Source organism: Sphingomonas sp. S-NIH.Pt15_0812 (assembly GCF_003951315.1).
In the GTDB taxonomy this organism is placed as follows: Bacteria; Pseudomonadota; Alphaproteobacteria; order Sphingomonadales; family Sphingomonadaceae; genus Sphingomonas.
The window spans coordinates 112,115-157,999 of record NZ_QLJH01000006.1 but is presented as its reverse complement, the minus strand read 5'-3'; the positions used below and the strand labels follow the sequence as shown (position 1 = coordinate 157,999).

36 protein-coding genes are annotated in these 45,885 nt (G+C 68.6%); 19 read left to right on the top strand and 17 right to left on the bottom strand.

Annotated features, from left to right (window positions below):
* Positions 1 to 280: 280 nt before the first annotated feature.
* Entirely contained in the window at positions 281 to 1,960 is a 1,680-nt protein-coding gene (gene ettA / locus BRX43_RS06305) for an energy-dependent translational throttle protein EttA (protein ID WP_125993999.1), read from the top strand.
* A 113-nt stretch (positions 1,961 to 2,073) separates the two neighbouring features.
* Here the strand turns inward: ettA and BRX43_RS21215 are convergent, their stop codons facing one another.
* From BRX43_RS21215 to BRX43_RS06280, 5 genes are read right to left on the bottom strand one after another with little or no spacing between them, the layout of a single operon-like run.
* The gene (locus tag BRX43_RS21215; RefSeq protein WP_125993998.1) at positions 2,074 to 4,515 is read right to left on the bottom strand and encodes an alpha/beta fold hydrolase; all 2,442 of its coding nucleotides are present in this window, start codon (positions 4,513 to 4,515) and stop codon (positions 2,074 to 2,076) included.
* Between the two features lie 50 nt (positions 4,516 to 4,565).
* A complete protein-coding gene (locus BRX43_RS06295) occupies positions 4,566 to 5,402 on the bottom strand; it encodes an RNA methyltransferase (protein WP_125993997.1) in 837 nt (278 codons plus the stop codon).
* A gap of 6 nt (positions 5,403 to 5,408) precedes the next feature.
* Positions 5,409 to 6,296 (bottom strand): PHB depolymerase family esterase, encoded by an 888-nt coding sequence (locus BRX43_RS06290; protein WP_241214807.1) that lies wholly within the window; start codon positions 6,294 to 6,296, stop codon positions 5,409 to 5,411.
* Positions 6,297 to 6,332: 36 nt separating this feature from the next.
* Positions 6,333 to 7,028, bottom strand: coding sequence for a phytanoyl-CoA dioxygenase family protein (locus tag BRX43_RS06285; protein ID WP_125993996.1), 696 nt, complete (start codon positions 7,026 to 7,028; stop codon positions 6,333 to 6,335).
* Positions 7,029 to 7,034: 6 nt separating this feature from the next.
* Positions 7,035 to 8,372 carry a dicarboxylate/amino acid:cation symporter gene (locus BRX43_RS06280; RefSeq protein ID WP_125993995.1) on the bottom strand — a complete coding sequence of 446 codons (1,338 nt, stop codon included), beginning with the start codon at positions 8,370 to 8,372 and terminating at the stop codon, positions 7,035 to 7,037.
* A gap of 110 nt (positions 8,373 to 8,482) precedes the next feature.
* Here BRX43_RS06280 and BRX43_RS06275 point away from each other — a divergent pair, with 110 nt between their 5' ends.
* The gene (locus tag BRX43_RS06275) at positions 8,483 to 9,739 is read left to right on the top strand and encodes a Xaa-Pro peptidase family protein (protein ID WP_125993994.1); all 1,257 of its coding nucleotides are present in this window, start codon (positions 8,483 to 8,485) and stop codon (positions 9,737 to 9,739) included.
* 27 nt (positions 9,740 to 9,766) lie between these two features.
* On the opposite strand, the gene mqo is transcribed toward BRX43_RS06275, so the two are convergent.
* Positions 9,767 to 11,476: a malate dehydrogenase (quinone) gene (mqo, locus tag BRX43_RS06270; protein ID WP_125993993.1), complete on the bottom strand. Its 1,710-nt coding sequence runs from the start codon at positions 11,474 to 11,476 to the stop codon at positions 9,767 to 9,769.
* Between the two features lie 312 nt (positions 11,477 to 11,788).
* Between mqo and alaS the strand changes: the two genes are divergently transcribed.
* Positions 11,789 to 14,449 carry an alanine--tRNA ligase gene (alaS, locus tag BRX43_RS06265; protein ID WP_125993992.1) on the top strand — a complete coding sequence of 887 codons (2,661 nt, stop codon included), beginning with the start codon at positions 11,789 to 11,791 and terminating at the stop codon, positions 14,447 to 14,449.
* A gap of 129 nt (positions 14,450 to 14,578) precedes the next feature.
* A complete protein-coding gene (locus tag BRX43_RS06260; protein WP_241214806.1) occupies positions 14,579 to 15,253 on the top strand; it encodes a hypothetical protein in 675 nt (224 codons plus the stop codon).
* A 39-nt stretch (positions 15,254 to 15,292) separates the two neighbouring features.
* Here BRX43_RS06260 and BRX43_RS06255 read toward each other — a convergent pair whose 3' ends face one another.
* Positions 15,293 to 17,065 (bottom strand): cation:proton antiporter, encoded by a 1,773-nt coding sequence (locus BRX43_RS06255; RefSeq protein ID WP_125993991.1) that lies wholly within the window; start codon positions 17,063 to 17,065, stop codon positions 15,293 to 15,295.
* 109 nt (positions 17,066 to 17,174) lie between these two features.
* On the opposite strand from BRX43_RS06255, the gene BRX43_RS06250 reads away from it, so the two are divergent.
* Positions 17,175 to 18,554 (top strand): deoxyribodipyrimidine photo-lyase, encoded by a 1,380-nt coding sequence (locus BRX43_RS06250; RefSeq protein ID WP_125993990.1) that lies wholly within the window; start codon positions 17,175 to 17,177, stop codon positions 18,552 to 18,554.
* Positions 18,555 to 18,587: 33 nt separating this feature from the next.
* On the opposite strand, the gene BRX43_RS06245 is transcribed toward BRX43_RS06250, so the two are convergent.
* Complete coding sequence (locus BRX43_RS06245; protein ID WP_125993989.1) at positions 18,588 to 19,313, bottom strand: SDR family NAD(P)-dependent oxidoreductase; 726 nt, start codon at positions 19,311 to 19,313, stop codon at positions 18,588 to 18,590.
* Positions 19,310 to 20,764, bottom strand: coding sequence for an amidophosphoribosyltransferase (gene purF, locus BRX43_RS06240; RefSeq protein WP_125994018.1), 1,455 nt, complete (start codon positions 20,762 to 20,764; stop codon positions 19,310 to 19,312). Before purF ends, BRX43_RS06245 begins: the two co-directional genes overlap by 4 nt.
* A 124-nt stretch (positions 20,765 to 20,888) precedes the next feature.
* Between purF and BRX43_RS06235 the strand changes: the two genes are divergently transcribed.
* The 3 genes from BRX43_RS06235 to BRX43_RS06225 all read left to right on the top strand — a co-directional run bounded on the left by BRX43_RS06235 (position 20,889) and on the right by BRX43_RS06225 (position 22,433).
* Positions 20,889 to 21,140: a Rho termination factor N-terminal domain-containing protein gene (locus BRX43_RS06235; RefSeq protein ID WP_125993988.1), complete on the top strand. Its 252-nt coding sequence runs from the start codon at positions 20,889 to 20,891 to the stop codon at positions 21,138 to 21,140.
* Between the two features lie 232 nt (positions 21,141 to 21,372).
* Positions 21,373 to 22,002 (top strand): opacity protein, encoded by a 630-nt coding sequence (locus BRX43_RS06230; RefSeq protein ID WP_125993987.1) that lies wholly within the window; start codon positions 21,373 to 21,375, stop codon positions 22,000 to 22,002.
* 104 nt (positions 22,003 to 22,106) lie between these two features.
* The gene (locus BRX43_RS06225) at positions 22,107 to 22,433 is read left to right on the top strand and encodes an HNH endonuclease (protein WP_241214805.1); all 327 of its coding nucleotides are present in this window, start codon (positions 22,107 to 22,109) and stop codon (positions 22,431 to 22,433) included.
* A gap of 222 nt (positions 22,434 to 22,655) precedes the next feature.
* Here the strand turns inward: BRX43_RS06225 and BRX43_RS06220 are convergent, their stop codons facing one another.
* Together BRX43_RS06220 and BRX43_RS06215 are read right to left on the bottom strand one after the other, a co-directional pair.
* Positions 22,656 to 23,882: a dihydroorotase gene (locus BRX43_RS06220; protein WP_125993986.1), complete on the bottom strand. Its 1,227-nt coding sequence runs from the start codon at positions 23,880 to 23,882 to the stop codon at positions 22,656 to 22,658.
* Entirely contained in the window at positions 23,879 to 24,877 is a 999-nt protein-coding gene (locus BRX43_RS06215; RefSeq protein WP_125993985.1) for an aspartate carbamoyltransferase catalytic subunit, read from the bottom strand. Before BRX43_RS06215 ends, BRX43_RS06220 begins: the two co-directional genes overlap by 4 nt.
* Positions 24,878 to 25,015: 138 nt before the next feature.
* Between BRX43_RS06215 and BRX43_RS06210 the strand changes: the two genes are divergently transcribed.
* From BRX43_RS06210 to BRX43_RS06190, 5 genes are read left to right on the top strand one after another with little or no spacing between them, the layout of a single operon-like run.
* Positions 25,016 to 25,417 carry a MerC domain-containing protein gene (locus BRX43_RS06210; protein ID WP_241214804.1) on the top strand — a complete coding sequence of 134 codons (402 nt, stop codon included), beginning with the start codon at positions 25,016 to 25,018 and terminating at the stop codon, positions 25,415 to 25,417.
* 57 nt (positions 25,418 to 25,474) lie between these two features.
* Positions 25,475 to 25,945, top strand: a complete 471-nt coding sequence (locus tag BRX43_RS06205; RefSeq protein ID WP_125993983.1) for a transcriptional repressor — start codon at positions 25,475 to 25,477, stop codon at positions 25,943 to 25,945.
* 55 nt (positions 25,946 to 26,000) lie between these two features.
* Positions 26,001 to 27,923 (top strand): 1-deoxy-D-xylulose-5-phosphate synthase, encoded by a 1,923-nt coding sequence (gene dxs, locus BRX43_RS06200; RefSeq protein WP_125993982.1) that lies wholly within the window; start codon positions 26,001 to 26,003, stop codon positions 27,921 to 27,923.
* Complete coding sequence (locus BRX43_RS06195) at positions 27,920 to 28,114, top strand: hypothetical protein (protein WP_125993981.1); 195 nt, start codon at positions 27,920 to 27,922, stop codon at positions 28,112 to 28,114. Before dxs ends, BRX43_RS06195 begins: the two co-directional genes overlap by 4 nt.
* 54 nt (positions 28,115 to 28,168) lie before the next feature.
* Positions 28,169 to 29,608: an MATE family efflux transporter gene (locus BRX43_RS06190; RefSeq protein ID WP_125993980.1), complete on the top strand. Its 1,440-nt coding sequence runs from the start codon at positions 28,169 to 28,171 to the stop codon at positions 29,606 to 29,608.
* A gap of 30 nt (positions 29,609 to 29,638) precedes the next feature.
* On the opposite strand, the gene BRX43_RS06185 is transcribed toward BRX43_RS06190, so the two are convergent.
* Complete coding sequence (locus BRX43_RS06185; RefSeq protein WP_125993979.1) at positions 29,639 to 30,538, bottom strand: YegS/Rv2252/BmrU family lipid kinase; 900 nt, start codon at positions 30,536 to 30,538, stop codon at positions 29,639 to 29,641.
* A 69-nt stretch (positions 30,539 to 30,607) separates the two neighbouring features.
* Between BRX43_RS06185 and hemB the strand changes: the two genes are divergently transcribed.
* The 3 genes from hemB to BRX43_RS06170 are packed head-to-tail and all read left to right on the top strand — an operon-like array spanning position 30,608 to position 34,355.
* Positions 30,608 to 31,597 carry a porphobilinogen synthase gene (gene hemB, locus BRX43_RS06180; RefSeq protein WP_125993978.1) on the top strand — a complete coding sequence of 330 codons (990 nt, stop codon included), beginning with the start codon at positions 30,608 to 30,610 and terminating at the stop codon, positions 31,595 to 31,597.
* Positions 31,594 to 32,139 carry a GNAT family N-acetyltransferase gene (locus BRX43_RS06175; RefSeq protein ID WP_125993977.1) on the top strand — a complete coding sequence of 182 codons (546 nt, stop codon included), beginning with the start codon at positions 31,594 to 31,596 and terminating at the stop codon, positions 32,137 to 32,139. The genes hemB and BRX43_RS06175 overlap by 4 nt, the downstream gene beginning before the upstream one ends.
* Positions 32,136 to 34,355 carry a fused MFS/spermidine synthase gene (locus tag BRX43_RS06170; protein ID WP_125993976.1) on the top strand — a complete coding sequence of 740 codons (2,220 nt, stop codon included), beginning with the start codon at positions 32,136 to 32,138 and terminating at the stop codon, positions 34,353 to 34,355. The genes BRX43_RS06175 and BRX43_RS06170 overlap by 4 nt, the downstream gene beginning before the upstream one ends.
* A gap of 9 nt (positions 34,356 to 34,364) precedes the next feature.
* Here the strand turns inward: BRX43_RS06170 and BRX43_RS06165 are convergent, their stop codons facing one another.
* From BRX43_RS06165 to manD, 4 genes are all read right to left on the bottom strand, one after another.
* The gene (locus BRX43_RS06165; RefSeq protein WP_125993975.1) at positions 34,365 to 35,063 is read right to left on the bottom strand and encodes an ion channel; all 699 of its coding nucleotides are present in this window, start codon (positions 35,061 to 35,063) and stop codon (positions 34,365 to 34,367) included.
* 129 nt (positions 35,064 to 35,192) lie between these two features.
* Entirely contained in the window at positions 35,193 to 38,426 is a 3,234-nt protein-coding gene (locus BRX43_RS06160; RefSeq protein WP_241214803.1) for a TonB-dependent receptor, read from the bottom strand.
* Between the two features lie 239 nt (positions 38,427 to 38,665).
* Positions 38,666 to 39,973 (bottom strand): MFS transporter, encoded by a 1,308-nt coding sequence (locus BRX43_RS06155; protein WP_125993974.1) that lies wholly within the window; start codon positions 39,971 to 39,973, stop codon positions 38,666 to 38,668.
* 4 nt (positions 39,974 to 39,977) lie between these two features.
* Positions 39,978 to 41,189: a D-mannonate dehydratase ManD gene (manD, locus tag BRX43_RS06150; RefSeq protein ID WP_125993973.1), complete on the bottom strand. Its 1,212-nt coding sequence runs from the start codon at positions 41,187 to 41,189 to the stop codon at positions 39,978 to 39,980.
* A gap of 244 nt (positions 41,190 to 41,433) precedes the next feature.
* Between manD and BRX43_RS06145 the strand changes: the two genes are divergently transcribed.
* From BRX43_RS06145 to BRX43_RS06135, 3 genes are all read left to right on the top strand, one after another.
* Positions 41,434 to 42,186: a FadR/GntR family transcriptional regulator gene (locus tag BRX43_RS06145; protein ID WP_125993972.1), complete on the top strand. Its 753-nt coding sequence runs from the start codon at positions 41,434 to 41,436 to the stop codon at positions 42,184 to 42,186.
* Between the two features lie 127 nt (positions 42,187 to 42,313).
* Complete coding sequence (locus BRX43_RS06140) at positions 42,314 to 42,496, top strand: hypothetical protein (RefSeq protein WP_125993971.1); 183 nt, start codon at positions 42,314 to 42,316, stop codon at positions 42,494 to 42,496.
* Positions 42,489 to 45,209 (top strand): PAS domain-containing protein, encoded by a 2,721-nt coding sequence (locus BRX43_RS06135; protein ID WP_125993970.1) that lies wholly within the window; start codon positions 42,489 to 42,491, stop codon positions 45,207 to 45,209. The genes BRX43_RS06140 and BRX43_RS06135 overlap by 8 nt, the downstream gene beginning before the upstream one ends.
* Positions 45,210 to 45,306: 97 nt before the next feature.
* On the opposite strand, the gene BRX43_RS06130 is transcribed toward BRX43_RS06135, so the two are convergent.
* Complete coding sequence (locus BRX43_RS06130; RefSeq protein ID WP_125993969.1) at positions 45,307 to 45,696, bottom strand: response regulator; 390 nt, start codon at positions 45,694 to 45,696, stop codon at positions 45,307 to 45,309.
* Between the last annotated feature and the right edge of the window lie 189 nt (positions 45,697 to 45,885).

The following is a 45,885-nucleotide window of genomic DNA, read 5'->3' as shown; positions in this document are numbered from 1 at the left end:
TCGTTGTCATGCGGACTCGTCATATTGGTATAAGAGTCCGCCCCTTGGCAACGCGGGGGCTTGTCGGACCGGGCGCGGCGGGCCGTTGCGCGGCGAGCGGGCTTGATGCGAGCAGCAGGACCAGGGCGGCGGTTTTCATGGCATTCCCTTTTCGTGTTCCGGTGCAGGGCGTAAGGCCCCCGCGCCCGGTCCGACAAGCCCCCGCGTTGCCAAGGGGCGGGCGGGTCGCTATCTCTGGCGTCACATTCCGCACAATCCAACACGGAGCCGCGCGCCCATCATGGCCGTTCAGTATACCTACGTCATGAAGGGTCTGACCAAGACCTTTCCCGGCGCCAACAAGCCCGTTCTCAATAACATCCACCTCCAGTTCATTCCTGGCGCGAAGATCGCGATCATCGGCCCGAACGGCGCGGGCAAGTCGACCCTGATGAAGGTCATGGCCGGCATGGACACCGACTTCGTCGGCGAGGCCTGGCCCGCCGAGGGGATTCGGGTCGGCTATCTGGCGCAGGAGCCGCAGCTCGATCCGACCAAGGACGTGATGGGCAACGTCAAGGACGGCGTGCGTCCGGTCGCGGACCTGGTCGACCGATTCAACGCCATCTCCGCCGAGATGGGCGATCCGCAGGACGACACCGATTTCGACGCGCTGATGGAGGAGATGGGCGATCTCCAGGCCAAGATCGACGCGGTCGACGGCTGGTCGCTCGACAGCCAGCTCGAACAGGCGATGGAGGCGCTGCGCTGCCCCCCCGGCGATGCCGACGTCACCCGCCTGTCGGGCGGCGAGAAGCGCCGCGTCGCGCTCTGCAAGCTGCTGCTGGAGAAGCCGGACATCCTGCTGCTCGACGAGCCGACCAACCATCTCGACGCCGAAAGCGTGTCGTGGCTGGAAAATTACCTGAAGGAATATGCGGGTAACGTCATCCTCGTCACCCACGATCGCTACTTCCTCGACAATGTCGTGAACTGGGTGCTCGAGCTCGATCGCGGCCGCTACTACACCTATGAATCCAACTATTCCGGCTATCTGGAAAAGAAGGCCAAGCGGCTGGAGCAGGAGGAGCGCGACGAGGCCGGCAAGCAGAAGGCGATCGCCGACGAGCTCGCCTGGATGCGCCAGACCCCCAAGGCCCGCCAGACCAAGTCGAAGGCGCGTATCCGCGCCTTCGAGGAGCTGATGGAGAAGCAGGAGAGCCGCGTCGCCGGCAAGGCGCAGATCCTGATCCAGATCCCCGAGCGGCTGGGCGGCAAGGTGATCGAGGCCAAGGGGCTGACCAAGTCCTATGGCGACAAGCTGCTGTTCGAAGGCCTGGACTTCATGCTGCCGCCGGGCGGCATCGTCGGCGTGATCGGGCCGAACGGCGCGGGCAAGTCGACGCTGTTCAAGCTGATCACCGGGCAGGAACAGCCGGACGAGGGCACGATCGATATCGGCTCGACCGTCAAGCTCGGCTATGTCGACCAGAGCCGCGATCATCTCGATCCCAACAAGAATGTCTGGCAGGAAATCTCCGACGAGCTGGAGGTCTTCCGCTTCGGCAAGCAGGAGCTGGGCACGCGCGCCTATGTCGGCGCGTTCAACTTCCGCGGTCCCGACCAGCAGAAGAAGGTCGGCCAGCTGTCGGGCGGTGAGCGCAATCGCGTCCACATGGCCAAGATGCTGAAGGAGGGCGGCAACGTCCTGCTGCTCGACGAGCCGACCAACGACCTGGACGTCGAGACGCTGCGCGCGCTGGAAGAGGCGCTGGAGACGTTCGCGGGCTGCGCCGTGGTCATCAGCCACGATCGCTTCTTCCTCGACCGGCTCTGCACGCACATCCTGGCGTTCGAGGGCGACAGCCATGTCGAATGGTTCGAGGGCAATTACGAGTCGTACGAAGAGGACAAGCGCCGCCGCATGGGCGACGCCGCCGATCGCCCGACGCGTCTGGCCTATAAGAAGCTGACCCGCTGATCTGAGCGTACCGGTCCCGCGCCGACGGTGGCGCGGGACCGGGTTTCCGGTCGAAGCCGTATTCCTGCGGATGCAGGAGCCAAAGGCCTAAGCGACCCTCTCCAGACTCCTGTCTACGCCGGAGCGCGGCGCGATCGCTCCCTGATCCACGCCGCGACCTCATCCGGCTTGGTGACCGGGATCATATGCCCCCCCTCCATCAGCGTCAGGTCCGTGCCCGGCACGGCGGCGGCCAGCCGCTCGCCATGCAGCGCCGGGTTGAGGATCTGGTCGCCCCGGCCGTAGAGGATGCCGAGCGGCATCGTGAGCGTCGGGTAGCGCTGCATCATCTCCGGCAGGTCGACATTCGCGGCCACCATGTCGGCCGAGGCCGACTCGAACGTTCCCGGCCGCGTCACCAGCGCACCGCCGCCGCGGGTGTCGAAATCCGTCGGCACCGGATCGGGCGCGAAGACCAGATCGCGGCCCTTCGCCGCCGCCAGCAGGGTGGCGGGCGTCGCGATCGTCCAGGCCGCCGCCCGGCGCAACGCGGCGGAGCGGATCGCGAGGCCGCGAAAGGCGGGCGGCACCTCCTCGATCATCTGGGTCAGCGGCGCGATCAGCGCCAGGCCGCCGACCAGAGCGGGATGGTCGAGCGCCAGGGCCAATGCGACCGCGCCGCCCAGCGAATGGCCGACGACCAACGGCCGCTCGACATCCAGCCGTTCCAGCAGCTTCGCAATCACCGCCGCCTGCGCCCGGACATTGTTCGCGCCGATCGCCTGCGAATAGCCGGAGCCGGGCCGATCGATCAGGATGACGCGGTGATCGGTGGCGAGCTGGTCGAGCAGGCCATGGCTGAAATTGCGCATCTGGCCGCCCAACCCATGGATCATCACGATCGCCGGGCCGCTGCCCCGGTCCAGGCAATGCAGCCGCACGCCGTCCACCTCGACGAAGCCGCCGTCCGCCGGCACCAGCCGCTCGACCCGCCGCCGGTTCCACGCCGCGAACAGCGCCAGCGCGCCGACCGCCGCGACGCCGACCCCGGCCGCGACGACCGGGCGGGGCAGGCTGCGGCTCGGCGCGGGGGCGGGCGGCGCGCCGGTCGGCGTCCCGCCGAATTGCATCACGCCATCCTCCACCGACCCCAGCCGCAGCGCCGCCAGGTCGAGCAGGTAGTTCTGATGGACGCGCCACGGCGCCTTCGACCCCTGATGCGGCAGCGTCGCGGCGGCGCGCTGGACATAGCCGGAGGTGAAGTGGAGCAGCGGCTCGGGGGTGATGTCCGGGTCGAGCTGGCGCGGCACGCACCAGCCATGGCCCTGTTCGTCCATGTGCCGGATCAGCCGGCAGGCATAGCGCGCGGTCAGGTCGCATTTCAGCGTCCAGGAGGCGTTGGTATAGCCAAAGGCGAGCGCGAAGTTCGGCACGTCCTCCAGCATCATGCCCTTATAGACCATCCGGTCCTGCGGCCGGACCGACAGCCCGTCGACGGTCAGCGCGACGCCGCCGAACAGCTTGAGCGTCAGGCCGGTGGCGGTGACGACGATGTCCGCCGGCAGCAGCGCGCCCGACTCCAGCCGCACGCCCCCGGCCACGAACCGGTCGATCCGGTCGGTGACGATCGCCGCCTTGCCCGCGCGGATCGCGGTAAACAGGTCGGCATCGGGCACCAGGCAGACCCGCTGGTCCCAGGGCGCATAGTCGGGCGAGAAGTCGCGCGTCACCTCGTAACCCTCGGGCAGCCGCGCGCGGGCGTTCTTCAGGATCAGCGACTTGACCCGGTCGGGCTGGCGGCGCGCCAAGGCGAAGGTGCCGATGCCGAGCAGGATGTTCTTCCACCGCGCCGCCGCGCCCGCCGCACCGTCCGGCAGGAACGTAGCGGCCACCCGCGCGAAGCCATCGCGCGACGGACGCGAGACGATGTAGCTGGGCGAGCGTTGCAGCATCGTCACCTGTGCCGCCGTCCGCGCCAGCGTGGGGACGAGCGTCACGGCGGTCGCGCCGCTGCCGATCACGACGATGCGCTTGTCCGCATGGTCCAGCCCCTCGGGCCAATGCTGCGGATGGACGAGCGTGCCGGCGAAATCGGAAAGGCCGGGCCAGTCGGGACGATGGCCCTGGTCATAGTCGTAATAGCCGCTGCCCATATAGAGGAAGCGGCAGGTCAGCGTCTCGGGACCCGCATCGCCCGCCACCTCGACCGTCCAGCGCCCCTGCGTCGACGACCAGCCGGCGCGCTCCACCCGCCGGCCGAAGCGGATATGCCGGTCGATGCCATAGTCGCGCGCGGTGTCGGCGATATAGTCGCGGATCGCCGCGCCGTCCGCGATCGACCGGTCGCCCCGCCACGGGCGGAAGGGGAAGCCGAGCGTGTACATGTCGCTGTCCGAACGGATGCCGGGATAGCGGAACAGGTCCCAGGTGCCGCCGATCGCGTCGCGCGCCTCCAGGATCGCGTAGCTCTTGCCCGGGCAATCGGTCTGGAGGCGATAGGCCGCGTCGATCCCCGACAGGCCGGCCCCCACGATCAGCACGTCGAAATCGCGGCCGGGGGGTGAGCTGTCCGTCATGTGCCTGTCCTGTCCTGTTGCCGATGATCCATGCCAACGAACAAGACGCGCTACCGAGCCCGGTTCCCCGTCGCAACCGACGCGAATCGCGTCGCCAGATGGTGGAGGACGATCCCGCTGGTGGTCGCGACGTTGAGCGAGTCGAAGCCGTCGGCCATGTCGATCCGTACGCTGCGGGTGCGCGCCAGCAGGGCGGGGGACAGACCAGGCCCCTCCGCGCCGAACAGCACCGCCTGCCGCCCTTCGGGGCGGAGATCGGCCAGCCGCTCCGCCCCTTGCGGACTGAGCGCGAGCGGCGAAAAGCCATGGGCGTCGAGCAGCGCCAGCGGATCGTCCCCGGCCGCCAGCCTGGCGAACGGCACCAGCAGCGTCGCGCCGACCGACACCCGGATCGCCTTGCGATAGAGCGGATCGCAGCAATCCCGGTCGAGCAGCACCGCACCGATGCCGAAGCCGGCGGCATTGCGGAAGATGCCGCCCATATTGTCGTGGTTGGCGATGGCGGAGAGCAGCAGCACGTCGCGCCCCCCGGCGGCGGCGGCGGCCAGCGCCCGGTTGGGGGAAGGCGGATCGATCCGCCGGCCGATCGCCAGGATGCCGCGATGGAGCGGAAAGCCCGCCACCGCATCCAATACGGCTTGCCCGGCGGTATAGACGGGCAGATCGTCCGGCAATCGGTCGAGCAGGGGCGTCAATGCCGCCACCCGCTTGTCGGCGATCAGCAGCGACTGCGGTCCGGCCTGGCGGCTGTCGATCAGCTTCTCCAGCACCACCTTGCCCTCGGCGACGAACAGGCCGTCCCGGCCGACCAGATCGCGCTCGCGTATGTCGCGATAGGCGGCGATCCGGGGATCGGCCGGATCGTCGATGGCGATCAGCTCTGCCATGGCCGGTCAGTGCCGATGCCGGGACAGCGCCTGCCACAGCGCGTCGTTATCGGCGACCCAGCGATGATCCGCGCCGACCGAAATACGTGCGGTCACCTCCGTCCCGTCGCGGCAGGCGGCATAGCCTTCCTCATAGACGCCGGACGCGACCCAGCGCACGGTCGGCGCGGCGGTGCAGCCGTTGATCGCGGCCCAGCGCTGCTCGGCGGCGTGCATCGAATAGCGCCAATAGCTGGCGCCGCCGCCCGCGATCGGGTTGACGGGATCACGGTCGCCGGCAAAGGCGATGACCGAGATCGGCCGCGATGGCGTGCAGCTCGCGGGATCGGGCCGATCCGGATCGCTCGCCAGCGGCTGGCCGGCGCGCAGGCCTACCACGGGTGCGATGGCGGCGAACCGGTTGGCGGCGACGCAGCCCAGCCACGACGCCATCCGCCCGCCGCCCGACAGGCCCGTCACATAGACACGCGCCGGATCGACGCAGCCGGTCGCGACCAGCCGCCCGGCGAGGCCGGTCAGGAACGCGACATCGTCGCGCGCCTCGGGACCGGGAATTGCCCCTTCCACGGTCGGCACGCCGGGGATGTTCCAGACGAAGCCGCTCTTGGCCGGGATGCCGCCATCGGGATAGGCGAGCAGGAAACCATGCCGGTCGGCGGTCGCGCCCAAGCCCGAATCCCGGAGCATCGCCGCCCCGGTCGCGGTGCTGCCATGGAGCAGCAAAAGGAGCGGCAGGGGACGCTCCCCCGCCCAGCCCGCCGGCGCCCGCACCGCCCCCGGCGCGATCCGGTCGAGCGTCGCTGGCGAACAGGTCGGCGCGGCAACAGCGAGACCGGGTGCGAACAGGAGCAGGAGGCTGGCGGACAGCCGTAGGAGGAACGCGGTCATTCCCATCGTCTGCGCAGTCGCGGCGGGCGGGTCAACCCGTCGCTATACGCCACGCCAACACAGCGGCGGTGGCAAGTCTGCTACGGCATAGTCGATCTGCAACACCCGGCGACGACGCGGCGGATCGGCGGCGGCGGAGCCATGGACGATGGCGGTGCGATAGACCCAGACATCGCCGCGCTCCGCCAGGCAGAGCTGCTGGCCGTCCGTCTCGGCCAGTCGATCCAATCCGTCGCTGGCAAGCCGCCCCAGTCGGTGCGAGCCCGGAATGACGGCGAGCGGCGCATTGGTCGCGTCGACCGGGTCCAGGTGCACGCGAATCGTAAGCATCGCTTCGATGATCGCGAAGGGCGGTTCGACCTGGATCAGTCCCGCCTTGACCGTCCAGGGGCCGAAGCCGGGCGCGTCCGCCCGGCGTTCCACCACGATGGTGCGGTCCTGATGCCAACCCAGCGCCCAGTTCGCGGCGGGCGACTTGTCGAACAGCAGCGCGCGTACCGGGCGGGCGGCCGCGCCGAGCGCCGCCGAGGCCAGGCCACCGATGCGGCTGCCGACCGTGATCAATGGCGTTAAACCGACCATGTCACGCAGCCGCACCCCTGCGCGATCCTCCGGCAGGTGGGCGAGCGCCGCTTCGATCTGCCCGCACGTCGCTTCGTCCGCTGCGGCGGGACAGCATACCGCGCCGTCCCGGTCGAGCGTTTCACGCCAGGCGGGGTCGCCGGCTGCCCGTGCCATCACCGGTCAGGACTGGCCCGGCCGGATATCGTCGAACCGCTCCACCGCCACGGCGGGGCCGGTGCCGCTCGGCGCGGCGGGGACGGCGATGTCGGGGTCTTCGCGTGGGTCGAGCCCGCCCTCCCACTTCGCGACCAGCGAGGCGGCGATGGCGTTGCCGATCACGTTGGTCGCCGACCGGCCCATGTCGAGGAAATGGTCGACCGCCAGGATCAGCAGCAGGCCCGCCTCCGGGATCTTGAACATCGACAAGGTGCCGGCGATCACCACCAGAGAGGCGCGCGGCACGCCGGCGATCCCCTTGGACGTGACCATCAGCACCAGCAGCATCGTGATCTGCTCGCCCAGCGACAGCGGGATGCCATAGGCCTGCGCGATGAACATCGACGCGAAGGTCATGTACATCATCGAGCCGTCGAGGTTGAACGAATAGCCGAGCGGCAGCACGAAGCTGGCGATGCGCGGCGGCACGCCGAACTTGTCCAGCGCCTCCAGCGTGCGCGGATAGGCGGCCTCCGACGAGGCGGTGGAGAAGGCGAGGATCAGCGGATCGCGGATATAGCGGATCAGCAGGCGCGTGCGCGGGCCGACCAGTACGAAGGCGATGCCGATCAGCAGCAGCCAGAGCAGCGCCAGCCCCAGATAGAAGCTGCCCATGAAATAGCCCAGGTCGCGCAACACGCCCGGACCCCGTTCCGCCAGCGTCGAGGTCACCGCCGCGAACACCGCGATGGGGGCGAAGCGCATGACGTAGTTGGTGATCTGGAGCATCACCGCGACCAGCGCCTCGACCGCGCGGGTCAACGGCGCGGCCTTCTCGCCCACCGCCGTGATCGCGACGCCGACGAAGATCGAGAAGACGACGATCTGGAGGATCTCGTTGGTCGCCATCGCCTCGACCATCGACTGCGGCACGATATGGCTGACGAACTTCGTCGCGTCGAAGGCGGTGCGCGCGACCCCGCTCGCCTCCGTCGCGGGCGGCAGCGGCAGGGCGAGGCCGACACCGGGTTGCAGCACGTTGACCAGGATCAGGCCCAGCGTCAGCGACAACAGGCTGGCGGTGACGAACCAACCCAGGCTCTTCGCCCCGACCCGACCCAGCGCCGAGGTATCGCCCATATGCGCGATGCCGACGACCAGCGTCGCGAAGACGAGCGGCGCGATGATCATCTTGATGAGGCGCAGGAACAAGGTGGTGAGGATCGAGAAATAGCCGGCGATCTCGGTCAGCCGTGCGGCCGAGGCCGGGCTGCCGTCGTCGATCGCGACATGCAACCCCCAGCCGAGCACGAGCCCCGCGACCAGCGCCGCCATGATCCAGTACGTAAGGCGCTTGGCCATCCAACACTCCCGATTGTGCCGGACAGGAAGGGGATTGCGCGCTCCGGGTCAAGAGGGCGCGGGTCAGGAGGGGCTGGCGTTCGCGGCTCCGCGCGGCCATCCTGCCGGTCATGACGATGTTCTCCCGCCGCGCATTGATCGCCGCCGCCGCTGCCGCGCCCCTGTTGTCCACCGCCGGCCTGCTGCGCGCCGCCGAGCCGGACCTGTCGGGCCTGTCCGACCTGACCGGGGGCGCGGTGCCGATCCAGCCGGCCGAACGCGCCGCGCGGCTCGCCCGGGCGCAGGGCCTGATGAAGGCGAACGGGATCGGCGCGGTGCTGATCGAGCCGGGATCGTCGATGGTCTATTTCACCGGCGTCGAATGGTGGCGCAGCGAGCGGCTGACCGCCGCGATCCTGCCGGTCGAGGGCGAGCCGTGCATCGTCACGCCGTTTTTCGAGGAACCCTCGGTCCGTCAGACGCTGGCGGTGCCGGCTGAGGTGCGGGTGTGGCAGGAGGACCAGAACCCGCTCGGCATCGTCGCCGGCTTCCTGCGCGACCGGAAACTGGCCGGGCGACCGGTCGGGATCGAGGAGACGGTGCGATTCTTCGCCTTTGACGGGCTGGCGCATGTGCTGCCTGGGGCAAAGCTGGTGTCCGCCAACCCGGTGGTGCGCGGCTGCCGGATGCGCAAGTCGGCGGCCGAGATCGCACTGATGCAGCTCGCGACCCAAGTGACGCTCGCCGCCTATCGCTGGACCTATGACCGGGTCGAGCGCGGCATGACCGGCGCGGAGATCGGCGGGCTGATGAATGCCGCCACGCGGAAACTGGGCGGTGCGCCGGAATTCGCGCTGGCGCTGATCGGCCCCGCCGCCGCGCTGCCGCATGGCAGCCGGGAGGTGGTGCGGGTCGCCGACGGGCAGGTGGTGCTGATGGACTGCGGCTGCGCGGTGCAGGGCTATCAGTCCGACGTGTCGCGCACCTGGGTCCATGGCACCGCCAGCAAGGCGCAGCGCACCGTCTGGGACCAGGTGGCGCGCGGGCAGCAGGTCGCCTTCGCGGCGGCGCGGATCGGCGCGGCGGCGGGTTCGGTCGACGATGCGGTAAGGCGCTATTACGAGTCGCAGGGCTATGGCCCCGGCTATCGCCTGCCGGGCCTGACGCACCGGACCGGCCATGGGATCGGACTGGACGGACACGAGCCGGTCAATCTGGTCCATGGCGAGACGACCAGGCTGGCGACCGGCATGTGCTTCTCCGACGAGCCGGGCCTGTACCTGCCGGGCAAGTTCGGCGTGCGGCTGGAGGATTGCTTCCACATGACCGATGCCGGCCCGCGCTGGTTCTCGACGCCGCCGAGCTCGATCGACGCGCCGCTCGGCTGAGCGGCGCGCGCCTGACGGACTAGGCGGTCAGAGCGCCAGATCGGGGTGGCGATCGACCTTGACGCGCGTCGCCGCCGGGCGGGGCGTCGTGGTGACATGCACGGCGGGCGATGGAATGGCGAGTTGCAGCGTCTCCGCCGTCGCGTTCCACTCATGCGCCAGCAATTGCGGATCGTCGTTCAGCTTCACGCCATAGCTGGGCACGATCTCGCGCAGCTTGGCCTGCCAGGCCGGGCTGGCCAGCCGGTCGGCGAAGACCTGCTTGATCAGGTTGAGCATGATCGACGGCGCAGTGGACGCCCCCGGCGACGCGCCGAGCAGCGCGGCGATCGACCCGTCCTTCGCGGCGACGATCTCGGTGCCCAGCTTCAGCACGCCGCCCTTTTCGGGATCGCGCTTGATGATCTGCACGCGCTGCCCCGCCTGCCACAGCCGCCAGTCACCGTCCTGCGCCTTGGGCAGATATTCGCGCAGCGCGTCCATCCGGTCCTTGTCCGACAGCATGAGCTGACCGGCGAGATATTCGACCAGCGCGAAATCGTCCCAGCCGACCGCCAGCATCGGGCGGAAATTGTCCAGCGTGACCGATTTCGGCAGGTCGAAATACGACCCTTCCTTCAGGAACTTGGTGGAGAAGGTGGCGAAGGGGCCGAACAGCAGCGTCTGCTTGCCGCCGAAGTAGCGCGTGTCGAGATGCGGCACCGACATGGGCGGCGAGCCGACCGCCGCCTTGCCATAGACCTTGGCGAGGTGGCGGCGGGCGATCGCCGGATTCTCGGTGACCAGGAACGAGCCGCCGACCGGGAAGCCGGCATAGACGTCGCCCTCCGGGATGCCGGACTTCTGCAGGATCGGCAACGCGCCGCCGCCCGCGCCCGCGAAGACGAAGCGGGCGGTGATGACCTGTCGCTCGCCGGTCTTGCGATCATGCGCGGTGACCCGCCAGGTGCCGTCGCCATTCTGCTCCAGCGACCGCACCTCATGGCCGGTGGTCAGGCGGAAGCGGTCGCTCCGGCGCAGCGATGCGATATATTGCCGGGTGACCTCGCCCCAGTCGCAATCGGTGCCGAGCGGGGAGCGTGTGGCGGCAAGCGGCTGCGCCGGGTCGCGACCCTCCATCATCACCGGGACCCAATTGGCGATCTGCTTGGGATCGGTGGTGAATTCCATGCCGGAGAAGAGCGGGCTGGCCCCCAGCGCGGCATGGCGCTTGCGCAGGAATTCGACATTCTCCTGGCCCCAGACCAGGTTCATGTGCGGGGTCGAGTTGATGAAGGAGCGCGGCCGCGCCAGGGTCCCGGTGCGCACCTGGTGGCTGAGGAACTGGCGCGTCGTCTGGAACTGCTCGTTGATGTCGATCGCCTTCTGGATCTCGACCTTGCCGTCCTTGGCATTGACCGGCGTGTAGTTGAGCTCGCACAACGCCGAATGGCCGGTGCCGGCATTGTTCCAGCCGTTGGAGCTCTCTTCGGCGACCTGGTCCAGCCGCTCGACCATTTCCTGCGTCCAGTTCGGCTCCAGCTCGCGCAACAGCACGCCCAGCGTCGCGCTCATGATGCCGCCGCCGATCAGCAGCACGTCGACCTTGCGCTCGGCGACAATGCGCCCGCCCGAGCAACCGGCCAGCGGCGCGGCCGCGCCGACCGCCAGCGCGGAGCCGAGCAGGCCGCGTCGGGTCACGCCCTCGCCGGGGCTCGAGACGGCCCGGGGAGCAAGCGGGGGGGTGGATTCGGACATCGGGCAACTCCTGGACGGCCGCGTCGCCGATCCCGAATCGCCCATGGTGAGGACCGGGACGAGCGACGCCGCCAAGTGATCGTTCCGATCATGGACGTCGCCGCGCGCGGACTCGGCGGCGCGGACGACCATGATCGTGGCTGCAATCCTCGCCCTAATGGTGTCGCTTGATCTATGGCATCGTGCCCAGGCGGGGTGCGCCCGGCGGATGATGAAGCGCTCATGGCATCGTGAACGCCATGGCGCAAGCGTGGGACGGCCGGCTGCGCATGACGCTTGAGGGTGGAACGACACTCGCCTAAGTCGACGTGCATGACCTCGACCAACGACATCCGCCGCGGCTTTCTCGACTATTTCGGCAGCCAGGGGCACCAGATCGTGCCCTCCGCGCCGCTGGTGCCGCAGAACGACCCGACGCTGATGTTCGTGAATGCGGGCATGGTGCCGTTCAAGAACGTCTTCACCGGGCTGGAGAGCCGCCCCTATTCGACCGCCACGTCCAGCCAGAAATGCGTCCGCGCCGGCGGCAAGCATAACGACCTGGACAATGTCGGCTATACGGCGCGCCACCATACCTTCTTCGAAATGCTCGGGAATTTCTCGTTCGGCGACTATTTCAAGGAACAGGCGATCCTCAACGCCTGGACGCTGCTGACGCGCGAATGGGGCCTGCCCGCCGACCGGCTGACCGCCACCGTCTATCATACCGACGACGAGGCGTTCGACCTGTGGCGCAAGATTGCCGGCCTGCCGGAGGAGCGGATCATCCGCATCCCGACCAAGGATAATTTCTGGGCGATGGGCGACAGCGGTCCGTGCGGCCCCTGTTCCGAGATATTCTACGACCATGGCGACCATATCTTCGGCGGCCCGCCGGGCAGCCCGGACGAGGATGGCGACCGATTCGTCGAGATCTGGAACCTGGTGTTCATGCAATATGAGCAGGATGCCAACGAGATCGTCGGCGAACTGCCCAAGAAGTCGATCGACACCGGCATGGGGCTGGAACGCGTCGCGGCGGTGATGCAGGGCGTCCACGACAATTACGACACCGACACGTTCAAGGCGCTGATCGCCGCCTCCACCGCGCTGACCCACACCGATGCGGAGGGCGATCGCAAGGCGTCGCACCGGGTGATCGCCGATCATCTGCGCTCGGCCGGCTTCCTGGTCGCGGACGGCGTGCTGCCGGCCAATGAAGGGCGCGGCTATGTGCTGCGCCGGATCATGCGCCGCGCCATGCGCCACGCCCATCTGCTCGGCGCGAAGGACCCGCTGATGCACCGGCTGGTCCCGGCGCTGGTCGCCGAGATGGGCGCGGCCTATCCCGAGCTGGTCCGCGCGCAGCCGCTGATCGAGGCGACCCTGCGCCAGGAGGAGACGCAGTTCCGCAAGACGCTGGATCGCGGGCTGAAACTGCTCGACGAGGCGACGACGGACCTGGCCGAGGGCGGCACGCTGGCCGGCGAGACCGCATTCAAGCTCTACGACACCTATGGCTTCCCGTTCGACCTGACCGAGGATGCGCTGCGCACCCAGGGCCTGAACGTCGACCGTGCCGGCTTCGACGCGGCGATGGCCGAGCAGAAGCGCGCGGCCCGCGCCGCCTGGAAGGGGTCGGGCGCGAAGGCCTCGGACGAGCTGTGGTTCGACATCGCGGAGGAAAGCGGCTCGACCGAGTTCACCGGTTATTCGACCGACATCGGCGAGGCCGAGGTGGTCGCCCTGGTCAAGGACGGTGCGCGCGTCGACCATGCCATGGCGGGCGATACGGTGGCGATCGTCGTCAACCAGACGCCCTTCTATGGCGAGAGCGGCGGACAGGTCGGTGATGCCGGCACCATCTCCAACGATGCCGGCCTGCGCGCCAACGTCACCGAGACGTCGAAGCAGCTCGGCCGCATCTTCGTCCATCACGCGATCGTCGAGGCGGGGGGCATCAAGGTCGGCGATCCGGTCAGGATGGCGATCGACGTCGCGCGTCGCGCACAGATCCGCGCCAACCATTCCGCCACGCATCTGCTGCACGAGGCGCTGCGCCAGCGGCTGGGCTCCCATGTCGCGCAGAAGGGGTCGCTGGTCGCGCCGGAGCGGCTGCGCTTCGACGTGTCGCATCCGGTGGCGATGACGGCCGAGGAGCTGGCCGATGCGGAAGCGGCGGTGAACGCGCAGATCCGCGGCAATGGCAGCGTCACCACGCGCCTGATGACTCCCGACGAGGCGATCGCCGAGGGCGCGATGGCGCTGTTCGGCGAGAAATATGGCGACGAGGTCCGCGTCGTGGCGATGGGCAGCGAGGATGACGGCAGGACCTATTCGATCGAGCTGTGCGGCGGCACCCATGTCACCGCGCTCGGCGATATCGGCCTGTTCAAGGTGGTGGGCGAGGGCGCTGTGTCGTCCGGCGTCCGCCGCGTCGAGGCTTTGACCGGCGAGGCGGCACGCCAATATCTGGTCGGCCGCGACGAAACGCTGCGCGCCACCGCCGCCGCGCTGAAGGCGACGCCGGACGAGGTGCCCGCCCGCGTCGCCGCGCTGATCGAGGATCGCCGCCGGCTGGAGCGCGAACTGGCCGACGCGAAGAAGGCGCTGGCGCTGGGCGGCGGGCAGGGCGGCCCGGTGGGACCGGAACAGGTCGGCGCCACCGCCTTTATCGGTCAGGTGCTCGACGGCTTCGATGCCAAGGGGCTGCGCGGCGCGGTGGACGAGGCCAAGCAGCGGATGGGTTCGGGCATCGCGGCGATCGTCGCGGTCAATGACGGTCGCGCCTCGATCGCGGTGGGCGTGACCGCCGATCTGGTCGGCACGTTCAGCGCGGTCGACCTGCTGCGGCGGGGCGTCGCCGCGTTGGGCGGGCAGGGCGGCGGCGGCCGACCCGACATGGCGCAGGGCGGCGGGCCCGACGGCAGCAAGGGCGAGGAGGCGCTGGCGGCGATCCGTGCGGTGCTGGCCGGCGAGACGGTGGCGGCCTGATCCCGCCATCTGTCTCGAAACGGGCCTCTTTCCGCCCTCGCGCGTTGTCGATAGGCTGGTGCGAAACAGGAGAGGGCAGGGCGTGACGGATATTGGCAGGATGGCGATGGCCGCGCTTCGGACGGCCTGGTGAGAGCGGCCTGGGCGCTGCCCGTGGCGATGATGGCGGCGATGCCGGTCCTGGCGCAGACGCCGCGCGACCTGCTCACCGCCGCCGCCTATCAGGATAGCGACAAGGCGGCGGCACTGGGCAAGATCGACCGGGCGCGCAGCGTCGCGCTCGCCGAACTGAAGACCGACGGGAATGACCAGGAGGCGGCGATCATCGCCGCCATCGCCATGGCCTATCGTGCCAAGCTGTCCGGCACGCGGGGCGAGGCGCTGGCCGCCCGGCGCGAGATCGAGGCGCTGGTCGCCCGCTATCCCCGCAATGCCGAGGCGCAGCTGGCGCTCGGCGCGTGGCATCTCGGCATCATCAACCGGGTCGGCAAGATCATGGCGCGCGCGGGGGCGGGCGCGCGGCAGGATGTCGGACTGGCGGCGCTGGACCGGGCGGTCGCGTTGGGCGGCAGCCGCGCGAGCATCGTGGGGCTTGCGGCGATGCTGCGGATCGAGATCGATCCGGCGGATGCTACGGGGCGAAGCTGGCTGGAAGCGGCGGTGAAGGCGGGCGCGCCCGCGCCGCTCGACCGGATCGCGCAACGCGCGGTGCAACAGGTGCTGGTGGCGCTGCGGCGCGGGGATCGCAAGACGGCGCAGGTGCTGGCGGACCGGCAGTTGCCCTTCGGGTGGTTCAAGGGCTGACGGTCGTGCGCTCGCTCGGTGGGGCGCGCGACCGCTGCTTCAGGCCACCTCACTCTTCCGTCGCACCCGCCGGATACGCGGGTCCCGTTCCAGCGATGCTTCGCGCCGGATCGTCTGGCGCATCTCGTCGCGCTTCTCGTGGATCGAGGCGATGACCGGCCCCATCGCCACGCCCAGGTCGACCAGCACCGCCTCCGACAATTGCAGCGAGCTTTCCAGCGCTTCGGGCACCGCGTCGGTCACCCCGGCGCGATAGAGTTCGGCGGCATGGGCGGCGTCGCGGGCACGTGCGACGATCGGCAGGTCGGGCGCCGTCGCGCGGATGCGACGGGTCAGGCGTACGGTCAGCACCGGATCGTCCATCGTCAGCACCAGCGCGCGCGCCTGGGGTAGCGCCAGCCGATCGACCAGTTCGGCGCGCGCCACGTCGCCGAACAGCACGGCATAGCCATTCCGCCGCCCCTCGGTCACCGCGTCGATATCGGCTTCGACCGCGATATAGGGATGGCCATGCACGGTAAGCAGGTCGGCGACCATCTGCCCGACCCGGCCGAAGCCGATGATGACGGTGCGCGGGCCATCCTCCTCCGTCGGCAGATCGCCGGGCAGGTCGCGCGTCTCGATCCGGCGCGAGATGGTGCGGCCGGCCATGGCGAGCAGCGGTGTCAGCGTCAGGCCGATCGCGGTCACCGTCTGCCAGAAGGCGGCGGTTGAGGGCTGGATGATCTGCGCCTGCGCGGCGGTGGCGAGCACGATCAGCGTCGTCTCGCTCGGGCTGCCCATCAGCAGGCCGGTCTCCGCCGCGACCCCGCGCCGTGCCTGCGACACGCGGAGCAGGAGATAGGTGACGATCGTCTTGACCGCGACCACGCCCACCACCGCCGCGAGTAGCGACGGCCAGTTGGCGGCGATCAGCCGCAGGTCCAGGCTCATGCCGACGGTGATCAGGAACACGCCGAGCGCCAGCCCCTTGAAGGGGGCGGTGATCACCTCGACCTCGCTATGATATTCAGTCTCGGCGATCAGCAGCCCGGCGAGCAGGGCGCCGACGATCGGCGACAGGCCGGCGGCGGTGGTCGCGACGCTGGCGACGATGACGACCAGCAGCGAGGCGGCCAGGAACAGCTCCGGGCTCTTGGTGCGCGCGGCCTGCGCGAAGAGGCGGGGCAGGACGAAACGGCCGCCCCCATACATGACCGCGACGGTGATGCCGCCACGCAGCGCCACGCCGGCGATGCCGACCCAGCCCTCGTCCGACGCGGTCGGGGCCATGGCGCCCAACGCGAAGATGATCGGCACCAGCGCCAGATCCTCGAACAACAGCATCGCGAAGGCGCCGCGCCCGACCGGGCTGGTGGTGCCAACCAGCGGCAGGACGAGTGCGGTCGAGGACAGCGCCACCGCCAGCCCGAGGCCGATCGCGCCGGCCCAGGGCTGGCCGATGGCGTGGAGGGCGATGCCGATCAGCGCCGCCGATCCGAGCAGCTCGGCCGCGCCGATCACGAACACCTGACGCCTGAGCGCCCATAATCGCCGGAACGACAGTTCCAGGCCGATCGAGAAGAGCAGCAGCACGATGCCGAATTCGGCGAAGGGCGCGATCGACTCCGGGTCGGATATGGTGACGTAATAGAGCCAGGGGAGCTGCGGCACCAGCGACCCCAGGCCCGCCGGCCCGACCAGCATCCCGACCAGGATGAAACCGATGACCGGGCTGACCCGGAAGCGCGCGAACGCCGGGATGACCAGTCCGGCCGCACCCAGGATGACCAGCGCATCGCTGAACGCGGCATTGTCGATTGCGATCGCCATGATCGTTACCTGCCCGATCCGATCGCGCTTGTCAGCCTTGTCGGGACATTCCGGGCGCGATGGTCCTGCCGGTCGCGGAACGGCAACGGGCCAGGCGCGTAGTCCGGCGATGAGCGACACCGATTCATCCAAGCCTATCCTGCTGTGGTTCCGACAGGATTTGCGGCTGCACGATCATGCGGCGTTGCTGGCGGCGATGGACGAGGGGGCGGTCGTCCCGATTTATATCCTGGACGACGATGCGCCGGGCGAATGGCGGATCGGCGGCGCGCAGCGCTGGTGGCTGCACCACAGCCTGGAGCGGCTGGGCGAATCCTTGGCGGAGAAGGGCAGCCGGCTGGTGCTGCGCCGGGGCGATGCGCTGTCCGAATTGCAGACGCTGATGAAGGAGACCGGCGCGACGACCATCCATGCCACCATCCAGTACGAACCCTGGTGGCGGCGGATCGATGCCGAGTTGGGCGATGCGTTGTGCCTGCACGACGGCAATCACCTCGCCCGGGTGGAGGAGGTCCGCACCGGCAGCGGCGCGCCGTTCCGAATCTATTCCTCCTTCTGGAAGGCGTTGCAGGCGCATCTGCCACCGCCCAAGCCGCGACCCGCACCGGACGCGATCCCTGCACCCGCCCGGTGGCCGAAGGGCGATTCATTGCAGCAATGGGCGCTACGGCCGACCGCGCCCGACTGGTCGACCGAGTTCGATGCGGACTGGACGCCCGGCGAGGCGGAGGCGCTGCGCAAGGTCGGGGAGCTGGCCGATCTGCTGCGCGGCTACGACGTGCAGCGCAACCTGCCGGCCGAGGAGGGGACGACGCGCCTGTCGCCGCATCTGCATTTCGGCGAGGTGTCGGCGCGGACCGTTTGGCACGCTACAGATCGGGACGGGGACGTCACCGGCTTCCGCAAGGAACTGGCCTGGCGGGACTTCACCGACGGCGTGGTGATGGCGCTGCCCGATTATGCGACCGAGAACGGCCGCTCGAGATATGACGCGCTGCCATGGCGGACGGGGTCGGCGGCGACGTCCGACCTGCGCGCCTGGCAGCGTGGCCGTACCGGTTATCCGATCGTCGATGCCGGGATGCGCCAGCTTTGGCACAGCGGCTGGATGCACAATCGCGTACGGATGATCACCGCCAGCTTCCTGGTGAAGCACCTGCTGATCGACTGGCGCGAGGGCGAGCGCTGGTTCTGGGACTGTCTGATCGATGCCGATTACGGCAACAATGCCGTCAACTGGCAATGGGTGGCGGGCACCGGGGTTGACGCCAATATGTTCGGGAGGATCATGGCCCCGCTGACTCAGTCGGAGAAGTTCGACGCGGGCGAGTATATTCGCCGCTGGGTGCCGGAACTAGCCGACGTGCCGGATCCCGCAATCCACGATCCCGAAGCGGCCGGGTGCCGCCCGAAGGCCTATCCGCCCAAGATCATCGGCCATCGCGAGGCTCGGGAACGGGCCCTCGCAGCATCTGCTAGCTTGCGATAAGAGGGGGCGATCCCCCTTCCCAACCGAGTCGCGTCAGCCAATCCGCTCGAAATGCCCCGCCGCGAAGCCTCCGACCGCCAGCGCCGCGATCCGCGTCGCCACCGTCTCGGGCGGCTTGACCGAGGCGGGGTCCTCGCCCGGATAGGCGCGCTCGCGCATCTTGGTGCGGGTCGCCCCGGGGTCGACGATGGCGACGCGGACCCGGCTGATCTCCGCCAGTTCGTCGCCATAGGCGCCGAGCAGCGTCTCGAACGCCGCCTTGGACGCGCCATAGGCACCCCAATAGGCGCGGGGGGCGCGGCCGACGCTGGAAGTCAGGCCGATCACCTTGCCCGCCCCGGCACGACGCAGCAGCGGATCGAAGGCGGTGAGGAGGGCGGCCTGCGCGCTGACGTTCAGGGTCAGAACCGCCGCCAGCTCCTTGGGGTCGATCGCCGGCACCGCCGCCAGGCTGCCGAGCGTCGCCGCATTCAGCACCATTAGGTCGAGCGAGGTCCAGCGCTCGCCGATCGCCGTCGCCAGCCGCGCGATCGCGTCGGTTTGCGTCAGGTCGAGCGGCGCGATCGTCGCCGAGCCGCCGGCGTCGAAGATCGCCTGTTCCACCTGCTCCAGCGGTCCCGCCGAGCGCGCGGTGAGGACGACATGCGCCCCCAGCCGCGCCAGCTCGTGCGCGGTCGCCGCGCCGATGCCGCGACTGGCGCCGGTGACCAGCGCCAGCTGCCCGTCCAGCGGACGGTCGGCCGATACGCTCTCGCTCAATTCAGCCGCTCGGCGAGCATGGCGAACTGGTCGACATCGGCGGTGTCGTCCTGATCGGTCAGCGTCGTCGGATAATCGCCGGTGAAGCAGGCGTCGCAGTAGCGCGGCTTCGAGTCGCGCTTCGCCTCGCCCAACGCCTTGTACAGGCCGTCGATCGATACGAAGGCCAGGCTGTCGGCATGGATGAAGTCGGTCATGCCGCCCAGGTCGAGCTTCGCCGCCAGCAGCTTGGCGCGCTCCGGCGTGTCGACGCCGTAGAAGCAGCTATGCCGCGTCGGCGGGCTGGCGATGCGCATATGCACCTCCGCCGCGCCGGCATCGCGCATCATCTGCACGATCTTGAGCGAGGTGGTGCCCCGGACGATCGAGTCGTCGACCAGCACCACGCGCTTGCCTGCGATCAGCGCGCGATTGGCATTGTGCTTCAGCTTGACGCCGAGGTGGCGGACCTTGTCGCCCGGCTGGATGAAGGTGCGGCCGACATAGTGCGAGCGGATGATGCCCAGCTCGAACGGGATGCCCGAGGCCTGCGCATAGCCGATCGCTGCCGGCACGCCCGAATCGGGGACGGGGATGATCAGGTCCGCATCGACCGGCGATTCGGCGGCGAGCTGCGCGCCGATCTCCTTGCGCACCGAATAGATGCTGTGGTCGCCCGCGATCGAGTCGGGTCGCGAGAAATACACCCATTCGAAGATGCAGGGGCGGGCCGCCACCGGCTCGAACGGGCGGATCGAGCGAATCTCGCCATTCTGGACGATCACCAGCTCGCCCGGCTCCAACGAGCGTTCGAAGGTCGCGCCGCAGACGTCGAGCGCCACGGTTTCCGAGGCGAAGATCACCGCCTCGTCCAGGCGACCCATGACCAGCGGCCGGATGCCGAGCGGATCGCGGCAGGCGATCATGCCCTCCGGCGTCATCACCACCAGCGAATAGGCCCCCTCGATCTGCTTCAGCGCGTCGATGAAGCGGTCGAGCAAAGTGCGATAGTTGGAGGTCGCGACCAGGTGGATGATCGTCTCCGTGTCGGACGTCGACTGGAAGATCGATCCGCGCCGCACGAGTTCACGCCGCAGCTTCATCGCATTGGAGATGTTGCCGTTATGCGCGATGGCGAAGCCACCCGACTGGAGCTCGGCATAGAGGGGCTGCACGTTGCGCAGCGCCGTCTCGCCGGTCGTCGAGTAGCGGACATGGCCCGCCGCCGTGCCGCCGGGCAGCGCGCGGATCACATCGTCCCGGTCGAAATTGCCGGCGACATGACCCATCGCGCGATGGGTGTGGAAGTGAAGTCCGTCGAAGGAGGTGATCCCCGCCGCTTCCTGCCCGCGATGCTGGAGGGCGTGAAGCCCTAGCGCCGTGAGAGCGGCAGCGCTGTCGCTGCCCGAAACGCCAAAGATGCCGCACTCTTCGCGCAGCTTGTCATCGTCAAATGGATTGGTGGTCAGCATCGGCCCGCTCATGTCGTGCGGTTGCGCATATAGGGGGGGCGGAACGCTTTGTCGCCTGTTTGTCATGCGGGGCGGAGCATAAGTTCGAAACGGTTGTTGTGGCCGCCGGATATGGAGGACGGTCATGGCGAAGGATCACGGTCCGCAGATCAAGGACGATGCCCTGTTCGAAGCGCTGCTCGCGCAAGGTAATTCCACGGGGAAGGCGGCACGGATCGCCAATGCGAAGGCGAACGGTTCGCTGTCGCACAATAGCGTCCCTCTGGAAGATCGTACGAAGGATGCCTTGATGGAGCAGGCCCGGCGGATCGGCGTCGCCGGTCGATCGCGCATGAACAAGACCGATCTGATCGCTGCGATCCGCGATCATGGCTAAAATGGCCGAAATGCGTCGGGATACGGCCGGTTTATGGCCGGATCGGCGGCTTGCCCCAGTGTCGCCGCAGTTGGTTCATCCGGATGACAGGAACCGTGGCAAATCGGTCACAGGCTGATATTTCCGACGGTAAAGGGAACGACGCGCTGCAACAAAGCCGGCGTTCGTCGCTTCTGCTGGACCTGGATCGGGTTTGCCCGACACCGAAGGTTCAACATCAAGGTACAATGCCATGCGTAAGCTTCTCCTCGCCACCGTCGCCGCCGCTGCGGCCGTCACCGCCGCCGCTCCGGCCTTCGCGCAGGACACGGTCACGCAGGACACGGTCGACACCACCGCGAACGAAGGTCCGCGTGCGCCCGACGGCACCAAGGCGTTCGGCATCGAGCCCTATGTCGGCATCATGGGCGGCTGGGAAGAATTCGACCGTCAGGCCGGCCACGGCATCCCCAACACGCCGATCGGCACCGGCAAGTTGAACGGCGGTCTAGTGCAGGGCGTGGTCGGCGTGAACGTGCCGCTGGGCCCGGTCTTCGTCGGCGCCGAGGGCAATGCGACCAAGGGCTTCAAGGGCGATATCGACTGGGAATATGGCGTCGCCGGCCGCTTCGGCTTCCGCGCGGGTGACAGCGGCCTGTTCTACGGCAAGGTCGGCTACCAGTGGGTGAACTTCGACAAGTTCGGCGACAACAGCCCGGACTTCCACGCCGTCAGCTACGGCGTCGGCGCCGAGGTCGGCCCCAAGGACATTGGCCTGTCGGGCATCACCGGCAATGCCGGCATCCGTTTCCGCGTCGAGGCCTCGACCTTCGGCAGCGCCAAGAGCTTCCGTCCGATGGCGGGTGTGATCGCGCACTTCTGATCGGTCCGACCGGTTGGAGAAGCGGGGCGGGGGCGACATGGGTCGCCTCCGCCCTTCTTTTTTGTGCCCGATGCCAGGCCCATATCCGGTCGATGACGGGCCGGGTGAAACGACGGACGGGCTTGGCGGAGGCGGCGGCGCTGGCCGAGCGGCGGGACGCGGCGCCGCCGGATTGCGTGCTGTGCGGCCGGCCGCTGGGCCACCGCGTCGAATGGCATCATCTTGTGCCGAAGAGCGAGGGCGGCCGGGTCACCGCGCCGATCCACCCGATCTGTCACCGGACCATCCATGCCAGCTTCGGCAACACCGACTTGGCTCGGCTCTATGCCGATCCGGAGGTGCTCCGCGCGCAGCCGGCGATCGCGCGCTTCCTGCGCTGGATCGCCGACAAGCCGGCCGACTTCCATGCGCCGGTCCGGACGCGGCGGTAGAGCGGTTTTCTGCCAGGTTGAACCACCGTCATCGCCCTGCGGGCGACCGCTTCGGGGCGGGGCGCTTTCGATCCGGGGCGGCGTTGCTTGTCGGTCACGATGCTTTGGCATCGCTCCCTCCGCGCGCCTTGCCCCGAACCTAAATCACCGCCGTGCCGATGATCCAACCCAGTGGGAAACCCCTCTAGCCTCGCCGCGCCGGGATTGACTAAAGACCGGGCTCTACGACAGCGCCCGGCCGCCCTTCCACAGGCGTAGCGCCTTGCCCTCGACCGGCAGGCCGTCGAACGGCGTGTTGCCGGCCGAGGCGAAGGCATCACCGGTGATCCGCACCGGCGCACGGTCGTCGAACAGCAGCAGGTCGGCAGGCAGGCCGACCGCCAGTCGCCCGGTGTCCAGCCCCAGCGCCTTGGCCGGATTGGTCGCGAGCAGCTGGAACAGCCGGTCGAGCGTGCATAGGCCGTCACGCACCAGCATCAGCGCCAAGGGCAGCAGCGTCTCCGCCCCGGCCATGCCGGCGGAAGAATCGGCGAAGGGCAGGCGCTTCTCCTCCGGCCCGTGCGGATCATGGCCGGACGACAGGATGTCGATCGTGCCATCCGCGATGGCGGCTAGGCAGGCGCGGCGGTCGGCCTCGTCGCGCAAGGGTGGCGAGAGATGCGCGAAGGTGCGGAAATCGCTGACCGCGATATCCGACAGGTGGAGATGCGCCGGCGTGATCCCGCAGGTGACGGCAACGCCGCGGCGCTTCGCCGCGCGCACCAGGTCGAGCGCGGCGGCGGTGGTGACCTGGCGCAGGTGGAGCCGCGCGCCGCTCTCCTCCGCCAGCAGCAGGTCGCGCGCCACCGCCAGCGCCTCGGCCATGGCGGGGGCGGAGGGCAGGCCGAGCCGCGTCGCCGTCTCGCCATGGGTCGCGACCGCGCCGTGCGTCAGCCCGCCATCCTCGGCATGGGTGACGACGGTCAACCCCAGGTCGCTGGCATAGGCGAACAGCTTGGCCATCACGCCTGAATCGGCAATCCAGCGGCGGCCGGTGCCGACCGCGCGCGCGCCGGCCTCGATGCAGAAGGCCATTTCGGCGAGGTCCTGGCCCATCAGGCCGCGCGTCGCGGCGGCGATGGGGTGGATCCACAGATCGGGCCGGCCGACCAGCGCCGCCCGCTGCACCACGCCGGGATCGTCCAGCACCGGGCGTTGGTCGGGCATCAGCGCGACGCGGACGATGCCGCCGCGTCGGCACGCCTCGCGATCGACCGCGAAGACGCCGAAATCGACGATGCCGGGAGCCAGCAGCCTGCCGCCGCAATCGACCGTCTCGACACCCGCCGGAAGGTCGATCGTGCCGATGCCGGCGATGACGCCGTCCCGGACCAGCAACGCGCCGGGCTCGACCCGGTCGGCCAGCACCAGCCGGGCATTGGTCAAGGCGATCGCCTGTGCCTGGCTCATGCCCAGCCCTCCACGCCGCGCGCCCGTCGCGTGAGGACATCCAGACACGCCATCCGCACCGCCACGCCCATCGCCACCTGCTCCGTGATCGCCGATTGCGGACCGTCCGCCACCACCGAGTCGATCTCGATCCCCCGGTTCATCGGGCCGGGATGCATGACCAGCGCGTCCGGCTTGGCCCGATTCAGCCGTTCGGGCGTCAGGCCGTAGCGCAATCGGAATTCGCGCGGGGAGGGGACATAGCCCCCGTCCATCCGCTCATTCTGCAAGCGCAGCATCATGACCACGTCCGCCTCGTCCAGCGCCGCGTCGAAATCGGTGAAGCGGGTCACGCCCATCCGCTCGACCGCCGGGGGCATCAGCGTGGAGGGCGCGCAGACCCGCACCTCCGCCGCCAGGGCGGTCAGCGCCAGGATGTTGGACCGCGCGACCCGGCTGTGCAGCAGGTCGCCGCAGATCACCACCCGCTGCCCCTCGATCCGGCCGCGCCGGCGGCGGATGGTCAGCGCGTCGAGCAGCGCCTGGGTCGGATGCTCGTGCCGGCCGTCACCAGCGTTGAGCACCGCGCAATCGACCTTGTCGGCGATCAGCTTGACCGCGCCCGAGCTCATATGGCGGATCACCAGCACGTCGGCGCGCATCGCGTTCAGCGTCTGCGCGGTGTCGATCAGCGTCTCGCCCTTCTTCACCGAACTCTGTGCGGCATGCATGTTGACCACGTCCGCGCCCAGTCGCTTGCCCGCGATCTCGAAGCTCAGCAGCGTGCGCGTGCTGTTCTCGAAAAAGGCGTTGATCTGGGTGAGGCCGGCGAGCCGCGCCCATCCGCGATCAGCGCCGCGTTCGTGCCCACGGGTCGCCTCCACCCATTGTTCGGCCTCGTCGAGCAGGAAGCTGATCTCGTGCGGCTCCAGTCCCTCGATGCCGGTCAGGTGGCGATGGGGGAACACGGCCCCCCCGGCGATCATGGCGGATGGGCGGTGGTTCGAGCGTGACATCGGTTGCGGCGGTTAGCGCCCGGGGCCGAGTCGGGCAAGCAGGGCCGCGATCGTGGCGCGGCAGAACCGCCGAATTGATGGTTAAGCTTATCATGTGACGTTGTAACCTGCCATGGATACCGCTATATGGCGGTGACCATGACGGCTGCGACCCAAACATCCTGGTGGCCCAAGCTGGATCGGTTCGCGATCGGGCTGTCGGGGCTGTGCGCCGTGCATTGCGTCGCCACCACCGCGCTGCTGGCTCTGGCCTCGACGGCGGGCGGGATGCTGCTCGATCCATGGATCCATGAAGTCGGGTTGACGATGGCGATCCTGCTCGGCGTGGTGGCGCTGGGCAAGGGCGTCCTGCACCACGGCCAGGCCATGCCCGCGGCGGTCGGTGCGTTCGGGTTGGGCGTGATGGCCGGTGCGATGACGCTGCCGCACGACAGCGGCAGCCACGAGGCGCTTTGGACGATCGTCGGCGTGTCGTTGCTCGCCCTCGGGCATGAGTTCAACCGGCGCGCGCATTGCGGGACGCCGGAACGGCATCGATAGACGGAGGCCGGCGCGCGCTAGCTTGCTGGAACGGCCCGCATTCCCTATCTCGCGGCCATGGCGCACGGGCATCACCACCACGAACCAGAGGGCGACGCCCTGAACGATGCGGCGCGCACGGCGCTGGAAGACGCGGGCGAGCAATGGACGGTGATGCGCGCGATCGTGTTCGACGTGCTGGCCGGCTTCGACAAGCCCGCCTCCGCCTATGACATCGCCGACGCGGTGTCGCAGCGCGAGGGGCGGCGGGTGGCCGCCAACAGCGTCTATCGCATCCTCGACCTGTTCGTCGGCGCCAATCTGGCCCGCCGGGTCGAGAGCGCGAACGCCTATGTCGCCAATACGCATCCTGGCTGCCTTCATGATTGCATCTTCATGGTGTGCGATTCCTGTGGGCAAACGACGCACCTGGATGACGACCGGATCACGCGCGGCCTGCGGGATGCGGCGCAAGTCTCTGGTTTCAAGCCGGAAAGATCGGTGATCGAGCTGCGTGGCCGGTGTTCGGCCTGCGAGGCGGCGGCCTGATCGTCATCGCGCCGTAGCAATCGACACCACCGGTCCGACAGGGTAAGCCCCGGACATGGTTGATCTTCCCGCCACCCCCTTGCTCGACACCGTCCGCACGCCAGAGGAGCTGCGCCGGCTCAAGCCCGAGCAGCTTCGCCAGCTTGCCGAGGAACTGCGCGCCGAGACGATCTCGGCGGTCGGAACCACCGGCGGCCATCTCGGCTCCGGCCTGGGCGTGGTCGAGCTGACCACCGCCTTGCACTATGTCTTCGACACGCCGCGCGACCGGCTGGTCTGGGACGTCGGCCACCAATGCTATCCGCACAAGATCCTGACCGGGCGGCGCGACCGAATCCGGACCTTGCGCCAGGGCGGCGGCCTCAGCGGCTTCACCAAGCGGTCGGAGAGCGAATACGACCCGTTCGGCGCGGCGCATTCCTCCACCTCCATCTCGGCGGCCCTGGGCTTCGCGATCGCCAACAAGCTGGCGGGGACGCCCGGGCGCGGCATCGCGGTGATCGGCGACGGCTCGATGTCGGCGGGCATGGCCTATGAGGCGATGAACAACGCGGAACAGGCGGGCAATCGGCTGGTCGTGATCCTGAACGACAACGACATGTCGATCGCGCCGCCGGTCGGTGGGTTGTCGGCCTATCTGTCGCGCATGGTGTCGAGCCAGAAGTTCCTGGGCGCCCGCGACATATTGAAGCGAGTCGCGCGCCGCCTGCCGCGCCCGATCCACGCCGCGGCGCGCAAGACCGACGAGTTCGCCCGCGGCATGACGATGGGCGGCACGTTGTTCGAGGAACTCGGCTTCTACTATGTCGGTCCGATCGACGGCCATAATCTCGACCATCTGATCCCGGTGCTGGAGAATGTCCGCGACGCCGAGGAAGGGCCGATCCTGGTCCATGTCGTCACCAAGAAGGGCAAGGGCTATGCCCCGGCCGAGGCGGCGGCGGACAAATATCACGGCGTCCAGAAGTTCGACGTGATCACCGGCGCGCAGGCCAAGGCCCCGCCCGGACCGCCGCAATATCAGAATGTGTTCGGCGACCAGCTGGTCAAGGAGGGCGAGCGCGACCCGACCATCGTCGCGATCACCGCCGCCATGCCGTCGGGCACCGGGGTCGACCGTTTCGCCAAGGCGTTTCCCGACCGCAGCTTCGACGTCGGCATCGCCGAGCAGCATGCCGTCACCTTCGCGGCCGGTCTGGCGGCGCAGGGGATGCGGCCGTTCTGTGCGATCTATTCCACCTTCCTCCAGCGCGCCTATGACCAGGTGGTGCATGACGTGGCGATCCAGAACCTGCCGGTCCGCTTCGCGATCGACCGCGCCGGGCTGGTCGGCGCGGACGGCGCGACCCATGCCGGGTCGTTCGACGTCGCCTATCTGGCCACGCTGCCCAATATGGTGGTGATGGCCGCCGCCGACGAGGCGGAGCTGGTCCATATGACGCACACCTGCGCGATGCACGACAGCAGCCCGATCGCGGTCCGCTATCCGCGCGGCAACGGCACCGGCGTGCCGCTGCCCGAGGTGGCGCAGCGGTTGGAGATCGGCAAGGGCCGGGTGGTGCGCGAGGGCAAGACCGTCGCGATCCTGTCGCTCGGCACCCGCCTGACCGAGGCGCTGAAGGCCGCCGAGGTGCTGGAGGCCAAGGGACTGTCGACCACGGTCGCCGATCTCCGCTTCGCCAAGCCGCTGGACGAGGCGTTGATCCGCCGCCTGCTTTCGACCCACGAGGTGGCGGTGACGATCGAGGAGGGCGCGGTCGGCGGCTTCGGCGCGCATGTGCTGACGCTGGCCTCGGATGCCGGCCTGATCGACCATGGCCTGAAGCTGCGCACGATGCGCCTGCCCGACACCTTCCAGGACCAGGACAAGCCCGAGGTGCAATATGCCGCCGCCGGGCTGGATGCGGAGGGGATCGTCACCACCGTGCTGACCGCGCTGCGCCACAACAGCACGGGGATCGCCGAAGCTCGGGCATGACCGGCCTGACCAAGGCGATGCTGATCATCGCCATCGTCTTCGCCGGCGTGATCTGGCTGAACGTGGTGATGTGGCGGCGGATGCGCCGGGCGCTGCACGCGCTGGAGGCGCGGACGGAGTCGGCCGAACAGGTTCCCCAAGATCCCACCCGTGATGGGCGAGGATTGTCGCAGCCCGAGGGATCGCGGTAGGGCGTCGGCGGGTTGTGCGTCGACGCAACGCCCGACCGAGGGGGAACAGGAACGATGGCGCGACCGCCGCAACGGGATCTCACCACCGGGCCGATCGGGCGGACGTTGCTGCTGTTCGCGCTGCCCACCCTGGGCTCCAGCATCCTCCAGTCGCTGAACGGATCGATCAACGCGATCTGGATCGGCCAGTTTCTGGGCGAGCGGGCATTGGCGGCGACGACGAACGCCAACATCATCATGTTCCTGCTGATCGCCGCCGTGTTCGGCTTCGGCATGGCGGCGACGATCCTGATCGGGCAGGCGATGGGCCGGCGCGACGTGGAGACGGTGCGGCGGACCTTGGGCACGGCGCTCGGCCTGTTCGGCGGCCTGTCGATCGTCACGGTCATCATCGGCCTGCTCGCCGCGCCCGCCATCCTGCGGCTGCTGGCGACCCCGGCGGAGGTCTATCCGCTGGCGCTCGATTACCTGCGGATCATCTTCATCGCGATGGTGCCGGGCTTCCTGACGGTGCTGCTGACCATGGCGTTGCGCGGCACCGGCGACTCGATCACGCCGCTCAAGTTCATGGCGCTGGGATCGGTGGTCGATGTCGGGCTCAACCCGCTGCTGATCCGGGGCGTGGGACCGATCCCCGCCATGGGCATCGGCGGATCGGCGACCGCGACGCTGATCGCCAATGGCGTCTCGCTGGTCGCGCTGCTCCTCTATATCTACGGTCGCGACCTGCCGATCCGGCTGCGGGGTGCGGAGCTGGGCTATATCCGGCCGAATTCGGCATTGCTGCGCACGATCCTGGTCAAGGGCGTGCCGATGGGACTGCAGATGCTGGTCGTCTCCACCTCGGCACTGGCGATGATCGGGCTGGTCAATCGCTACGGCACCTCGACCACGGCGGCCTATGGCGCGGCGAACCAGCTCTGGACCTATGTCCAGATGCCGGCGATGGCGGTCGGCGCGGCGGTGAGCGCGATGGCCGCACAGAATATCGGGGCCGGCGCCTGGGACCGGGTGGGGCGGATCACCCGCGTCGGCATCCTCACCAACCTGGCGCTGACCGGCGGGCTGGTCGTGCTGCTGACCCTGCTCGACCGGCATGTGCTATGGCTGTTCCTGGGCCGCGATCCGGGCGCGATCGACATCGCGGTCCGGATCAATTGGATCGCCGGGTGGAGCTTCGTGCTGTTCGGCGTGTCGATGGTGCTGTCGGCGATCGTCCGGGCGAACGGGTCGGTGATCGGCCCGCTGGTGATTCTGGCGGTGGCGATGTTCCCGCTTCGCTTGGGCCTGGCGACGGGGCTGGAGGGGCGGCTCGGCTCGGACGCGATCTGGTGGAGCTTCCCGGCGGGGTCGGTCGGGTCGATGCTGATGATGATCGGCTTCTATCTCCATGGCGGCTGGCGCCGCACCCGAATGCCGGCCGTGCCGCACGAATGCGAGGAGTCGGCGCTGGCGGAGGGACAGCCGACGGGCAAGGCGATGCCGGTGGGGTGAGGTGCGGGTCTCAGCCTGGACCGATAGTCTTCACGACCCAGGCGGCAGCGGTGCCGGCGGCGCCATCACCTCGATCACGCCCGCCGCGATCTTCGCGGTCACCGGCGTTTCCGCCAGCAGCTCGCCGTCGATCGAGATCGGCAGCCGGGGCTCGGTGTCGATGCGGATCGCCTTGCCGGAGAAGCTGATCGTGTCGTGATGCCGCTCCTTCATGCCCAGGAAGCTGGTCGCCCAGTTGCGCACCAGGGTGCGCTTGTAATGGCCGCGTACCGCCTGGACGACGATTTCACCCGAATTGACCGATGCCTCGTCCACCAGCCAGGTGCCGCCATGATAGGGGCCGTTGGAGATGCGTACCTCCACCACCCGCATCTTGCGCTTGGTCTCGCCGTCATCGATGTGAAGGGTGAAGGGCTTGAACCGGGTGAACTGATAGCTCGCCCAGCCGAGATAGCCGATCCGCCCCAACAGCTTCTTCAGGCCATGCGGCACCGTTTCCGCGATCTGCGGGCTGATCCCCATCGCCGCGCAATTGGCGAAATAATCGCCGTCGATCATGCCGAGGTCGATGCGGCGGCGATGCCCCGTCCGGATCACCTCCACCGCGCCCTCGACCGTCAGCGGGATGCCCAGCGTACGCGCGAAGCTGTTGGCGGTGCCGAGCGGCAGCACCCCCAGCACCACGTCGCGCCCGACCAGCAGGTCGACCAGCCCGCTGATCGTACCGTCGCCGCCGCCCAGGATGACCAGGTCGGGACCGGCGCGCAGCACGTCGCGCACGACCGCTTCCAATTGATCGGGGTCCTCGACCGCGCGTGCGTCGACGGGATAGGGCAGGCCGGACATGGCTTTGCATGCCCGCTTGAAAAGTTTCTGCCCTTTCCGGGACTTGGCATTCACGACCATGGCCGCCGAGCGGATGTCCCGCATATCGATACACCCTCGCAATGAACGTGCCTAACGCTTGCCGGGGCCGCCGCGATCCCGCAAAGCGAAAACATGTCCGCTTATCCCGCCCTTCGTCTTCGCCGCACCCGTGCCTCCGCCTGGAGCCGCCGGCTCCATGCCGAGACGGTGCTGACTCCCGCCGACCTGATCTGGCCGCTGTTCATCGCGGAAGGGGACGGGGTGGAGGAGCCGATCGCGGCGCTGCCCGGCGTCTCGCGCTGGTCGGTCGACGGCATCGTCGCGCGCGGGCGCGAGGCGCGCGACCTGGGCATTCCCTGCGTCGCGCTGTTCCCCAATACGCCGCACCATCTGCGCAGCGATGACGGCTCGGAGGCGCTCAACCCGGACAACCTCATGTGCCGGGCGATCCGGGCGTTGAAGGACGCGGTGCCCGAGATCGGCGTGCTGACCGACGTCGCGCTCGACCCCTATACCACCCATGGTCATGACGGGCTGGTCGATGCGGCCGGCTATGTCGTCAACGACCGCACCGCCGACGCGCTGGTGCAACAGGCGCTGAACCAGGCGCGCGCCGGGTCGGACATCGTCGCCCCCTCCGACATGATGGACGGTCGCATCGGCCTGATCCGGAGTGCGCTGGAGGGCGAGGGGCATGTCAACGTCCAGATCATGAGCTATGCCGCCAAATATGCCTCCGCTTTCTACGGCCCGTTCCGCGATGCGGTCGGCAGCCGGGGCCTGCTGAAGGGCGACAAGAAGAGCTACCAGATGGACAGCGCCAATGCCGAGGAGGCGCTGCGCGAGGTCGCGCTCGATCTGGCGGAGGGGGCGGACACGGTGATGGTGAAGCCGGGCCTGCCCTATCTGGACATCATCCAGCGGGTGAAGACGCGGTTCGAGGTGCCGGTGTTCGCCTATCAGGTGTCGGGCGAATATGCGATGATCGAGGCGGCGGTCGCGGCCGGGGCGGGGGAGCGCGACGCGCTGGTGATGGAGTCGCTGATGGCGTTCAAGCGCGCCGGCTGTTCGGGCGTGCTGACCTATCACGCCGCCCAGGCCGCGCGGCTGATGGGCGCGTGATCGAGACCGAACGGCTGCTGCTGCGCGGCTGGCGCGAGGCGGATCTCGCCCCCTTCCACGCCATGGGCCAGGATGCGGAGGCGATGCGCTATCTGGGTCCGCCGACCAGCCGCGACGAGACGCGCTGGACGCTCAACCGCGCCCAGGCCTGCCAGGCCGAACATGGCCATTGCCAATGGGCGATCGAGCGCAAGTCCGATGGCGCGTTCCTGGGCTATTGCGGATTGAAGCCCGGCGACGCGCCGATGCGCGGCGAGATCGAGATCGGCTGGCAGATCGACCGGCGCGTCTGGGGGCGCGGCTATGCGCGCGAGGCGGCGGCGGCCAGCATCGCCTGGGGCTGGCGCAATCTGGCGGTGCCGAGCATCGCCGCCGTCACCGTGCCTGCCAACCGGCGCAGCTGGGGACTGATGGAGCGGCTGGGCATGGTGCGCTTTCCCGAGGAGGATTTCCGCTATCCCGACCTGACCCCCGGCGAGCCGCCGCGCGCCCACATCCTCTATCGCATCGCGCGGCCCGGCCTGTGGCGACGCGCCGCATGACGACGGAGGGGGGCGGGGCGGACCGGGGGCGGTTCGGCGGATGGCTGTTCGTCCTGACGATCCTGACTGGCTCCTTCCTGCTGTTCCTGGTCCAGCCGATGGTGGCGCGCATGGCCTTGCCCCGGCTGGGCGGCGCGCCGGCGGTGTGGAACTCGGCGATGCTGGTCTATCAGGCGCTGCTGCTCGGCGGCTATGCCTATGCCCATGCGCTGGCCCGGGCGCGCCCGCGCGTGCAGGCGGCGATCCATCTCGGCCTGTTGCTGCTGGCGGCCTTGTGGCTGCCGATCGGCCTGGCCGCGATCCAGATCCCGGCGGCGGGCCAGCCGGCACTCTGGGCGCCGTGGCTGCTGCTGGCCTCGATCGGGCCGCTCTTCTTCGCGGTCGCGGCGCAGGCCCCGCTGGTGCAACGCTGGTTCAGCCTGGCGAGCGGCGGCCGCGATCCCTATGCGCTCTACGCCGCCTCCAATCTCGGCAGCTTCGCCGGGCTGATCGCCTATCCGCTGCTGGTCGAGCCGCTGATGGCGGTGCATCGGCAGAGCCTGTTGTGGAGCGGCGGCTATGCGTTGCTGATCCTGCTGGTCGCCGCCTGTGCGACGCTGCTGCCGCGCAGGGCGGTGGCGGTGGACGTGGCGGCGGCGGGGCCGGTCAGCCGCCCGGCCGGGGCCGGCAGGATCGTCTATTGGATCGCGCTCAGCCTCGTGCCCTCGGGGCTGATGCTGGCGACCTCCACCTATATCACCACCGACATCGTCGCGATGCCGCTGCTCTGGGTGCTGCCGCTCGGCCTCTATCTGCTCAGCTTCAGCGTCGCCTTCGCCACCGATCGCTCGGTCGCGGACCTGCTGACGCGCATTGCCCCGATGACGATCCTGCTGTTCGGCGGCGTGATGATGGGCGGCTATCAGGCGCGCGCCGGCATCAACCTGCTGGTTGCCCTCACGCTGCTCTTCATGGCGTCGGTGGCGCTGCACACCGCGCTCTACCGCGTGCGACCCGCGCCCGACCGGCTGACCGGCTTCTATCTGGCGATGGCGTTCGGCGGCGCCCTGGGCGGGGTGTTCGCCGGGCTGATCGCGTCGGTGCTGTTCGACTGGACCTATGAATATCCGCTGCTGATCCTGGCGGCGGGGGCGCTGGCCCCGTCGCTGTACCTGACCGGCTCGCTGCGCGCGATCTGGACCGGGTCGGCGCGTCTCGCTGCCCATGCCACCGTGATCGCGGCGATGCTGCTGCTGGTCCTGCTCCAGGCCTATGGCCCGGACGGTCTGGCCGGCGAGGCCTATCGCGGGCCGATCTTCGTCGTCATCGCCGCGGTCGGGCTGATGGCGATGGGCCGGCGGCTGGCATATGGCCTGGTGCTGGCGACCGCGCTGATGCTGTTCGGCGGCTTCCGCTCGCTCGAACTCTCGGCGCAGCCGGGGGCACGGACGCGCAGCTATTTCGGCGTCTATACCGTGCGCGGTACGTCGCGCATCCGCGAGCTGGACCATGGCACCACCGTCCATGGCATCCAGCTGATCGGCAGCCCGACCCGCGAGCGGACGCCGACCACCTACTACGCCCCCGGCTCGGGCGTGGGACTGGCGATGACCGCGCTGCCGGACCTCTACGGCCCGCAGGCGCGGGTCGGGGTGGTGGGGCTCGGCACCGGTACACTCGCCTGCTATGCACAAAGGGGACAGGACTGGCGCTTCTACGAAATCGATCCGGCGGTGGTCCGGATCGCGCGCGATACCGGGCAGTTCACTTATCTGAGCCGCTGCCTGCCCGATCCGACGATCCGGCTAGGCGATGCCCGGATCAACATCGCGCGGGAGGGGACGGGCTCACTCGACCTGCTGGCGCTCGATGCCTTCTCCTCGGACTCGGTGCCGGCGCATCTGATGACGCGCGAGGCCTTTGCGAGCTATGCGCGCGTGCTGGCCCCGCGCGGCCTGCTGATGGTCCACATTTCCAACCGCTATCTCGACCTGGAACCGGTGGTCGCGGCGGTAGCGGATGCCGGTGGCTGGCAGGGTGCGGTGATGAACTACCACCCGTCGCCGCTCGATCCCGATGCCACCACCTCGCTCTGGGTCGCGCTGTCCCGCGACCCGGGGACGCTGGCGGCGTTGCGGGCGCGCCATTCCGAGTGGCGGCCGATGCGCCGCCGGCCGGGCCTGTCGGCCTGGACCGACGATTATTCGACCATATTGCCGCTGCTGAAAGGCTTTTGACGGACCTGCCTACCGCTCCTCATGCACCATGTGGAGCGCAACCAGCCGGGCGAGCAACGTCGCCGGGAAGAGCTGGCCGATCACCGCCTCCAGATTGGCGAGGCTGCGGGTCAGCGGCTCGGTCGGCACGATATCGCCGAAGCCGGTCGTGGTCAGCGTCGTCAGGCTGAAATAGGTGAAGACGGCGGACAGGCCGTCGCGGCCATGGCCGTGCAGGTTGGTGCCGGTGAAGGCCCCCGGCGCATACATGGCGATCGCGCCATAGGCGATGGCGAACAGCGCCGCGATGTTGAGATAGAGCAGCACCGCCCCCCGGATGCGGTGCATGGTGACGCGCCGTCCGGCGGCGAAGACGTGATGCGCCACCACGCCCGTCACCGCGCCGTTGAACACGAAGGAGACCAGCGCGATCGCCTCATGCTGCTGGACCGAGTCGAGCTGCAGCGACGCGGAGACCAGATGCCCGAACAGCGGCCAGGCGGTGAGCAGCGCCAGGCAGCCGAGCGTCACCAACTGCAACAGCCGGTGCCGGGTCAGCACCGTCACGCACAATATGGCGAAGGCCAGGTGGCAGATGTCGAGCAGGGTCCGCCCCAGCGCGCCCCGCTGCGCCAGCGGGATCATGACGAACAGGGTGAGGCATTGCAGGACGAGCAGGGCGGAGAGGCAATGGTCGACGCGCTGGTCGCGATCCATGATCCAATGCATGAACGTCGGTCCGCTGACGATGGGGTCGGGCGACTAGGCCGGCGCGGCTGAACGATCCATGACCGAAAGCAGACAGGGCCGGCCTCGTGGCCGACCCTGTCCATCATTCCCGAAAGCGGCGGTCGCGGATCAGAAGCGACCGCGGATGCCGACCAGCAGGGTGCGGCCCGGCTGATACTGGTTGAAGGTGGCATTCGGGAACTGGAAGTAGCTCGACTGGGCTTCCTTGGTGATGTTGATCACGTTGACGACCAGGGTTGGCATGTAGCTGTTGCCGAACACCTTGCCGAGGTCGAGATTGCCCGAGAAGTCAAGCTGGCCGTAATCGCGGCCGAAGATCGCCGCATTGGGCAGGCCGTTCTGGTTGAGGCCCGACGCCTGCGACCCCTCGTTGAACGTATAGGTCAGGCGCGCCGACAGGCCGTGGCCTTCATAATAGCCGGTCGCCGTGTAGGTGGTCGGCGCGACGCCGAGCGCGATGGCCGGCGCACCGGTGCCTTCGCCCTTCTGGTCGATCAGCGTCAGGTTGCCCTGCACGCCGAAGCCGGTGACGCCGATATATTGGGTCAGGAAGTCGAGCGGCTGGGTGATCTGGAACTCCAGGCCGTTGACCTTGAGCTTGCCATCGGCGTTCACCTGCTGCTGGACCTGGACCAGCACCTGTTCGGGCGGGGTGCCGGCCGGTGCGCGCGAGGCGAGGGCAAGCTGCTGCGCCTGGGTCAGCGTGGCGAAGGTGATGCCATATTGCTCCAGGGTCGAGAAGGGCACGGTGGTCAGACCGTTGACGGTGAAGCCGGTGATCGACTTGCGGAACGCCGCGAACGCGATCACGCCCTCGCCGCCGGTATAATATTCGAAGCCCAGGTCGATATTGTTCGAGATGTACGGATTGAGCGCGTTGTTGCCGAGATTGCCGACATCCGCCGAGGGCGAGGTGAAGGACGCGCCCGGCAGCAGCTGGTTCGGGTCCGGCCGGGTCATCGTGCGCGAGATCGAACCACGCGCCACCGCCTTGTTGCCGAAGCTGTAGGCGACGCTCGCCGAGGGCAGGAAGTTGGAATAGAGGCGGTTCGTCTCGGCAAAGGCGACCGTGACCGGATAGCAGGAACCGTCCAGCGCGAAGTTGTTGGCGGTGGAGCCGGGACAGGTCACGCCGCCCCGCGTATTGCGCGGATCGGGGATGCTGGTGCGGCCGCCGACGATCTGCTGCGTGCGGACATAGCGGACGCCGGCATTGACGCGCAGCGTGTCGGTATCGTTGACGTCGATGATGCCGTTGCCCTCGATGAAGGTGCCGGTCACCTTCTCGCGGATCAGGCCGCCATTCGCGCCGCTGGTGCCCGAACCCGTCTCCGTCGCGCCGGCGAGCAGCCTGTCATAGCCGGTCGCGGCCTTCACCTTGTTCCAGTCGACGGTGATGAAGCCGTTGTCGCCGGGCAGGAGGAAGGAGGGGACGAGCGCGGTCGGGATGATCGAGCCGCCATAGACGATCGGCTGGCCGCCGACCGTGAAGCCGGTGCCATAGGCGGGATAGGTCGGATAGCCGGCGGGCGGCACCGTGCCGGGCTGGTTCGCGCCATCGCACAGCGGCTGGCGGTTCGGGCCGGGCAGCAGCACGTTGGGGTTGTTGCCGCAGATCGCCGCCGACCAGGCATTGCTGTTGTCGAACGGGCTGATCCGCCGCGAGGTGTCGTCATAGGCCGCGCCGACGCGGACGCTGAACCTCTTCTCGTCGCCGAACAACAGGCTGCCGCGCACGCCCTTGGTCTCGGTCCGGCGTTCCTCGCCGGAGAGCTGGACGCGACCGCCGCCGGCCCAACCGAAATTGGCCGGGTTGTTCAGGTCGACATTGCTGGTTATCGTCGGGATGCCGCCGGTGTTCTGATAGGTGACGGTGGTGCCGCTGCTGGTCGGGGTGATGACCAGGAAGGTCGGGCTTTCGCGGCGGAACTTGCTGCGCGTGTAATTGGCCTGCAGATCGCCCTTGATATGGTCGTTGATGATGAACTCGGCACCGGGATTGACGCCCCAATAGTCCTGCTTGTCCTTGTACGGCCGATATTCGAGGAAGAACTGCGAATTGGCATAGGTGCCGCCGGTGACGGTGCAGCCCGACGCGCAATCCGTCTTGTCATAGGTGGTGTTGAGCGGGATCGCCGCGCCGTTGCGCACCGCCCAGTTCATCGCGTTGCGCGAGAATTCGGTGTCGCGCTTGGCATACATGCCGTCGACATAGAAGTGGAAGGCGTCGCTCGGCCGCCACTCGGCCGAGACGAGGCCGTTATAGCGGGTGCGCTCGCCGATCTCGGTGCGCGGACGGCCCAGGCGGGGCAGCAGGCCGTTGTCGATCTGCTCGATCGTCGCACCCGGATTGTTGCGCAGCAGGAACGCCTGGTCGATGACCGTGCCGGGCGTCAGGCCGTTGCCGGCATTGGCGGGCACGGTGCCGGGGATGGTGAAGTTGCCGCCGCCGGTCGCATTGCGCGTCGAGCCGGTGTTCTGCGACGCGGTGAGGTTCGGATTGGTCCAGCCGATCGTCTCGAACCCGTCGACGCGGAAGCGGTTCTTCACCGCCGCGCCGCCGACCAGCAGGCCGAAATTGCCCGAGGTCATGCTGGCCAGCGCATAGCCGCGATAGCCCCATTTGTCGGCGCTGCTGACCTTCGACCCCTGAAGGCCGTAGCTGATATAGGGCTTGGGATTGTCGAACGGACGTGCCGAGCGCAGGTTGACCGTGCCGGCCGCGCCGCCCTCGATCTGGCTGGCGGTGGGCGACTTGCTGACGGTCAGCTGGGTGAACAATTCGGTCGGGATCAGGTCGAGATCGACCTCGCGATTGGTGCTCTGCGCGTCGAAGCGGACCGAGGCGATCGCGACCGGCGCGCCGTTCAGCAGCACGCGGGTGAAGTTGGTGCCGAGACCGCGGATCGCGACGTTCGCGCCTTCGCCCGTGACCTCGCGGCTGATCGTCACGCCGGGGATGCGGTTGACCGATTCGGCGATGTTGGTGTCGGGGAACTTGCCGATATCCTCGGCGAAGATCGTGTCGGTGAAGCCGATCGAATTCTTCTTCGCGTTGGTCTGGCTTTGCAGCGACGCGCGATATCCGGTGACGATGATATCCTGGTTGCCGGTCGCGGACGGATCGGCGGGGGCCTGGTCGCTCGAGTCGATCTGGGTCGGCTGGGTATTGCCCGCGCCATCCTGCGTGTTCGCGTCGGGCAGGGTGGTCGCGCTGCTGTCCGAGGAGGCGGTCGGGGCGCCCGGCGTCGGCGCGACCTGCGCCAGGGCCGGCCAGGCCGATGTGCACAGCAACAGGGCCAGCGGCGTGTTCAGGCGACGCATTGGTGACGCGAGCTTCATGTCATTCCCCTCCTGAAGGCGGCCGTTTCATCCGGTCTGCCATTTTTCGATGCTGTGCATGTTACCGATAACTGGCCTGACAGGTTAATCGTTGTTGCCCGGCCAATATGCGATATGGTGCGGGCAGGATGGCTGCGGCCGTTGATGACGAGGGCGTTGGACCGACAGGAGACCCGTCAGGACCGCCACGTCCGCCTGGCCCCCGGCGAATGGCAGATCCGGCGCGTGAAGCCCTATCGCTACGACCGATCCGCCGCCAGGCGCGCCGGGTCGACCGGCGCATAGGTCGGCACCAGCAGGTGGATGACGAGCAGCGCGACGAAATAGGCGCAGCCGGCGACCGCGAAGATCGGCCCATAGCCGCCGACGCCGGCCAGGATCGTGCCGGCGAACTTCGCCATCATCATGCCGCCAACCGCGCCGGCTAGTCCGCCGAGGCCGATCACCGATCCGCCCATGCCGCGCGGGAACAGGTCGCCGGGGATGGCGAAGACATTGGCGGAGAAGCCCTGGTGGCAGGCGCAGGCCAGCCCGATCGCTAGCACCGCCCACCACATGCCCGGGGCCTGCGCCGCGACGATGATCGGCAGCGCGAACAGCGCGCAGGTCGCCATCGCGGTCTTGCGCGCGCGGTTGGCGCTCCACCCGCGCCCCAGCAGGCGCGACGAGTACCAGCCGCCCGCGATCGATCCCACGTCCGCCAGCACATAGACCGCGACCAAGGGCGGGCCGAAGTCGAGCATCTTCACGCCATATTGACGGTTGAAGAAGTCGGGCAGCCAGAACAGGAAGGTCCACCAGATCGGGTCGATCAGGAAGCGGCCGGCCATGTAGGCCCAGGTCTGGCGCAGGCGGAGCAGCGTGCGCCAGCGGATCGGCCGGGCGGGGGGCGTCGGGTCCGCCTCGATCCAGGCGAGTTCCGCCGCCGTGACGCGGGGATGCTGGCGCGGGCTGCGATAGAAGCCGAGCCAGGCGATCAGCCACACCAGGGTCAGCGCGCCGGTCGCCAGGAACGCCATCCGCCAGCCGAACGCGACCGCGATCGCCGGCACCACCAGGGGCGTCAGGATCGCGCCGACATTGGAGCCGGCGTTGAAGATGCCGATCGCCAGCGCGCGCTCGCGCTGCGGAAACCATTCGGAGGTCGCGGCGAGCGCGGCGGGAAACGCGCCCGCTTCCCCGGCGGCCAGCGGCAGCCGCGCCCAGATCATCCCGCCGGCGCTGGTGAACAGCGCATGGGCGACATGGCCGATCGTCCACAAAGTGACCGCCACCGCATAGCCGATCCGCGCGCCGACCCGGTCGACGAACCGCCCGAACAGCACATAGGCGATGCCGTAGGCGGCCTGGAAGGCGATGGCGAGATCGGCATAGCCCTGCTCGCTCCAGTCGTAGCGCGCCTGGAGCTCGGGCTTGAGCGTCGGCAGCACCAGCCGGTCGATATAGCTGAGCGCCACCGCCGCGAACAGCAGGGCGCAGACGATCCAGCGCACCCGGCCACGCGGTTTCTCCGGCGGAGCGGGGGTGGGGGCCAGGGCCTCGGTCATCCTCTCACCAGCTCCACAGCGTGCCGTCTTCCAGGCGGTTCACCGGCAGATAGGCGCGCCGATAGTCATGGCCGGCCGCCAGCGCCTCGTCGATGTCGACGCCCAGGCCGGGCGCCTCGCCGGGATGCATCGTGCCCTGCGTGAAGGAATAGGCGTGGGGGAATACGGCGTCCGTCTCGGCGGTGTGGCGCATATATTCCTGGATGCCGAAATTGGGCACCGACAGGTCGAAATGCAGCGCCGCCGCCATCGCCACCGGCGACAGGTCGGTCGCGCCGTGGCAGCCGGTGCGGACCTGGTAGAGATCGGCCAGCGCGGCGATCCGGCGCAGGTGCGTGAGGCCGCCGGCATGGGTCACGGTGGCGCGGACATAGTCGATCAGCTGGTTCTCGATCAGCCCCTTGGCGTCCCAGATCGAATTGAAGATCTCGCCCACCGCCAGCGGCGCGGTGGTGTGCTGGCGGATCAGGCGGAACGCGTCCTGGTTCTCGGCCGGGGTCGCATCCTCCAGCCAGAAGGGGCGATAGGGCTCCAGGTCGCGACCCAGCCGCCCCGCCTCGATCGGGGTCAGGCGATGGTGGATGTCGTGGAGCAGATGCACGTCCCAGCCCAGCGCCTCGCGCGCCGCAGCGAACAGCTCTGGCACGATGCGGAGATATTTGCTGGTCGACCAGACCGCCTCGGTCGGCAGATCGGAGTCGGCCGGCTCGTAGAATTCCGGGTCCTTGCTGACGCCATAGGTGGCGGCCATGCCGGGCACGCCGCATTGCAGGCGGATCGCCTGATAGCCTTCGTCGCGATAGCGGATCGCGGCGGCGATCGTGTCCTCGATCGACACGCCATTGGCATGGCCATAGACCATCACGCTGTCGCGCGCCGCGCCGCCCAGCAACTGGTAGACGGGCAGCCCGGCGATCTTGCCCTTGATGTCCCACAGCGCCATGTCGACCGCCGCGATCGCGGTCATCGTCACCGGGCCGCGCCGCCAATAGGCTCCCTTGTAAAGATACTGCCAGATATCCTCGATCCGGTGCGCGTCGCGGCCGATCAGGCAGGGGACGACATGGTCGGACAGATAGCTGGCGACGCTCAGCTCGCGACCGTTCAGCGTCGCATCGCCGACCCCGGTGGTGCCGTCGTCGCAGATGATCTTGAGCGTGACGAAATTTCGCCCCGGACAGGTGATGATGACACGGGCATCGACGATCTTCGGCATGGAGCGTGGGTCCTGACGACAGGGAAGACGGTGCGTCGCCACGAACGGACGGCGCAGGAAAATAGCGTCCGGGGAAACAGGTCACGACCATGCGTCGGCCGCCGGCATGGCGACCGCATCCTCTCCCTCGAATGCTGTCATACAGCGCCAAGCATATTGGCCTGTCAACATGGACTCGACAGATTTCGCACCGTTCGCGATGCTGGAGCATTGCGCGGGCCCGCGCCTGGGATACAGATCGATCATGGAAAAGTCCGACAAGCTCTATCGACGTGTGACCGACGGCATCCTCCAGCGGCTGGCCCAGGGCGAGTTGCCGGTCGGCAGCCGCCTGCCGACCGAACGCGAGCTGGCGGAAACCTATACGATCAGCCGCACCACGGTGCGCGAGGCGATGGTCGCGCTGGAGATGATGGGCGTCGTCGAGATGCGCAAAGGCTCCGGCATCTATGTCGCCTCGCTGCGGATGCCGGGCGAGGGGGCGGAGACGCTGGACGTCGGCGCGTTCGAACTGCTGGAGGCGCGGCGCAGCATCGAGGCGGAGGTCGCCGCGCTGGCGGCGCTGCGCATCGATGACGAGCGGCTGGACGAACTCGACGCACTGGTCGCCATCATGGCGGATGCGGATGCCGATATCGCCGCGAGCGAGAGGGCCGACCGCGACTTCCACCTCGCCATCGCCGGTGCAACCGGCAACGGCGCCTTCCTGGCGGTGGTGACCGATTTGTGGGCGATGCGCGACCGGTGCGACCTGGCGCGGACGATCCACCAGCGTGCGCGCGGCGGCGGCGAGATGCTGCGCGTCGCCGAACATCGCGCGATCGTCGCGGCGCTCAGGGCGCGGGATGCGGAGGCGGCGCGGCTGGCGATGCGCCAACATCTGGACGCGGTGCTGGAGCACCTGCTCGCCCGTACCGAAAGCGAGGAGATCGAGGCGGTGCGCCAGCGCAACGCGAACTTGCGGGAGCGGATCTTCGCTCGCACGCATATCGCCTGATCTGCGTTCTCCACATCAACCGAACAAAAGTTTCATTCGTTTGGTCGCTTTGCGAGTGACCTTCTGGAAAGGTGAGCGATGATAGTGCTTTAGCTGATCGTCCCCCGATGGAGGAAGCAGTGCAACGATGACGGTGGTGGACCAGGATCTGCTCGGCGCGACCGGGTCCGCGCCGTCCGGCGACGATCTCTACGTGCCGGCCGTCGAGGACCATCCGGCGCTCGGCGAACCGACCGGCGGCCATAGCGACGCGACCTCGGTCGGTGGCTTGGCCCGCATCCTCCATCAGCGAATATGCGGCCGTGCCTGAGCCCGCCGCCATACCCACCTGGCTGCCGCAGGACAGTGCCATGGCGCAGCGCATCGCGGCGCGGGACTGGTCGGATACGGCGCTGGGGTCGCCGGATCGCTGGTCGTCGACCATGCGGGGGGCGGTGGCGATGCTGCTCGACCATTTGCGCCCCGCCTTGCTGCTGGTGGGCGCGGACCGGACGACCTTGTGCAACGATGCGTGGCATGACCGGCGCGTGGGTGCGGCGGGGCGGTGGAATGCGCGTCCGCCGGCCGGATTGGACGCGCGCCTGTCCGACGCCTGGGCGGGGGAGCCGGTCCGGATCGTCGCGGACGGGACGGTGTGGAGCGGTACGCCGATCCGGGACCTGCATGGGCGGGTCGAGGCGGTGTTGGCGACGGCGATAGCGATGGCCGACACGGGGGAGGATGGCGGCGGGGCGAGCCAGGGCAGCGACCGGCTGCATCTGGAGCAGCAGGTCCGCGAGGGCGCCGCGGAATTGCAACAGAGCCGCGACCTGCTCCAGGCGACAATGGACAGTTCGCAGGACATGATCCAGGTCTTCGCCGCGATCCGCGACGACCGGGGCGCGATCGTGGACTTCCGCTGGCTACTCAACAACCACACGTCCGAACATCATTATGGCGAGGTGCGGGGCGAGAGCCTGCTTGAGCGCAGGCCCGGCGTGGTGGAGATCGGCATTTTCGACGCCTTCCGTCGCGTCACCGAGACGGGCGTGCCCGAGCAGACCGAACGTTCTTATGATCGCGAGCAGTTCGACGGCTGGTATTACCAGTCGGTGGTGAAGTTGGGCGACGGCGTCGCCACCACCACCAAGGACATTTCCGCCTGGAAGGCGTCGCAGGCCGAGGTGCAGCGCCTGCGCGACGCGATGGCGCAGGCGCGGATCGACGAAAACGATGCCCGGCTGGCGGCGGTGTTCGAGGCGTTGCCGGTCGGTGTCCTGGTCACCGATGCCGAGGGGCGGACCGTGCGGACCAATGAAGAGATGGCCCGCTTCCTGCCGAACGGTCTGATGCCGTCGCGTGACGATGGCGCCGCGCCGCGGTGGCGGGCCTGGGCTGCGGATGGGGCGGTAGTGCCGGTGACCGACTATCCGGGCGTACGGGCGTTGCGCGGCGAACGCGTGATGCCGGGCATCGAGATGCTCTACACGGACGAGGACGGGCGCGAGATCTGGACGCGCGTGTCCGCCATGCCGATCCGGGACGGCGATGGCGCGGTGATCGGCCATGCCAGCGTCATCACCGATATCGACACGTTGAAGCGCAATGCGGAGGCGCTGCGGACCAGCGAGGAACGCCTGCGCCAGTTCGGCGACGCCTCGCAGGACCTATTGTCGATCCGCGACGCGGCCTCGCTGCGATGGCGGTATCTGACGCCGGCGTTCGAGGCGATCCACGGTCTGTCGCGCGATGCGGCGATGGCGGGCCATCCGCTTCGCACCTGGCTGGCGCTGGTGGTGCCGGAGGACCGCCGCACGGTGCTCGCCGCGATCCGCCGCATCCGGGCCGGCGAGCCGGTGACTGTCGACTATCGCGTATGTCGAACGAGCGACGGCGCGATCCGCTGGCTGCGCGACACCGGCTTCCCGATCCGCGACGGCGAGGATCGTGTCGCGATGATCGGGGGCATCGGCAAGGACATCACCGACGCCAAGGCCGCGCAGGAGGCGCTGGAGAAGCACGAGGCGTTCCTGACCAGCGCGGTCGAGGTGGGCCGGCTGGGATTGTGGGACTGGGATATCCGGACCGACCGGGTGCGCTGGTCGGACGAACGTTTCCGGCAGGGGGGATATCGGGTCGGCGAGGTGCTGCCGAGCTACCAGGCCTGGGTGGATTGCCTGCACCCCGACGAACGTGCGGGCGCGGAGGCGGAAGTGCGTGCCGCCATGGCGGAGGCGCGCGACTATGTCCGGGAGTACCGCGTCGTGCATCCGGACGGCAGCATCCACTGGCTGCATGGCCGCGGCCGTTTCTTCTACGACGATCATGGCGCGGCGATCCGGATGATCGGCGCCCTGGTCGACGTCACCGAGCGGCGCGAATGGGAGGAGCGGCAGAAGGCGCTGGTCAACGAGTTGCAGCATCGCACCCGCAACTTGATCGGCGTGGTCCGCTCCATATCGGACAAGACCGCCCGCACCAGTCGCGACCTGGCGGACTTCCACCTCCGCTATCGCGATCGGCTCGATGCGCTGGCGCGGATCCAGTCGCTGCTGTCACGGCTGGAGGAGCAGGACCGGGTCACCTTCGACTCGCTGGTCGCGACGGAGCTGGCGGCGACGAACAGCGCGGCCGGGCAGGTGACGCTGGACGGACCGGGCGGCATCCGGCTCCGTTCCTCGACCGTGCAGATCCTGGCCATGGCGATCCACGAGCTGGCGACCAACGCGGTCGAACATGGCGCGCTGGCGCAAGCCGATGGCCGGCTGATGGTCCGTTGGCGGTTCGAGCCGGCAGAGGGTGATCGCGCGCCCTGGTTGCATGTCGACTGGCGAGAATCGGCGGTGACGATGCCGGGGGCCGATATGGGACCGGACGGCGTCCGGGTGCCGGCGGGTTCCGGGCAGGGGCGCGAGTTGATCGAGCGAGCCTTGCCCTACCAGCTCCACGCCAGGACTTCGTTCAACCTGGGGCCGGACGGCGTCCACTGCACGATCTCCTTCCCGGTTTCGGCCAGCACGGGGCAGGGACATTGTCCGGGCTGACCGTCCGCCTTGCGGCGACCGGCACATGGGCGCTGGTGCTGATCGGTCGGGCGGCCGGCGCGATCGGTCGGATCATTTGTGCCTTATGCGCGTGGCGTCAGGCCGGCACCTTGCCGATCTCCCCGGCGATCCGCGCTATCAGTCGGTCCGACATGCCGAACATCACCGCCTTGTCGAGCACCGGAATGCCGGCATAAGCCGCCGGAATGGCGCTCTCGCCGTAGCCGGTCAGGAAAGCGATCGGTATCGCGCGGGCTCGCAACGCATCGACCAGATCGAAGATCAGGGTTCCGCCCAGATTGATGTCCAGCAGGGCGAAGTCGACCGTAGCGCCCCGGGCCAGCCATGCCGCCGCTTGCGCGACCGTCGCGAACGGCCCGGCGACTTCGGCTCCGGCGTGGCCCAGCTGGGTGCGCAAATCGTCGGCGAGCAGATACTCGTCCTCCACCACCAGGATGTGCAGACCCGATAAAGATGGATCAATCATCACTCAATTCCATCGCCTTGTCGGCCGCCGACGAACGGCGATGTCTCAAGGTATGAAGATGCATTAAAACGCAATTCATTTACAGTTATTTAGTTTGATCGATATAGAAGCGTCACCGGCTTGGATGAAAGGCGTGGTGACGATGATGTCGGTATCGACGCCGGAACAGATGCCGAAGGATCAGGCCGG

Coding starts and splice junctions, on each gene's coding strand:
- BRX43_RS06280 (WP_125993995.1), bottom strand. CDS start 8,372: ATGGCCAAGCGCCTTACGTACTGGATCATGGCGGCGCTGGTCGCGGGG.
- BRX43_RS06140 (WP_125993971.1), top strand. CDS start 42,314: ATGACGGTGGTGGACCAGGATCTGCTCGGCGCGACCGGGTCCGCGCCG.
- BRX43_RS06205 (WP_125993983.1), top strand. CDS start 25,475: ATGGCGCACGGGCATCACCACCACGAACCAGAGGGCGACGCCCTGAAC.
- purF (WP_125994018.1), bottom strand. CDS start 20,764: ATGCTGACCACCAATCCATTTGACGATGACAAGCTGCGCGAAGAGTGC.
- BRX43_RS06215 (WP_125993985.1), bottom strand. CDS start 24,877: ATGTCACGCTCGAACCACCGCCCATCCGCCATGATCGCCGGGGGGGCC.
- BRX43_RS06235 (WP_125993988.1), top strand. CDS start 20,889: ATGGCGAAGGATCACGGTCCGCAGATCAAGGACGATGCCCTGTTCGAA.
- ettA (WP_125993999.1), top strand. CDS start 281: ATGGCCGTTCAGTATACCTACGTCATGAAGGGTCTGACCAAGACCTTT.
- hemB (WP_125993978.1), top strand. CDS start 30,608: ATGTCCGCTTATCCCGCCCTTCGTCTTCGCCGCACCCGTGCCTCCGCC.
- BRX43_RS06195 (WP_125993981.1), top strand. CDS start 27,920: ATGACCGGCCTGACCAAGGCGATGCTGATCATCGCCATCGTCTTCGCC.
- BRX43_RS06185 (WP_125993979.1), bottom strand. CDS start 30,538: ATGCGGGACATCCGCTCGGCGGCCATGGTCGTGAATGCCAAGTCCCGG.
- BRX43_RS06165 (WP_125993975.1), bottom strand. CDS start 35,063: ATGCATTGGATCATGGATCGCGACCAGCGCGTCGACCATTGCCTCTCC.
- BRX43_RS06145 (WP_125993972.1), top strand. CDS start 41,434: ATGGAAAAGTCCGACAAGCTCTATCGACGTGTGACCGACGGCATCCTC.
- dxs (WP_125993982.1), top strand. CDS start 26,001: ATGGTTGATCTTCCCGCCACCCCCTTGCTCGACACCGTCCGCACGCCA.
- BRX43_RS06230 (WP_125993987.1), top strand. CDS start 21,373: ATGCGTAAGCTTCTCCTCGCCACCGTCGCCGCCGCTGCGGCCGTCACC.
- BRX43_RS06295 (WP_125993997.1), bottom strand. CDS start 5,402: ATGGCAGAGCTGATCGCCATCGACGATCCGGCCGATCCCCGGATCGCC.
- BRX43_RS06220 (WP_125993986.1), bottom strand. CDS start 23,882: ATGAGCCAGGCACAGGCGATCGCCTTGACCAATGCCCGGCTGGTGCTG.
- manD (WP_125993973.1), bottom strand. CDS start 41,189: ATGCCGAAGATCGTCGATGCCCGTGTCATCATCACCTGTCCGGGGCGA.
- BRX43_RS06290 (WP_241214807.1), bottom strand. CDS start 6,296: ATGGGAATGACCGCGTTCCTCCTACGGCTGTCCGCCAGCCTCCTGCTC.
- BRX43_RS21215 (WP_125993998.1), bottom strand. CDS start 4,515: ATGACGGACAGCTCACCCCCCGGCCGCGATTTCGACGTGCTGATCGTG.
- mqo (WP_125993993.1), bottom strand. CDS start 11,476: ATGTCCGAATCCACCCCCCCGCTTGCTCCCCGGGCCGTCTCGAGCCCC.
- BRX43_RS06285 (WP_125993996.1), bottom strand. CDS start 7,028: ATGGCACGGGCAGCCGGCGACCCCGCCTGGCGTGAAACGCTCGACCGG.
- BRX43_RS06210 (WP_241214804.1), top strand. CDS start 25,016: ATGACGGCTGCGACCCAAACATCCTGGTGGCCCAAGCTGGATCGGTTC.
- BRX43_RS06275 (WP_125993994.1), top strand. CDS start 8,483: ATGACGATGTTCTCCCGCCGCGCATTGATCGCCGCCGCCGCTGCCGCG.
- BRX43_RS06160 (WP_241214803.1), bottom strand. CDS start 38,426: ATGAAGCTCGCGTCACCAATGCGTCGCCTGAACACGCCGCTGGCCCTG.
- BRX43_RS06130 (WP_125993969.1), bottom strand. CDS start 45,696: ATGATTGATCCATCTTTATCGGGTCTGCACATCCTGGTGGTGGAGGAC.
- BRX43_RS06250 (WP_125993990.1), top strand. CDS start 17,175: ATGAGCGACACCGATTCATCCAAGCCTATCCTGCTGTGGTTCCGACAG.
- BRX43_RS06170 (WP_125993976.1), top strand. CDS start 32,136: ATGACGACGGAGGGGGGCGGGGCGGACCGGGGGCGGTTCGGCGGATGG.
- BRX43_RS06190 (WP_125993980.1), top strand. CDS start 28,169: ATGGCGCGACCGCCGCAACGGGATCTCACCACCGGGCCGATCGGGCGG.
- BRX43_RS06255 (WP_125993991.1), bottom strand. CDS start 17,065: ATGGCGATCGCAATCGACAATGCCGCGTTCAGCGATGCGCTGGTCATC.
- BRX43_RS06155 (WP_125993974.1), bottom strand. CDS start 39,973: ATGACCGAGGCCCTGGCCCCCACCCCCGCTCCGCCGGAGAAACCGCGT.
- alaS (WP_125993992.1), top strand. CDS start 11,789: ATGACCTCGACCAACGACATCCGCCGCGGCTTTCTCGACTATTTCGGC.